Raw genomic sequence first — 57,671 nt, forward strand, 5'->3', positions numbered from 1 at the left:
TATGGTATCTTCAGCTTGATTATCAAAAGTCTAATTCAAGAAATAAAGTTTCAACTTTATGTCATCCCATAGTTTACTTTTGATAATCGGTTAATCTCTACTTTTTTACAACAAAAGAATAAAATTAACCTTGCTTTTTGAATAGTAAATTATAAAACAAATATAAGAGTCATCCCGATACGCAGTGAGGGATCTGTACTACTCCTCATTTCAGAATAATAGATCCCTCACTGCGTATCGGGATGACAAGGTTCTGCTAAAGATTTTACTAGTTATTACTCCTATTCTTATATCGAACTTACGTTAACACAATACCTTCTCATTATCTTCTCTGTAAATATTTGATTGTATTTACTTATTTTTTATCTTGCCGAAAGAAACGCTTTAATACCAAATGAAAAAGAAATTACTGACCTTACTCTTACTTTTTTCAACATTATCTTCTTTTGGCACAAATGCTCAGTTGGATTCTTTATTGAATGTGCTGGACATTACAATAAAGGAACGTCCTGAATACAGCAAAATAAAAGAACTACGGATCGATAGTTTAAAAACACAGTTGACTAAAATTACAGATTTAGAGCAGCGTTATATCATTTATCAAAACCTGTTTAGCGAATGCCGCAACTATAATATGGACTCGGCATTATGGGTTGCAAACGAAAGACTCGTAATCTCACAGAAGTTAAATAGCCAGAAATACATATATTCGTCGCAAATGAATATTGCTGAAATAATGGGTATAATGGGTATGTATAAAGAAGCTCTCGATATTATGAATGCGATAGATAGAAATCAACTAGACAGTAAGCAAGAGTCATACTATCTGCATATCTACCACTCGATATATACAGTAATGTATCAAAATTCTTTTTCGAAAAAAGAGAAAGATGCATATAGGCAATTGATATATCAATATAAGGATTCATCTCTTCTCATAAAAGACCCCGGATCATTATCTTATCACCTTATCAGAAATGGAATACTTATCGAGCAGGGTCGATATGATGAGGCTCTGGATGTAATGTTGAGGTGTTATAAAGAGTATGCTGACAACGAAGCATCAGTGGGAATAATAGCTTATGGCCTTTCCGAGATATATAATAAAAAGGGGGATAAAGAAAAGGAAAAACAATATTTAATAATCTCGGCAATTTCAGACCTCAGAAGAGGCGTGAAAGAATATATAGCACTGCACAAACTGGCTATATTGCTGTATCAGGAAGGCTCGGTCGACAGAGCATATACATACATTAAATGCTCGATAGAAGACGCTACCTTTTGCAAAGCCCGGTTCCGGACACTAGAGATGTCGGAGACCTTGCCTATCATAGCTGTGGCATACGATAAGAAAGTGCAGCACGAGAAAGATAGTCTGATCAAATACTTGGTTCTTATATCGATCCTTTCTGTCGTATTAGCAGTCAGCATCATATATATCTATAAGCAATTGAAGAAACTGTCCACAGCAAGAAAGTCTATCGATAAGATGTATAACGATGTGAAAGCCCTGAATGAGGAATTGAACGAATTAAATAAAAAACTCTCGGAGTCGAATCTGGTTAAAGAAGAATATATTGGGTCTATATTCAATCTGTGTTCGACCTATATCGACAAGATGGAAGCTTACAGAATCAGTATAAATAGAAAAATAAAATCGGGGCAGGTAGACGAGGCATCCAAAATGACTAGTTCTACATCGTTGGTTTCGGACGAACTGAAGGAATTCTTCCGCAATTTCGATGCAATATTTTTAAATATATACCCCAACTTTGTAGATCAATTTAATTCACTTCTGGTAGACGGGGAGCAAATCTTACCAAAAGCCGGAGATATCCTTACTCCCGAACTTCGTGTTTTTGCACTCGTAAGACTAGGTATCAGCGATAGCAGTAAAATTGCAAGCTTTCTTCATTATTCGCCACAGACAGTCTATAACTATAAACTAAAAGTTAGAAATAAACTAAACATTTCTAAAGAAGAATTTGCAATTGCAATACAGCAAATAGGAAAATAAGCCCTAGTAGAATTCTCCTAATCAGATTAACTTAATCTACTTTTTTTACTTTTTATGATTTAGCATAATAATCTAATAATATGATTATTATGCTGTTTTCGTGTCTCTTTTAAATCTACTTGTACATTCTACCGGACTATACAAATTTAAGTAATGACTTATAGATTTGTATATGTCAACTCATAATACCGTGGAGAATGTGAAATGCTTCCAACCTTAACGTTAACACCTTAAACATTCCCATATAAAATGAGAATTATCTAACTTTAAATTTAATAATCTATGGAATTAAAATCTTTTATTTCCCCAAAGAGCAAGAAAAAAATACTCTTACTACTATTAGTGGGAGTGTTTGCACTATTCGATTTATCTGCTCAGAATTCCGGTACACTCAAAATAACCGGTCAGGTAATAGATACATCAACAAATGAAACTGTTATCGGAGCTACTGTAAAAATAAAAAATACGACTACAGGAACTATCACTGACGACGAAGGACGATTCGAGCTTAATGCTCCGGCTAATGCGACTTTAGTCGTTTCGTTTATAGGATACAAATCGACCGAAGTTACTGTTGATAATAAGACGCATCTCTCTATCCTTTTGGATGAAGATGTCGAACTATTAAACGAAGTTGTTGTCATCGGTTACGGGCAGGTTAAAAAAGGGGATACAACAGGATCATTAACCACAATAACTCCTGACCAACTAAACAAAGGAAATCAACTGACCGCCGAAGATGCCTTGATCGGTAAGATGGCAGGTGTAAACGTGATTCCCGGCACAGGAGCCCCTGGTGACGAAGGTACTATCCGTATCCGTATGGGAGCCTCTTTGTCTGCTGATAATGATCCGCTTATAGTGATTGATGGAATACCTGTCCACAATACATCTATCAGTGCAATCAATCCCAACGATATTGCTACATTCACTGTGCTTAAAGATGCATCTGCAACAGCAATCTACGGGTCGCGGGCATCGAATGGTGTAATTATTATCACTACAAAGAAAGGCAATGCGAACGGAGGAAAACCAAAAGTAAATTACAGTGCTAATTTCTCGGTAAGCGAGGTTATGGAATATTTGGATGTGTTGTCGACCGATGAGTTTCGCGATACGTTCAATAAATTCTCGGGAGCGCCCGATTCTTTCAAGTTAGGGGATGCTTCTACCGATTGGCAAAAAGAAATATATCGTAATGCATTGGGTACAGATCACAATCTGTCGGTAACGGGAGCAACTTTAAATGTGCCTTACCGTGTATCAGTAGGATATGCCAACCAGAATGGTATTATTCGTGAAAACAATTATGAGCGTTACAACTTGGGACTAGGCATATCTCCTCAATTTTTCGAAAAACATTTAGCCTTTGATATAAATCTAAAAAGCAGTCTTGAAAATAATAAATCGATTTCGACCGGTGTTATAGGTGCAGCTGCAGGTTTTGACCCGACGCGTCCTGTATATCAAAAAAATCCGAATGATATTGGGCTGGGTTATTTTACATGGATGACCAGCGGAACATCTACGCCTATTTCCCTTGCGCCAAGCAATCCTGTTGCCGACCTGAAGCTGAGCGACAGGCAGAATAAAATAAAACGTCATATAGGAAATATAGCCGCAAACTACAAAATACATGGATTCGAAGATTTAGTATTGAATGTAAATGCCGGATTTGATATAAAAAGTAATGATTATACCGAAATAGTTCCTCAAAATGCTCCTTCTATGTGGACATCAAACTTGCAGGACGGAACCGGATTAGATTACTTTACTACTGCTGAAAACAGGAATTATCTTCTTGATTTTTATGCGAATTATAATAAGGATTTTGGTGCCAAACATCATTTCGATGCAATGGCCGGTTATGGCTGGCAACGTTTTTGGTACAAGAATACCGGTCGTACGCACGATACAGAAGGAAATGAAATTAAACTACCTACGGGTGATGAGGCTGAGTTGTTTTTACTTTCATTCTTTGGCCGTTTAAATTATTCTTATGCTCAAAAATTATTACTCACAGCAACTTTACGTTCAGATGCCTCATCCCGATTTGCAAAAGAGAAACGTTGGGGATATTTTCCTTCTGTGGCATTAGCATATAGAATGAGTGAGGAAGGATTTATGAAAGATATTAAAGCTCTGTCGGATCTGAAATTAAGATTAAGTTATGGTCAGACCGGTCAACAGGATATTGGTACATATTATCAACATTTAGGTACTTATTCTACATCGTACGACAATTCCCGTTATCAGTTCGGAAACGAATGGATTACTCTTTATCGTCCGAATGGCTATGATCCTCTCATCAAATGGGAGACAACCAGTACATATAATGTCGGAGTCGATTATGGTTTTCTCAATAATCGTATTTATGGTAGTATCGATGCCTATAAACGTTATACAAAGGATTTGTTGAATAATATATTCGTTCCCGCGGGGAGTAATTTTACGAATATCATAGATACAAATATTGGTGATATGGAGAGTCAGGGAGTTGAGTTTGCGATATCTGCGATCCCTTTCAAAACTAAAGATTGGGAATGGAGTGTAAGCGGTAACTTCACATGGAATACATCTGAAATCACAAAGCTGAATACAATCGATACCGATAATAATTATATGAAGACAGGTAGCGCCGGCGGTACCGGTAAATATCTTCAAATAAATAAAGTAGGTGAAACACCAAATACATTCTTCCTTTTGCAACAAGCATATGGTGACGATGGAAAACCGCTGGATGGCAAATATGTTGCTAAAGATGGTTCGATAACCAGCAGCGAAGAAGACGCAAATAAATATGTAACGGGTAAAAGTTCGAGAGTGCCTTATTTCTATGGGTTATCTACTAAACTACTCTATAAACAATGGGATTTCGGTATGAACGGACATGGAAGCTTTGGTAATTATGTATACAATTATCAGGCAGCTAGTGAATCGTTTGCCTCGCTTTACAGTGCGAATGGAGTTTCTTCGAACATAATGAGATCGACACTTGAGTCGGGTTTTACACAAGAACGCCTTTATACAGACTATTTCTTGGAAAAAGGGAACTTCTTCAAGCTGGATAATATCACACTAGGATATTCATTCAATAAACTATGGAATACATCCTCTACTATGCGGATGGCATTCAGTGTTCAGAATGTATGTATAATTACTAATTATTCGGGTATCGATCCTGAAGTATATTCGGGTATCGACAGGAACGTATATCAACGCCCTAGAATGTATACACTTAGCTTGAATTTAAATTTTTAATTGAAGGAGAACTTAATATATGAAAACTAATATTTTAAAATATATATCAGCCGCAGTATTATCGGTATTCCTATTTTCATCTTGTCTCGACGATCTGAATAGTATTCCTTTAGATAAGAATGTTTTGGTAGGAGAAGAGGTTTATAGTACAGCCAGCGGTTATCGCGGAGTAATAGCCAAATGCTATGCCTCGCTGATACAAACAGGACAACAAGGTGGTGACGGAGGAAATGGAGATGTAAACGGTATAGACGAAGGCTATAGCGGTTATACCAGAGCTTTGTTCTATCTTCAGGAAGCATCTACGGATGAGATAGCATTACATGCAGGTAGCGGGCACGGAACATTTGCCATGCTGTTTATGAATTGGGATTCGTCGACCAAAGTGGTTAGTTATCCATACTACCGTTTGTATATGTCGATCAGCTATTGCAACGAGTTCTTGCGCGAATGTACCGAGGATAAATTAAGAAGCAGAGGTGTTTATGATGAATTGAAAGATGAATTCGAATCTTATCGTGCCGAAGCCCGTTTTATACGTGCTTACTGTTATAGTATGATCTGCGACCTTTATGGTTCTGGTCCTTTCATCGATGAGACAATGGTATTATCTACTATTCCTCATCAAAAATCGAGAGAAGAGATTTATAATTTTGTAGTATCCGAAGCTGAAACAGTGGCTCTCGAGCTTAAAGCTCCCGGTGCTAACCAGTATGGTCGTGTAGATAGAGTTGCAGCATGGTTTTTATTAGCCCGTGTATATCTGAATTCAGAGGTTTGGGTAGGAAAGAAAGAGTATGAAAAGGCTTACCAATATTCGAAGAAGGTTGTATTAGAAGGATTTTATCCATTGGCATCTGACTATCGTAACATATTCTTAGCCGACAATAATACATGTACCGAGATAATATGGCCTTTGGTTCAGGATGCGACCAATGCACAAAGCAGCGCCGGTACAAACTTCTTAATTAAGGCCTTGGTGAATGGACCGATGAATGATTATTATAAAACAGGTATAGGTAGTAGAGGATGGGGGAATGCCCGTGTGAAAACTCAGTTGGTAGACATGTTTGACTTATCCGATCAGACCTTTGATCCGTTGGATACTTGGGGCGATAAAAAGAAAGACAAACGTGCACAATTCTTTACGATTGAGCACACCAAAGAAACATGGGTTGTAGGTAAAGAATTCCAGAAAGATTTTGCTAATGGCTATGCTTGTATCAAGTGGAGAAATGTAACAAAAGATCGTAAAGAGTTAGCCGAAAACGGTACCGTTTATTCATCGATCGACTATCCTATGTTCCGCACGGCAGATGCATATCTGATGGCAGCCGAGAGTATATTGCGAGGAGCAAGCGGTACAAAAGAAGAAGCATTGAATTATGTAAATGAGGTTCGCGACAGAGCATACTTGTCAGGAAATTATGGTAGTGCAGCATCAGGAAGAATAAAAACGGCTGAACTTACATTAGACTTTATCCTCGATGAACGTGCACGTGAATTACATACCGAGTTGACACGCCGCACAGACCTTATTCGTTTCAATAAATATACGAAGAATTATAATTGGGACTGGAAAGGTAGCGATGGAGCTGCAAATAACTATATAGGTAAAAATGTAGATGATAAGTATAATCTGTTTCCGATTCCTCAGGATGAATTTACAGTAAATCCTTATTTGACTCAAAACCCTAATTATACCAAATAAAGAGATATAAATAATACACACTGTGTGATTTAATAAGCGCGCGTGATGCGTCCTTTTTATGTGGAGAAGGCTGCCTTCGATTACAAATTGTAAGGCAGCTTTTATTACTATGTTAAGTGAATATATTAATGAAAAGACTAAATATGAAGAATTTGTGTTTCCTTGTGCTCTTCTTGTTCTTGAGCTTTTGCCCTGTGTTTGGGCAAACATCAAAGCAAGAAATGTTCGATACTCCCGAAAAAACAGGAGGTGTCTATTACGCCTATCCTGAAAATTATCGTATAGCTCAAACTCCTGTTCCAAAAGGTTATGAACCTTTCTATATAAGCCATTTTGGCCGCCATGGTTCACGTTATTTGATAAACGATGAGGATTATAAGTGGGTACTCGATCTTTTAGCGGATGCTAAAAAAAATCAGGCACTAACTCCGTTAGGCGAAGATGCATATAATAGACTGGCGGAGGTATGGATAGAAGCCGAAGGGCATGGCGGTGACTTGTCTCCTTTGGGCGTGCGTCAACATCGGGATATTGCTGAACGTATGTACAAAGCATATCCGCAAGTGTTTAACAATAATGTCGAGATTTCGGCTCGCTCGACCGTTGTTATTCGCTGTGTACTTAGTATGGATGCTTTTTGCGAACGATTGAAAGAGATCAATCCAACGCTGCGCATTACCCGTGAGGCTAGTAATAAGTATATGAATTATCTCAATTACCATACAGAGGAGGCGATGGCATTCACGTCCAGAAAAGGACCTTGGTATGAGGAATATCGTAAATTTGAAGAAAGCCATACGCGTCCCGATCGATTGATTTCCTCTTTGTTTTCGGATACTACATATATAAAAAAGAAGGTAAATCCTGCACCCTTAATGTGGGCTTTGTACTGGATTGCAAGCGATATGCAGAATATGGAAACAGACTTGTCGTTTTATGATTTGTTTGAGAAAGAAGAACTGTTCGATCTGTGGGAAGTCGTAAACTACCGTCTATATGTATGTGATGCAACCTCTGCTTTAAATGGCGGAATTATGATGGAAAATTCGAAGCCCGTACTTAAAAATATACTGGATAGTGCTAACGAAATCATATCGACAAAAGGCAAAGGTGCAACTCTGCGTTTTGCTCACGATGGCAACATAATTCCGTTAGCGGCAATATTACATTTGCAGGATTGTTATGCCAGTATATCCGAACCGTCGGATTTTTATAAAGTATGGAGCAATTTCAAAATGGCTCCTATGGCTGGAAACATCCAAATTGTATTTTTCCAAAAGAAAGGATCTGATGATGTCCTTGTAAAATTCTTATTGAATGAGAAAGAAATACTTATACCTCCTGTAAACAGTGATGTATTACCTTATTACCATTGGAAAGATGTAGAAGCTTTCTACAAGTCGCTATTGGCTGAATAGTAGCTGCAATGTGAAGTATTGATATCAAAATAAGACTTAAGGCATCGTATTCTCATCGGAGGGTACGATGCCTTTGTATTTATTTCTATATGTGTAACAAGTGGTACAGATTTGGGTTGAACGAAGGGGCTAACTTTGCCTTAAACCTAAAAATAGAATTGTTATGAGTATGTTTTGTTATCAATGTCAGGAAACAGCAAAAGGGACAGGTTGTACCTTAATGGGCGTTTGTGGGAAGACTCCGGAAGTGTCGGATATTCAAGATTTATTATTATTTGTGGCGAGAGGTATTGCCGTTTATAACGATAAATTGAGAGAACAGGGAAAATCATCTAAAGAAGCTGATAAATTCGTTGTAGACGCAATGTTTATGAGCATTACGAATGCAAATTTTGATTTTGAAGCTATCAAAAATAAAGTAAAAGAAGGCTTATTGCTAAAAAGCAGATTGGCAGGAGTATTGGGTAATGTTGATTCTAATTTGCCCGATGAGTGTACTTGGAGTGGCAGCGAATCCGAATTCATGGAAAAAGCCAAAGAAGTAGGGGTGTTACGTACTAAAGATGAGGATATACGTTCATTGAAGGAATTGACTCACTATGGCTTGAAAGGAATGGCTGCTTATGCAGAACATGCTTATAATCTCGATAAAGTAGACAATGAGTTATACTCTTTCATGCAAAGGGCTTTGGTTCAGATCACCAGAGAAGATATAACCGTAGATGAGTTGGTTGCGCTGGCTCTCGAAACAGGCAAATATGGTGTTCAGGCTATGGCATTACTAGATGCTGCCAATACTGGAAGATTCGGTAATCCGGAGATCACGGAAGTGAACATCGGAGTAGGCAGCAAACCGGGAATACTTATCAGCGGACACGACTTAAGAGATATCGAAGAACTCTTACAACAAACTGAAGGAACAGGCGTAGATGTCTATACACACAGTGAAATGCTTCCGGCACATTATTATCCGGAATTGAAAAAATATAAACACCTTGTAGGTAACTATGGTGGTGCATGGTGGCAACAAAAAGAAGATTTTGATGCATTCAACGGGCCGATATTGTTTACTACAAACTGTATCGTTCCTCCATCCAAGAATGCAAGCTATAAAGGACGTATTTTTACTACAGGAGCAGCCGGACTTGATGGTGCAATACATATCGCGGAGCGTCAGGATGGTAAACCAAAAGATTTTTCTGAAATTATTGCTATGGCAAAAGAAAGCCAAACCCCACGTGAGATTGAGACAGGAACGATTGTAGGAGGATTTGCTCACGCACAAGTACTTGCCTTAGCAGACAAAGTGGTAGATGCTGTGAAATCGGGTGCTATCCGTAAATTTTTCGTAATGGCGGGTTGCGATGGGCGCATGAAGAGTCGTGATTACTATGCCGATTTTGCAAAAGCATTGCCTGACGATACTATTATTCTTACTGCCGGTTGTGCGAAGTATCGTTACAATAAACTGCCATTGGGAGATATAGGTGGTATTCCACGTGTATTGGATGCCGGTCAGTGTAATGATAGTTATTCGCTTGCTGTAATTGCTCTTAAGCTGAAAGAGGTATTCGGACTCGATGATATCAATGATTTGCCTATTGCTTTCAATATTGCATGGTATGAACAAAAGGCTGTGATTGTTTTATTGGCATTGTTACATTTGGGAGTGAAAAATATTCATTTAGGACCGACTCTACCCGGATTTTTATCACCTAATGTAGCTAAGGTTCTGGTTGATAACTTTGGAATTGGCGGAATATCTACAGTAGAAGAAGATATCGAAATGTTTTTAGCAAACTAAGAATATTGTTTCATTTTTCAAATAGTCTCAATCCTGTAAGGGGTTGAGACTATTTGTTTTAAACTAAATATGATAGTATTTTGTTATACTTAAAAACCATTAGATAATGAAAATACAACTGAAAAGAGTCTACGATGATTTTGATGAAAATGATGGTTACAGAGTTCTCGTCGACCGGCTCTGGCCACGAGGTATAAGCAAGGCTCGCTTACATTACGATCTTTGGGCAAAAGATATTACTCCATCATCGAAACTTCGCATCTGGGTTCATGAAGATATGGAAGGTAGATGGGACGATTTTGCCATGGCTTATCGAAAAGAATTAAGTCAATCTTCGGCAGTCCACAAATTTACAGAACAGATAAAGCAATACGATAAGGTAACATTGCTATATGCTTCGAGAGAGACAAAGCATAATCACGCAATTATACTAAAAGGGTATCTGGAAAAACGATTGTCTGAATAATTTTAAGAATATACATGTATACTTCCCTGTGCAGCAGGTAGGTAATTGACACCAATCCACGTAATCATAAGTAGAACAAATGCAATCGGCAGCATCCATACGGTAAACTTCTGATGATTGTTTTGCAGGCGCATATGTATATAGATGAGGTAGGCGGCAGAAGTGATAAATGCCCACGTTTCTTTCGGATCCCACGACCAGTAATGCCCCCATGCTTCTTTTGCCCAAACTGCACCCATTAGCATGCCCAGAATAAGAAATCCGAAGCCGACATAAACAATGTTATCCATAAATTTATACAACTCCTCGTCGGGACTACCTTTCTTTATTTTTGTCAGTTGGATAAACGCTGCTATCGTTGCTGCTCCCAACATTGCGTATGATAAAATATATACAGTAACATGGGGCACAAACCAGTAGCTTTGCAGTGCAGGCATCAGGTTTGTAGAATGGATTTCCGGTTTAAAAATGTTGACACAAACGAATACACAGGCTATTACACCACTAAAGGACAAGAGCCATTTATATTTCCAGTGTTTGTATGTCAAAAAACCAATTGTAGACAAGAAAAACGAATACCACAAGCGAGTCTCTCCCATTGTACGAAGTGGCGGACGTTCTTGTCCGATCCATAGCCCGACAATGAAGGCAGCGAATATAGCTATGCCCGCAATCATCAAGATATCGATAATGATCTGTTTCTTTACTTTATATATTAATGCGGCGGCAGCTAACCAGCAAATCATAGCAGGTATAGCAAACCATAGGTATTCACTCCAAGTCATTTTCTTTCTTTGTTTTTTTGTTACCCGACCACAACAGGCATATCGAGCCTATTGCTAATAATATAATGCCTAAGTAAACAGGGTATATCCATGGGTCGTATACTAATTCCATACTACTGTAATTCGACATTTTTCCTGCTTGATTATCATACCCATATTGATAAATAACCCAATTGTCAATTTTTAGCGGCTTGTTTACTTCGAGTATCGCTTTTTCTTCTTTTCCGTCTTCGGTGAATACATCGATATCCGATACAAATCGTTTCGGTTCTGGTTGAGTCATCACCACACAGAAAGTCGAATCGAGATTGAGGGTCATATATAATTGAGCTGTATTGCCACAACACACCCATCCTGTGGACACTTCACCTGTTGTTTTATTGGTCGCTTTTACCAGTGCAGCGGGAGATGCTCCCGGCATGTGAACTTCCTGATATGTGCTATCGCTATTGCGTACGGCATCATGTATATATTTCTCGAGAGTTATGTCCCATTGGTCTATATTGCCATGCGGTCTCTTTTCGTCAATCTGGACATACTCAGGTTTAGCTTCCGGCTGAGGTGTTCCCGACTCTCTGTTTATAACAGCTAGTTTCGGTGGATATTCTTCCATATAGAAATCGTTGAGCTGGATAGCTATCGGCAGTTCCAGCACATCCTCATTGTCGCTGAATACACGCCATTCTACTTCTCCTTCGTACACGTGCATTACGTAGCGTTTCATATCGGCAGAACCGAGTCCGGCAGCAAAGAGAAGAATCCACAATCCGATGTGGTTCATGTAAAAAGCATAATCTTTTTTCTTAAAAGCAACTAGTCGTCGTGCAATCAATGATCCTAAAGAAAGCAACGTTAGGAAATAGACTAGAACAAAAGACCATGACGAGGTTACTTGCCGAAAACCGAGTTGTGTGAATATATCATTATCGTGCGGATTCGTTTTTATTAATTGAGGAGTAAGCCCCAGGATCAATGCCAGCAAAAGCATCGCTGTAATCAGTGTTACAGAAAAAGGGACTCCCGAAAACCATTGATAGAATACATTTTTTCGTTTGAACGAAAAGGCAATTAAGAATAAAATGATAGCAGCTCCCACTATTAAGTTGACAGGTGAGCTAAGCAGGAAAAAATTAAATTTCCCTACTGTTAATTGTAATATGAAACCAATGACAATTATTCCTCCGACAAGGGCGATGCTCTCTTTGTATCGCCACGGGAATTGCCACATCTTTCGTTTGTTATCTTCCATCTATTTATGTAATAAAAAAGTGTCTGAAGAATTTAAGCATCAGACACTTCTTCGTGTTATATTTCTATGATTTATAGATTTGCTGTTAAACGTCCTTCTTTCTTCGCTTTTTCCAGCCATTGAGGAGCAACGGTTTTCAGCCATTTTTCTTTCTTTTCCTTCTTTTCTTTCATGTCAAGACCGATAAATTGTTGAGCTTTGTCTTTGCTCGATATGTCGGGCATTTTCACATCCATAATACCATGAGCGAACAATACACGTTGTAGTTCAAGTTGTGCTTGTAAGCTTTTGTCCAGACTATGTGCAAGAATACGCTGAGTTTCAACAGGAGCATGGAACGAAGCTCCGTGCGATGCAACGGCAAAATCCCAACGCCATTGTGCCTGACGAATCAGTTTGAGCGATGCATCCATTTCTTTTTGGTTAGCACCATTATCCCATGCCGTTTTAGCCATGATGTGTGCCTTCGATAATTCTTGTTCTATGCGATCGCGTATTTCGAGAGCCTTGTCTTGGTATTCGTATACATAGTTTCTCAATTTATCTTCGCTATCATGATGACATGTTTGGCATGTGTTTGCTATATTTTTGAGTGGACTCATAATCTGATGATTCGAATATTTTATACCACCTTCGGCCATATATGGCATATGGCAGTCGGCACATGAAAGTCTGCGTTGTGCATGAGGTCCTAATAAGAATAACTCATAATCGGGATGCTGTGCTTTTAGCATTGGCGCTTTACTCAGTGCATGCGTCCAGTCCGAGAATCCGATATTATCATAATATTCTTCCATTGCTTCTACGGTCATACCTCCATCCCAAGGAAAAGTAAGATATTTACCTTCGCCCTGAAACGAATATTCTACATGGCATTGCGCACAAACTAACGCTCTCATTTCTTGTGGAGATGCTTGTGTTATATCTTTTCCCTGACGTTCGAATGCTTCGACAAGAGCAGGGCGTGTGATTGTTAGATTCATTGTTACGGGATCGTGGCAATCGGCACAACCTATCGGGTTCACTATTTCGCTACCCCATTCGCTCCACTTTGCTTTGTAGAAATTCTCAATACCTACCTCGTGCATCATGCGTGGTACATCGGGACTTTTACATGTCCAGCAAGTTCCCGGTTGCATTTCGCCTTCTCCATTTTCGGGAGATCCTGTACGCAATGTATTGGTCATATCTTCAATAGCATGCATGTGCCCTCTGGGTGCTGTATATTCTTGCGAGAAAGCATATCCCGCCCATAGTACTACCATTTGCGGACGGCTTTCCAATACGTCTTGTGGAGCATTACCTAAATGCTTGCTTCGGAAATCCATTTCCTGTGTCTTTTTCCATGTATTGTATTCCCGTGGATAATTGATTCCCCATTGTTCGCTGTGAGGATTGATACCCGATATATCAATCTTCTTGTTGTTGAACAGAGTTGCTATCTCTGCCCTGCGTTCGGTTATAGATGCAGCTAACAAGCCCAATAAAAAAACACCTGCCATAACGACGGCAAATATACCCCAACCGATCATTGGTTTTCTTTTTATTGTTTCAGTCAATTTTTTTAGCATACCGGTATGTATTTTAATTGTTATTTTTTTTCATTTTATTTTTTAGCCACTCTGGTACAGGCGAAGCAGGAAGTGGGACAATGGCATTTGGCGATGACGACAGGCTACTCACTTTTGTATGTGGTACTTGTGTGTGACAATCCCAACATGCTTTTCCCTTGCCTTCCTGAACTTGTACGTAATCTATCATCCCTGTTTTTACAAATTCTGTATTGAGTTGAGTATGACAGCGAATACAGTTATTCATAATTACTTCGTAGCTTTCGTCACGTGGTCTTATTACCTGAGGTTCGCCTTTCATCGTGAAAACAGCGGCGTGATATAAACCGTCTTTCGCTTTGAAGGCATATTTCGATATCACATTGTCATGCGGTACGTGACAATCGTTGCAGGTTGCCCATTGTGCATGCGAACTGTGATTCCACGATTGATAATAAGGAGTCATTATATGGCAGTTGATACAGGCTGCCGGATCGTCGGACAGATATGAGTAGGCTCTCGACATATATACGCTATATACTCCAAGTCCGGCAATTACACCACCTGCAATAAGAAAAGGTAGTATAAACTGATTAGGGATATGCTTGAAAATATTTATCATCGATGTATTCCTATTGATATTTAGTTGGTTAACTCAGTAAATGCGCTTTACTCTCAAAGGTTAACTGAAAAGCGTATTCTACAAATATAGAATACTTTTTATATCTAAACACAAATTAACTAAAATTAAACGTGTAAAAGTGTAACATATGTTACACTTTTGGGTAATTCAGGAAAAATGAATCAATTGAATGAGGGCATTCTTATTTTTAATCTGTATACTTTTCTTATCAACTACAATTAATCCGTCTTCTTGCATATTATGAAGCTCACGGGCAAGTGATGGACGCGATACGCCAAAATATTCAGCAAGGGAACTTTGGCTTTTGTCCATAATAATGGTATCGCTATTATTATTTTTATGTAAAGATAAAATGTGCATTGCCAACTTTTGTCTGATTGTTCGAAACGACATGAGATGAAGCTTCTCTGTTATAAGGGTAGCGTAGTTAGCAGAAATGTCTAAATAGTTTTTCAGGAATTGTTCATTAAGGCTTAATGCCTTCAATATGGATTGCTTTGATATAACAAAAGCAGTCACATCTTCGCGAGCAGTAACCTGAACAGGAAATCTGTTTTTGTCACCAAAAACAAAAAGAATAGCTAGGGGATTAGGGGCATGAATATCTTCGACTTTAACGACCTTACCGGATGGATCTGTCATTTCAGCTTTCACACTACCCTTTGATAGAATAATTAATCGGTTGCATGGCTCATCTTGCAATGCAAGGATATTGCCTTTGCTGAAAATCATTTCTTTAGCATTGGCTTTGAGTAATACCTCTTCGATTTCTGTTTCCTGCATCGAATTGAAAAGCCTGCATTTAGATATATTTTTCGTGTCCATTTTATTATTCTTTTTTATAAAAGTAAAGATATTTATTGTTCCTGCAATCTATTTCAATGAAAAAAGGTTGTGAGACTATCACAACCTTTTCGATATAAGTAAGTATTTAATTATTATAATTTTCTTGCACCATCCTTAATCACTACATCATAAACTTTAGGTTTGATTCTGAATTTTTGTTCGTAGCTTTCTGTTGCACGGGCAATAAATGCGTCGTGTAATTCGTCTTTCACCAGATTGATAGTACAGCCGCCAAAGCCACCACCCATAACACGAGATCCTGTAACACCACATTGACGTGCAATATCGTTTAAGAAATCAAGTTCTTCACAACTTACTTCGTATTTACGGCTAAGCCCTATATGTGTTTCATACATTTTCTTACCCACTGTTTCATAATCGCCTTTCTTCAATGCTTCGCAAGCATCCAATAAGCGTTGTATTTCTTCTATTACGAATTCAGCTCTGATATAATCCTCTGCACTCACCTCGTTGGCTACCTCTTTCAACATATCCAAAGTTGCATCACGTAGAAATTCTACTTCAGGGTGATATTTACGGATATAAGAAGCCGCATTCTCGCACGATTCACGGCGTTTGTTGTAAGCAGAAGAAGCCAGTTCGTGAGCTACGCATGTATTCAGTAATACCAAACGGTAGCCTTTAGGATTGAATGGTACATACTCATATTCCAACGAGCGGCAGTCCAAGCGAATAAGAGAACCCTCTTTGCCAAAGCATGAAGCAAACTGATCCATGATTCCACATTTTACACCTACATAATTGTGTTCTGTTGCCTGTCCTATTTTTGCTAACTCGAAGCGGTCGAAGCCAAGATTGTAGATGTCATTCAAAGCGAAACCAAAGCAACTTTCCAAAGCCGCAGACGACGACATTCCCGCACCTAATGGCACATCTCCTGCAAATACAGTGTCGAATCCGCCTATTTTTGCACCTCTTTTCATCATTTCGTGGCAAACACCGAAGATATATTTACCCCATTGTTTGATTGGAATATCATCCAGACCGAATTCGTCCATTTCGGATAAATCCATCGCATAGGCTCTAATTCTATCAGGAGTTCCATTTGGTTTGATAATGCAATACATTGCTTTATCAATCGCCCCCGGCAGTACAAATCCTCCGTTGTAGTCGGTGTGTTCACCAATCAGATTGATGCGTCCCGGAGATGTATATATTTCTCCTTCTGTTTTGTAAAGTTCTTTGAATTTTTCTTTAAGTGCGTTTAATTCCATGATTTTCAGGTTTTTTATTTTTATATAAGTAATGTAATATCTTATTTTACTTTAAATTTATAAATACATGTCTGGGTATATACTTCTCCCGGGTTAAGTCTGCTGGATGGGAAGTTCGGCTGATTTGGTGTGTCAGGAAATTTTTGTACTTCGAGAGCTATCGATTCTCTTATGTTATGTGTTTTTCCGTATTTACCTTTAGTCTTTCCGTCGAACCAATTGCTTGAATAGAATTGTATGCCGGGTTGATCTGTCCATACTTCCATCACGCGTCTGCTGTTAGGTTCGTAAACTGTGGCTGCCCACTCGGTATCTTTTTCTGTTTTCTTATTTATCACCCAGCTATGATCATATCCAGCCCCATTTTTAAGTTGAAGATCATCGTTGTCTATTCTTTCACCAATAACGGTGGGAGTTCTGAAATCGAAAGGTGTTCCTTCTACCGAAGGCATTTCACCGATAGGAATACATACCTCGTCGATTGGTATTGTTCTGTCGGCATTAATGGTAAGAATGCTATCCATCGCCGTTCCATTACCTTCTCCTTTCAGATTAAAATATGAATGGTGCGAGAAATTTACATGAGTCGGTTTATCGGTCGTAGCCTCATATGTAATTTTAAATTCGTTATCGGGGGTAAGTGTGTAAATCATCTTTATGTTAAGCGTACCCGGGAATCCTTCATCACCATCAGGTGATATGTAAGATAACTCTATTTCGTTTTTACTCACATTATCTACATCCCATACCACACTGTCTACTCCTTTGAGTCCTCCATGTAAACAATTGGGTCCATTATTCTGAGGGAGTGTATATGTAACTCCGTCTATATCGAATTTTCCGTTAGCGATGCGGTTGGCATAACGCCCGACTACTGTTCCGAGAAAACGCTCACCCGTATTGTTTAGATATCGGTCGATACTTTCATAGCCAAGAACCACATCTTCGTATTCTCCATTTTTATCGGGAGCCCACAGCGAAACAACTCTACCACCAAAGTTTGTTACTTGCATGATAAGACCATTTCCGGAATCTAGTGTGTAAATCGAGACAGGCTTATTGTCGACAGTTGCGTCAAAGTCTTTAACATCGAATAAATGTATTTTTTCTTGCAGACTCATAGATTTAGATTTTAAAGTTTGCATAAAAATACAATTTAATCGAATTGAAAGATGGTAAAAAAGTAAAAAAAAAGCTATGAATGTCTAATTGTTATTCCTTGTAGTTATAGAAGTGTGTTGTGGTACGAGAATTTCGATAATCTCTTTGATAGTTTTTGAATCGTTTTATTTTAGGGCATCAGCGAGCGAGAAAACTCGTTCAATTAGTACCCATTTTTCTTCAGAGCGCTGTCCCTCTGTCGCTTTTTGGAATTTACCAATAAAAGCTTCCCATTCGGCTTGTCGTTCATAAGTGGCTAAACGTCCGAAAGCTTCATCCCAATCGAAGTCTAACGGAGTCTCAACAATCATAAAGGATATATTGTCAATCAGGTAGATTTCCATATCGAGGATTCCTGCTTTTCGGATACCTAATGGGATTTCTTTCCATATGTTTTTGCTGTTGTGCCAATATTTGTATTCTTCTATTGTTTCGGGTACAATACGCAGCATTTGACAGTAGCGTTTTGTTGCAACGGGCAGGTTTCTTTTATAACCTTCTTTTAGGTTGTTCTTCATAGGAATGAGTTGTTTGAAAAAGCACATTGTTATGTATCAATGTGCTTTTATAATTAATCTCGTCTTATTCTGATTTGTATAGCATTTTTGATTGGCTTCTCACTTACAAAAATAAGATAACCACCACCTCCTGCACCGCTCATTTTCCATCCTAGAGCCTGACTTTTATATTGATCCAATATTTCCAGAATGTCGGATGAGACCATATTTGGGTACATGGTTATTTGGGCTTCGAAACTTTCTGTCATAGCCTTCCCAAAAGCGGATAAGTCCTGATCCTTTATTGCTTTCCAGCTATTGTCGGCAGCTTCGCTGAGCTTCTTCGCACTCTCGATAGTTATATGCGTGTTCGATAGCACATCATAATCATCATGGCGAGGGTATAGAGGTATTAACCATAGGTGTTTCTCTATCCAATCCAAAATATTATTGTCTAAAACACTTTCTATTTTAGAAGGCCAAAAGTCACCATCATAAAACAATTTATTCAATCCCGGCATTGTGATTCCAATCGAATCTTGTGATCCGCTAATATATTTAGTACCAGGAGGATTCTCGTAGCAGAAAAGAGTTTTAGCTAGCTTTTCTTTGTCACCTGCAGGTATATCTACATGCCATAACTCAATAGCCTTTTTTCTCGAACTGGTAGACATGCCGCTTCGATCATTGAAATCATAATCGGGCTCTATGCATATCGTCAAAACTGGTCCGCTCGATAGAGAACTGACATTTGGTTGGTCGAGCCATCCTCCTGCTAAATCCAATCGGTAAGGAATTTTACATTCTTCGCGCAAAGCTGTTGTAGAACGGATAGGTAAACCTTCGTGTGGAATGCGCTGACTGACGATATATTCTATTCCCAGTTCTTTACATAAGTTTTCTTTAATAGAGCTATGTCCATCTGAATTTACGAAGAATATATCGGGCTTCAAAGCTTTTAATTCGTCTAAAAAGTCCATGATACCGCTACCTCTATTGATCCAAGCATCCTTAACCATTCTAAGTGCTTTGATCATATAAAGTCTCTCATCTTCGTTGTTGATGGTTTTGCGGGATTTGAGTTCATTGATTGTCTTATCAGAACCTATTCCTACGTATAAATCTCCATGTGTTGCCGCTTCTTCGAAGAAAGCGACGTGACCACTGTGGAGCATATCGTAACAGCCGCTAACAAATATTTTTTTCTTCATACCTATGTTTTAAGGTCGGTTTCTTTTCGTCAGATATATAATTAATACGCTCTTGCGAAAGCAACTCGTTGAGCAGAAGGTTTTCCTGTGACCATGCATACTCCCGGAGTGTTATCTCCTTCTAAAGGAATACAACGGATAGTTGCTTTAGTTTCAGCCTTTATTTTTTCTTCGGTTTCGGGAGTTCCATCCCAATGAGCCAGAATAAAACCACCGTCCTCTATTTTTATTTTAAATTCGTCGTAAGTTTCTACAGTAGTTGTATTCGCTGTGCGATAATCGAATGCTTTTTTATAGATGTTTGTTTGAATATCATCGAGAAGGTTTTTGATATATGTATCGATGTTATCGCACGACACTGTTTCTTTTGTCAATGTATCGCGACGAGCCACTTCTACGGTATTGCTTTCCAGATCGCGGGCACCTATAGCCAAACGTACGGGAACACCTTTCAATTCGTATTCTGCGAATTTCCAGCCCGGTTTTCTATTATCAGAATTGTCGTATTTAACGCTGACACCAAGAGCTTTGAGCGATTTTACAATGCCATCTACTTTTTCATTTATTAATGCCAGTTGCTCGTCTCCTTTATATATAGGAACGATTACAACCTGAAATGGAGCCAGTTTTGGAGGAAGTACCAAGCCATTGTCATCAGAATGAGCCATAATAAGTGCGCCTATCAGGCGAGTCGAAACTCCCCATGATGTAGCCCATACATATTCCATTTTTCCATCCTTGTCTGCAAATTTCACATCGAATGCTTTCGCAAAATTTTGCCCTAAGAAATGCGAAGTACCCGATTGTAATGCTTTTCCGTCCTGCATTAATGCTTCGATCGTATATGTTTCTACTGCTCCAGCAAAACGTTCTGATGCCGATTTTACGCCTTTAACAACAGGCATAGCCATGTATTCTTCTGCAAATTGTGCATATACTTCGAGCATCTTACGAGCTTCTACTTCTGCTTCATCTTTGGTTGCATGGGCTGTGTGCCCTTCTTGCCAAAGGAACTCGGCAGTACGAAGAAACAGACGTGTGCGCATTTCCCAACGAACAACATTAGCCCATTGGTTACACAAAATAGGAAGGTCTCTGTAAGATTGAATCCAGTTGCGGTATGTACTCCAAATAATAGTTTCGGATGTTGGACGAACGATCAATTCTTCTTCCAGTTTAGCCTCAGGATCCACAATTACACCCGATCCATCAGGGTTGTTCTTCAGGCGGTAATGGGTTACTACTGCGCATTCTTTTGCAAAACCTTCTACGTGATCAGCTTCTTTACTCAAAAAAGATTTGGGTATAAACAGCGGGAAATAAGCATTCACATGACCTGTTTCTTTAAACATATCGTCCAGTTGACGCTGCATTTTTTCCCATATAGCATAGCCATACGGTTTGATAACCATACATCCACGTACAGCAGAGTTTTCTGCCATATCTGCTTTTATCACTAAATCTTGATACCACTGACTATAGTCTTGACTTCTTGAAGTCAGTTGTTTGAGTTCTTTTGCCATATTATTTTGTAAGCGAATTTATTTTTCGAGAAAATTATCACAAAGTTAGTAAAAATCACTTAATCAAAGAGCATATCAGAAAATCAATTAACTAAGGAGTATTTTATATCTTTGTTCTTCTTTTTTCAATATTATATACAATATGAAATATACGACTATTTTTTTCGATTTAGACGATACGCTTTGGGATACGGTAAATAATAATACCGAAAGCCTTGAAGATATCTATAATGACTATAAGATAAATAAATATTATCCGGCTTTTACCGATTTTTATAACGTTTATTCTCCTAATACAAATAAACTTTGGGCGATGTATAGTAAAGGCGAAATAGATAAGCCGACATTGCTCCGCGAGCGCTTTTTGTATCCTTTTCGGTCTTTTAGTGATGTGACAGTGGAAATGTCTTCTGAAATGAATGCTGACTTTTTAAATAGGGTGCAGTTTAAGAAAGGAACAGTTGCCGGAGCAATAGAATTGCTTGATTATTTGAAGTCCAAGTATAGGCTTCATATTATTTCTAACGGTTTTACTGAAATACAATATACTAAAATGAAAAGTGCAGGCTTGAACCCTTATTTTGATAAGGTTATTTTATCTGATGGGGTAGGGGTAAATAAACCTCATCCCGATATTTTCAATTTTGCATTGAAAGAAGCAGGTGTAAATCCTCAAGATGTGATAATGATAGGTGATAATCTACAGACGGATATAATAGGTGCCATGAATAGTAAAATAGATCAGGTGTGGTTTAATCCCAATGATGAAATAAGTGGATCCGTTGAGCCTACTTACGTTGTGAAAAGCTTATTAGAGATAAAAGCTATCTTATAAACAGCAGAGGCAGATAATCGAAATTATCTGCCTCTGCTATTAATTGTCAGACTAAAAATATTAGCCGATTTGTTTTTTTAGGTTTTCTACCCAAGCTGCAAGGCGAGAGTCTGTTTGGTCGTATTCGTTATCCTCGTCTATTGCAAGTCCGATAAATTTACCATCGATTACAGCATCCGACTCGTCAAAAGTGTAACCATCTGTTGGCACAGAACCAATAATTTCTACTTTTCCTTTCAATGCTTTATAAAGATAATACATTGCTCCGGCAAAGCTGGTAGAGAAAGACGCACTGTCTCCTAAACTGAACATGGCTACTTTCTTTCCGGCGAAGTTCATTTTCTCAAACTTAGGTAAGAAAATATCCCAGTCGTCTTGAAGGTCACCAACACCTGTAGTGGATGCGCCTAGCACAAGGAAATCAAAATCTTGGATATCTTCTACTGAAATATCAGCGACATTAAAAAGAGTAGCGTTGTCGAATAAAGCTTGTATTTTTTCTGCTACCGCCTCAGTGGCTCCGGTAGATGAACCGTAAACTATTGCAATTTTGCTCATAATTACTTAATTAATTAATTATCAATTATCTGGACTCGTTCAAAATAGTAGGTGCCATAAAATACTGGATTATCCCACGTAGAGCCAGATAGACTATAAACGCAAACCATAGTATATTGTTCAAAAAAAATGTGTTAAAAGAAAAGTATATCACAAAGAAAGAGGCGGATGCAATGAGCATCGAATTTCTCATCTGTCGCGAAGCTGTTGCGCCGATGAAAATGCCATCCCAAAGGAATGCGGAGAATCCTGCAACTGGAATTAATAGTGCCCAGAATTGATATTCTTTACTTAATTCTACAATATTTTGTTTGTCGGTGAGAAATGATAATATCTGATCAGTAAATACTCCATATATAAGAGTAAATATCACAACAATGATACCGCCCCATATAAAAAGACGCTTAACCAGTGCTTTCAGCTCAGACTTTTTGCCTGCACCAATTAGTTTTCCTGTAAGAGCTTCGGCAGCATAAGCGAAACCATCCATTATAAAAGAGAACAGAATAAACAACTGCATCATAAGTGCATTCACCGAAAGAATGTCATTCCCTAGTTTTGCTGATGCAGACATAAAGAAGGTGGTAACGGTTACAAGTGCCATTGTTCGTATAAATATGTTGCTATTTACTTTGAAGAATGGGATGAAAGATTGCAGATTAGCCAGTATCTTAAGATTTATATATTGCTTAAGATTCTTATATTGAATATTGCAAATAATTAATGATGCCAGAAAACCGCTGTATTGTGCCAGAACAGAAGCTAAAGCAACACCTTCTATCTGCATACCTAGGCCGTAAACGAAAATGAAACTTAACCCGATGTTTACTACGTTGATACCAATAGAAATAAACATGGGGGTTTTAGCATTCTGCATCCCAATAAACCAGCCATTGAAAGCATACATACCTAATATTGCAGGTGCTGCCCAAATGTATATATGAAAATACGTGAGTGCAAAAGTCTTCAACTCAGGCTCTCTGTCTACAAGTGTAAAGCCTATATAAGCAATTGCTTGTTGCAGGATAATAATTAATATGCCGGCGGCCATTGCAACCATTAGCGCCCGAAGTAAAATATTTGTTCCCTCCTGCCAGTCTTTAGCCCCATAAGCTTGTGCAGTGAATCCACTTGTGCCCATTCTCAAGAATGAAAAACTCCAATAAATCGCATTGAAAATCATTGCGGCAAGGGCGATAGCTCCGATGTAGTATTCGGAGTCGAGATGTCCTACAATAAACATATCTACCATGCCTAGTAGTGGAACAGTAATATTAGAAATTATATTGGGAATCGCGAGGCGGAGAATGTCTTTATTCATAACGATTACAAATGTAAGGTTGTAAAATAACATCCACAAATCAAATGATATTATTGTGAGGATAAGAATTTTATATATCTTTGCACTGTTTAACTTTTCAGGAGGTTAAAAGCAAGGTCAAATTTTATAGAACGCATATACATGAATGGTTTTTATTATATAGACGAAGTGTCTAAGCAGCAATGTGGACCCTTTTCTATCAACGAATTACAGGCGAAAAATATTCGCCCTAATACGATGATATGGAGTTCGGGAATGACGGATTGGGCTGAGGCAAGAACTGTGGCAGAATTAGAATTTTTGTTCAATCCTAATGTGTCTATGCCGGTAGCGCCTCCAACTCAAGGAGATGCTTCTTCACCTCAATATAACAATCAGAGAAATGGTAATGCATCTACCCCTAATCAAGGGATGTACGCTTCTAATGTTTATGGTCGTAATACCATCAATAGAGGAGTAGATGTACGTCCGATGCCTAAAAACTGGTTGATCGAATCTATTCTGGTAACAGTGGCTTGTTGCTTACCTTTTGGTATAGCTGGAATAGTAAGTGCTACGAAGGTTGAGTCTCTTTATTATTCAGGTGACTATGATGGAGCGGAGCAAGCATCGAAGGATGCTAAAAAGTGGACTGTAATCGGTTTCTGTTGCACAGGGATAGTCATGGTTTTATATATATTATCTCTTGTTATAATCGGTGTCGCTTCTGCTTTCTCCCTCTAATGTGATAAAGTCAGATCAAAATATACACACATAATTATTCTTTTATATTTTATAAAATTTATCAAAAAATGGAAAATAACTTAAATGAAAACGGAGGTACTTTCAATAGTGCACCTCAAACTCCCCCTAAAAATTATTTAGTAGAGTCTATCCTTGTTACTGTATTGTGCTGTCTACCTTTTGGTATAATGGGTATCATTAATGCAACAAAAGTAGAAAGTCTTTATGCTGCCGGTGATTATGAATCATCTCAACGTGCTGCTGACGACGCTAAAAAATTCTGCAAATACGGTCTTATAGGATGGGGTGTTGTAGTAGTTATCTATGTGATTCTTATGCTTGCGGGTGTTGCTGCAGGGATTAGCTAATATTGATGGTTAGAACAACAACTATACGTATAATGATAGCAATAGCTTTGACAGCTATTGCTATTGTTATTTATTTTCTATTTAGTCCCGAGGAGTCTAATATATTCCCTCAGTGTCCTTTTCACTATCTGACAGGGCTTGATTGTCCGGGATGTGGATCGCAAAGGGCTATTCACAATATACTGCATTTTAGAATAAAAGAGGCTTTTTTCTTTAATCCTCTTCTTGTTATATCCATTCCGTATCTTATCTATGGTATCTATATGGAATACTTCGGGGGCAAACAAAAATACCCCACAGCTCGTCAGATCTTTTTCGGTAAAACTGCTACTATTATTATTTTCTTTATTGTTATTGTATATTGGGTTGGGCGTAATGTCCTAAAATTCATATAAAACTACATTTAACAAGTACAAACTAAAAAAGACAATGCTTATTTGCTTTTCTAGTGAATAAACATGTACTTTTGTCGAGTTTCAAAAAAATGATGCGATGAAAGAGAAGCATAAAGTCCCGTTTGGTCCTATCGGGGTTATAATGGCCATTGGTATTGTTTTCGGAGATATAGGTACTTCTCCTTTATATGTAATGAGAGCTATAATAAACTCTCTTCCTGCCGGAGAATTGGCGCGTCCCGATTATATATTGGGAGCTGTCTCTTGTGTCATCTGGACCTTAACTATACAGACCACACTGAAATATGTTATTATCACACTACGTGCCGATAATAAGGGTGAAGGTGGTATTTTATCATTATATGCTCTTATCCGTCAGAGATATCGCTGGGCATATATTATTGCAGCGCTAGGTGCAGCCACTCTTCTTGCCGATGGAGTAATAACTCCCGCGATGACAGTCATGTCTGCCGTAGAAGGTTTGAATGTTATAGCTCCGCATATTCCTGTAATTCCTGTAACTATTGCTATTGTATTAGGTGTTTTCCTTATACAGCCTTTCGGGACCGGCTCGCTTGGTCGGTTCTTCGGTATCTTCATGGTTGGTTGGTTTACAATGATGGCTGTGATGGGTATGAGTCAACTGGTTGGAGACCTCAGTGTTCTCAAGGCATTTAGTCCTTATTATGCTGTCAATTTTCTGATAGAAGTGCCTCAGGCGATGATTATACTAGGTGCGATATTCCTTTGTACGACAGGGGCAGAGGCGCTTTATTCCGATTTAGGACATTGTGGCTTGAAAAATATACGGGTATCGTGGGTTTATGTGAAAGCTGCTCTTATTATAAATTACTTAGGGCAAGCTGCTTGGATTATCAATTCACCGCAACTGGTAAGCCACGATATTAATCCATTCTTTGCTATGATGCCCGAATGGTTTAGCTTTATAGGGGTAATGATGGCAACGCTAGCTGCTATTATAGCCAGTCAGGCTCTCATTAGTGGATCGTTCACCGTGATAAGTGAAGCTATTTCGCTCAATATATGGCCAAATGTCAAGATAAAATATCCGACTAAGATAAAGGGGCAAATGTACATCCCTTCTATCAATTATACATTGATGATATTGTGTATACTTATTATTCTTATGCTCCAATCTTCTATGCACCTCGAAGCAGCATATGGTTTGGCGATAACCCTGAGTATGCTCATGACATCAATTCTTCTTTTCTTATATTTCATAAAGATGAAGAAACCATTATGGTATAGTATTCCATTGACATTATTCTTTGTAATTATAGAATTAGGATTCTTCTTTGCTAACATGCAAAAGTTTGCTCACGGTGGTTTTGTACCTATACTTATGGCAGGAACATTAGTCCTTATCATGTATTCGTGGTATAATGGCAGAAGAATAAAGCGTAGTTATACAATCTACGATCAGGTAGACGATCACTATATCAACCAGATTGTAAAAATGAGTGAGGATACGACGATTCCTAAGGCAGCCACTCACCTTGTTTATATCGTTAAAGCAAATAAGAAAAACTTTTTAGAAAGTAAAATAGCATATTCTTTGTTCAAAAGAACACCTAAACGTGCTGATACCTATTGGTTTGTTCGTCTGAGAAGGACGGATCAGCCATACGAGTTCAGTTATGAAACGACAGTCTTTGTACCCGGCAAAATATTCCGTGTCGATATTCATGCCGGATTTAAATTGGGCATCCATACAGATAAATATCTTACACTGATAACAAACGAATTAGAGAAAAATGGCGTAGTTGATCTATCGTCTCGTTATCCTTCTTTGCAAGATGCGGACGATAAGAGAGGCGATTTTAAATTTATGGTTGTAGACCGTATATTTAGAAATGTGCATATGAATCCTTCGCGTCAGATAATATTCGGTTGCTACAACTTGGTGAAACGATTGACCACATCGGATACTCAAATGTATGATATAGATCCGTCACTGGCAGTTGTAGAGACTGTGCCATTGAAGGAAAGTGATCATACCGAAGAGCAATTGAGAGAATTGCTGGAGCAATCAAAGTCTGAGGCCGTCGAGTAATTTAACGTAAAGTTCGATTGCTTCTCTAATTTCACTAAGCAGAATGTATTCGTCGGCTGTATGAGAACGTGCCGAATCTCCGGGTCCTATCTTTACAGTCGGGAAAGGCATCAAAGCCTGATCCGACAATGTAGGAGAGCCGTAAGGTTCTTTACCTATCATGATAGCTCGTTGTACAAAAGGGTTTTCGATTGCTATATTCGAAGAGTTTAGTCTGAATGATCGAGGTTTTATTTCGCTGGTAGTATGCTCGTCTATCAATTTGAAGAGTTCTTCATTGCTATATAATTCATTGCTGCGGACATCTACTACAAAATCGCATTTGTCGGGAACTACATTGTGCTGTGTGCCTGAATTTATCATTGTAACGGTCATTTTCACAGGACCCAGCAAATCACTTTCGTTTGCAAATCGGTAATCTCTAAACCATTCAATGTCTTTTAGTGCTTTGTATATGGCATTATCTCCCTCGTTGCGGGCTGCATGACCTGATTTTCCGTAAGAGGTGCAATCTATAACCATGAGTCCTTTTTCTGCCACAGCAGGATGCATACCTGTCGGTTCGCCTACTATGCCGAACTCAATTGCCGGCAGTTCTGGAATGATGGATTCTACACCACCTTTACCTGATACTTCTTCTTCGCATGAAGCGAGGAAAATGAGGTTGTAGTTCTGAACTTTATTTGTAAGTATGAAGAATGCGTGCAAAAGCGATACTACGCTTGCCCCTGCATCGTTACTGCCTAAACCGAATAGAACATCATCCTCCACTACCGAGTCGAAATGGTCTTTTGTCCATGCACTCACAGGTTTCACCGTATCGATGTGCGAATTGAGTAAGATCGTTGGGTTCGATGAATCGAAATTCTTATTTTGTATCCATAGATTATTGCCTTTACGCTTGGGTTCGAAGCCCATGTTTTTCATGTAGGTCTCTATATAATTGGCTAGATTATCCTCTTCCCTGCTGAAAGAAGGCGTTTGTATCATCGTTTTTAATAAATCGATAGCATTATAATATAGCGCGTCAATATCTTGCTCCATAATGGGTTGATTATTTAATTTTTATTCTTCCGCTTTTGTATAAGTCCAAAGCATCATTTAATATAAGTTCGATTGTTTCGATCGGTAAATCTTCGCTTGGATCGATCCTCAATATCTTCATACGAGAGCGGCTTCCCTGCTCCAATTCAGGATGGCTAAGAAGTTTACCTTCAACCATCAGGATATATGGTTCGTTGGTTTTCTTATCAGTCCATAAAAAACAAAACATCTTTTTCTTATAACAAAAACAAGGCATCTCATATTTTACAGTCTCCGACACATTTTCATCTAAGTTCAGAATGATACTGCGTAAAGCAAATAAACAACTTTTTTGAGGTTCTACCTGACTCAGATAATAATTTGAAAGTATATCTATCATTGCTTATCTCTTTTATTCCAAAAATCCTCATCGAAATTACTTCGAATTGTCACTTTCCTCTTTCTTGTATAATCCTTTATGAAATATTTTCAGAGGGACGAATTAGCTATCAACTCTCCTATTTTCAAATCCAAGGGTGTCGTTACTTTTATATTTGTTGTTTCCCCCCTTACCAGATGTATATTTATGCCGATTGCCTCCACTACCGATGCGTCGTCGGTGAAAGTTTCTGTATAATCGGTCTGATATGCTTTTTTTAGTATCTCAACCGAAAAGACTTGAGGTGTTTGTACCAATCTGATCTTAGAGCGATCTATAATTTTACTTCTTTCAGCGTCTGTCATTTCACGTAGGCTGTCGGTAGAATCGATAACAGGTATTGCAGCCTGATATTGTTGGGCAGCATCGAAACATCTGGTAATCATCTCTTTCGATCCGAAAGGTCTTACACCATCCTGCACTCCGACTAAGCCTTCGTTGATCAATGCCAGTCCGTTTTTCACAGAATGGAATCGTGTTTCGCCACCTGTGGCTATTTGATGAGCAATGTCGAATTTGTATTCTCGACACAACTCTTTCCAATAATCCTGATGTGACTCGGGCAATACAAGCACTATATTTATGTGCTTATCATACGCATAGAATGCATTGATTGTATGCATCAGAATGGGTTTGCCACTTATCGGAATAAATTGCTTCGGATGATCGGCACCCATGCGAAGACCCTTTCCTCCGGCGACAATAATAATGTTTTTTTGATTCATTCTATCTTGTCTAATATCTTTTGTATCTCATCATTTGTTTTGTGTAATTTATCTTTGCAGAATTTGATAAGAGTAGCTGCTTTCTTTACCTCTTCGAGTAATACATCTACATCCAGTTCTTCATTCTCTACACGAGACATGATGTCTTGAAGCTCTTGCATTGCTTCGCCATATGATTGTTCTTTTTTTGCCATTATATTTTTTTTATGATGGATTCTACTTGTCCTTTAGCAAACACAGTTGTTATCGTATCTCCTTTTTCCAAGCTGTCTGCATGTTTTACTATCTTACCGTTTTTCATAGTTAAAGTATAGCCTTTCTTTAGGATAGTTTCGGGAGATATGAGATTGAGATGTTTCTCGAATGTCTCCAGCTTTGTTTCATTGCCCTTTATTGCTTGGTGCGTATTTCTTGATAGTGAGATACCAAGTAAGGCAAATGTATTTTGCTCATTTCTAACTATTTTCTGAACCTCTTTCCGAAGTACCTCTTTTATCGAAAGCATTTTATTCTGCTGTTCTTTGCGCCAGTTCTTCAAAAGGAAAGAGATCTGTGCTTCAACAGTATTCAGTTGCAGCATGTTTTCTTGTAAATGTAGAGCGATAGTAGATGTAATACCAATCTGCAAACTGTCTAACTCCTCTGCAATTTCGCCCATGTTATTAATCAAGAATTCAGCAACGGCAGTAGGCGTTTTAGCACGTGTATGTGCAACTATGTCTAAAACTGTTTCGTCACGTTCATGCCCTATTCCCGTTATTATAGGAAGAGGGAATTGTGCACAACTTGCAGCCAAAAGGTATGAATCAAAACAGCTTAGTTCGGAAGTTGCCCCTCCACCACGGATAATCACTACAGCATCGAAACAATCCTGATATTCATAAATTTTTTCCAATGCTGAGATTACAGAATCTTCTGCTCTGTCTCCTTGCATAATAGCAGGGAATAGCTTGGTATAGAACGCAAACCCGAAAGGGTTATTCTCTAATTGATTACAAAAGTCCTCATAGCCTGCGGCAGTGGGAGATGAGATTATAGCAATTCTGTTTGTCGGAAGAGGTAATTCCAGTTCTTTATTAAGATCGATAACGCCGTCTTCTTGAAGTTGCTTTATAATTGCCGCGCGATTAATAGCCTGATCTCCGAGTGTATACGTCGGGTCTATATCGTGAACTGTAAGGCTGAACCCATATAGCTCATGAAATTCGATACTGACCTTTACCAATACTTTTAATCCTGAAGCAAAAGGCTGATTGGTCGCATTTTCAAAATACGCTTTCAGTATAAAGAACGTATTAGCCCATATCATTGCGCGGGCTTTCGCTACAATGGATTTGCCTAAAGTATCCTTTTCTATAAATTCAAGATAACAATGCCCATTTTGATTAGCACGTACATCGCTCATCTCTGCTCTTATCCAGAACATCTCAGGGAGGCTGTCATGTATGACGCCCCTTATCAGACGATTCAGTTCATGTAGGGAGATGGCTGTATTATCCATTATTTATTTCTTTTTCTTTTTGGTCATTTCTTTAGCTAATTGCATTGCTTTTCCCATATCGGGTAAGCCATAGCCATACGTGTCGTCCGGAGATTCATATTTATTACCTGCTTCTCTGATAACGCGAAACAATTCTCTGTTGGTCAATTTAGGATAAGCCTGCCATAAGCATGCTGCTAATCCGCACATAACCGGAGATGAGAAAGAGGTTCCATTTTTAAGTGTCTCATAGCCATTATCCCCTATAACTGCTGTTCGTGAGCCAAGAGCCACAACATCGGGTTTGGTTCGTAGGTCGGCCGTTAGTCCACGGGAGCTAAAACCTGCAATGATAGAGTCTTGTTGAATAGCCCCAACCGTTAATACCAGATTTGCGTCTGATGGAGGGGTTATTTTTCTCCATTCAGAGTTTCCCGAATTACCGGCACTCACGACAACAAACATTCCTTTTCTAACTGCCATGTCAGCGCCTCTGGTTATTAATGCAGTCTTGCCATCTAGGTCTGAATGCTCGAAGCTTTTTGCAGGAGTATCGAAATGGTTATATCCTAGGGATGTATTTACAACATCGACACCTATACTGTCGGCATATTCTATAGCTGTTACCCAATAATCTTCTTCTATGGGGAATTCGCTGCGAGAGTCTTCCGACCCCAATAATATATAATTAGCCTCGGGCGCTGTCCCTACAAAAGTATGCGGTTTGTTAGTCGCCATAGCTGATAAAACATTCAGTCCGTGTTGACTGGCATTATGAAATATATTCTCTCTGCCACGCACAAATCCTTTAGAGTCTTGTATGTTGATATTGTCCAGCAAGCTTATTCGTAGAAGGTTGTTATATCCGGCATCAATTACCGCAATATCAATACCTCCTCCTTTAAATCCGGCTTCGTGCAGTAATTGCCCGTTTTGTATTCTGATGTTTTTTTCGGCAAAACCATAATAATCTCTATAAACAGGAGGTTCTATTCTATCTTCGGGTAGTGGTACTATGACCATTATATGCATCATTGTATCGCTTTCACTTTTGGGTGTTTCCGTTACTTTTTTTCCTTTCCATACAAACTTTGCATCTGCAACAAAAGGTAAAGCTTTGAGCGTTTCTACCATGCTACTGTCTCCGCAGTGAACACTTACCGAATTGAGCCACTTACTTTTGGCTACAATAATTCCACCTGTATTTTCAATGGATTTTATGTAGTCTTCCGAAATTGGAATATCTGTTTTTTCTATCTTTATATTTTGTTTTTCTCTTCTTTCAATAGCTTTTTTTGAAAGAAACTCCTCCGGCTTATTCAAGGAATATTCCGTTGTTCCCTTGTCTTTTAGAGTTAATCTGAATTGATAATCATAATCCTGTGCTACCAATACGCATGTAAGTAAAAAGGAGACTAATAATAATGTGGTTCTTCTCATGTTTCTTCGTGTTTACTGCAAAAGTAAAGATAATAGTTTAAATGTAGAATCCGGTTCAGATATTTTATAAATCGCGGTTCTTTTAATTCTTTCAAGCCGGAATGTTCGGTTTCCTAAAAACTACAAAAGACTTTTAATAACAGAATAATTATAACTAACTTGCACCCGTTTTGTAAAAACACGATTTTGAAACAATATTCAGCTATCAAATAGACCATTAATGAACGATTTTATCAAACTGATAAGGCGCTTTATACCGCCATATAAAAAACAAGTGATACTTAATATTTTCTTCAATATATTAAGTGCTGTGCTAAACGTATTTTCCTTTACACTTATCATCCCCATACTACAAATATTGTTTGGTATGGATATTCAGAAATATGAATACATGCCAATAGACTGGGATAACCTATTCAATTTCCATATATTAAAGAACAACTTTTACTGGTTTTTGACCGATTTCATGCAGAAATATGAAGGAGCAACCGTGCTTATTCTTCTTGGAGCATTCCTTGTATTAACTACCGGATTGAGAACACTTACTACTTACTTTAGCGGATATTTCATTGTAGCGGTGAGAACCGGAGTTGTGAGAGATATACGTAAACAGATTAATGATAAAATCCTTTCTTTGCCACTTGCTTTTTTCTCGAATGAGAGAAAAGGAGATATTATGGCACGTATGACAGGAGATGTGGGCGAAGTAGAAAACTCTGTAATGAGTTCGCTCGAGATGGTTAGTAAGAACCCTATTCTCATCATAATAAACTTAGTAACTATGTTTATTATCAGTTGGGAACTGACATTGTTTGTATTGGTGCTATTACCTATTGCCGGTTATATTATGGGTAAAGTAGGTAAGAGTTTGAAGCGAAAGTCGGTAGAGGCTCAGAACCTATGGGGAGGCTTAATGTCTCAGATCGAAGAAACTTTAAGCGGATTGCGGATAATAAAAGCGTTTAATGCAGAAGATAAGATAACCCAGCGTTTCGATAAGGTCAGCAATACTTTCAGAGATATGTCGAACCGTATTGCTCGCCGTCAGATGATGGCACATCCGATGAGTGAATTGTTGGGAACTCTGACGATTGCAATTGTCTTATGGTATGGAGGATCGCTTATATTGGGACAAAGAAGTGCAATAGACGCTCCGACATTTATTTTTTACATTTCTATTTTTTATCTGATTATCAATCCTGCAAAAGATCTATCGAGATCGGTATACGCTATTCAGAAAGGTTTAGCTTCGGTAGAACGTATCGATATGATTCTAAAGGCTGATAATAATATAAAAGATCCAGCCAATCCCAAACCAATTCCTTTTGAAAGAGAAATAACTTACAGAGATATACGATTTAAATACGAAACAAATTGGGTGATTAATCACGTGAGCATAACTATTCCTAAAGGAAAAACAATTGCTCTTGTTGGTCAGTCCGGTTCTGGAAAATCTACAATGGCCGACTTGTTACCTCGTTTCTACGATGTGAACGAAGGGGGTATCTATATTGATGATGTAAATATCAAAGATGCCTCGTTGCACGATTTGAGAGGATTGATGGGCAATGTAAATCAAGAGGCTATCTTATTTAATGATACATTCTTCAATAATATATCTTTCGGAGTGGAGAATGCTACTCTCGAACAGGTTATTGAGGCTGCTAAAATAGCTAATGCCCACGACTTCATTATATCCACAGAAAATGGTTATGATACAAATATAGGTGATCGTGGTGGGAAGATGTCAGGCGGGCAACGTCAGCGTATTAGTATAGCTCGTGCTATTTTGAAAAATCCTCAGATATTAATTCTTGATGAAGCTACATCTGCCTTAGATACCGAGTCGGAACGACTGGTACAAGATGCATTGGAAAAACTGATGAAAAATCGTACAACGTTGGTTATTGCTCATCGTCTGTCTACAATTAAAAATGCAGATGAGATATATGTAATGCATGAAGGAAAAGTTGTAGAACGCGGTCATCATGCCGAGCTATTTGAACTAAACGGATATTATCGCAAGCTATGCGATATGCAACAATTCTAAATCGACAATAAAACAAAGATATGGGTAAAAATAAGCTCGCTAAGTTTGCCAACATGGAGGAATATCCTCATGTATTTCAATATCCCTTTTCTGTTTTGCAGGAAAAAGGTTTTGAAATGAGGGGAAAATGGAATGAATTATTTTTCAAAAACGACAATCCCATTGTTCTTGAATTAGGCTGTGGCAAGGGAGAGTATAGTGTAGGTCTTGCAAAATTATTCCCCAATAAGAATTTTATAGGCATAGATATTAAGGGAGCTCGTATGTGGACAGGGGCAAAGCAGTCCTATCAGGAGGGTATGACTAATGTCGCTTTTCTTCGTACACACATAGAACTGATCAACAAGTTCTTTGGTGAAGGAGAGGTCTCGGAAATCTGGATAACATTTCCTGATCCGCAGATGAATAAAGTGAATAAGCGTATGGCATCTACCCGTTTTATGAAATTATACCGCGAAATACTTATTCCAAATGGTATTATTCATCTGAAATCCGACAGTAACTTTATGTTTACCTATACTTGCGAGATGGTAAAAGAAAATAAGCTGCCTGTTCTGTTTCAGACAGACGATCTATACCATTCCGATCTGGTGGATGAAATCCTTAAAATTCAGACGTTTTATGAACAACAATGGCTAGCTCGTGGTTTAAATATAAAGTATATCAAGTTTGAATGTCAGGACAGGGATAACTGGATTGAACCCGAATTGGATATCGAAAAAGACAGTTACCGTAGTTTTGGTAGAAATAACACGCAATCGCTAAAGGAAGCTAAGCAATAAATAATTAGAAATGAGTACAAAAATATATCCTAAACTGATTCTGGATGCACTTCGCAATGTGCGTTATCCCGGTACAGGGAAAGACGTTGTCGAGATGGGATTTGTATCCGATGATATTCATATAGATGGAATGAAAGTGAGTTTCTCGATGTTATTCGATAAACCTAACGATCCATTTATTAAATCGGTGGTGAAAGCATGTGAAACAGCAATTTTAACATATGCTGATCCGAATATTGAAATAAAGGGAAATATAGAAGTAAAAACGGCGCAGGCTGCACCTCCTAAAGCTGCTAAACTATTACCTCAAGTTAAGAATGTAATAGCAGTGTCTTCGGGCAAAGGTGGAGTAGGTAAGAGTACAGTATCTGTCAATCTGGCTATATCATTAGCAAAAAAAGGCTATAAAGTTGGGTTGCTCGATGCTGATATCTTCGGGCCTTCACTCCCTAAAATGTTTAACGAAGAAGATGCACGTCCGCTTTTAGAACCTATTGACGGAAAAGAATATATCGTTCCTATCGAAAAATATGGCGTTAAGATGCTTTCTATCGGTTTCTTTGTGAATAGAGATGAGGCTGTTGTATGGCGTGGAGCAATGGCAGGAAATGCTTTAAAGCAATTGATTGCCGATGCAGATTGGGGCGACTTGGACTATTTCCTTATCGATTTTCCACCCGGTACAAGCGATATTCATTTGACTTTGGTGCAGACCTTAGCTATTACCGGTGCGGTAGTAGTAAGTACCCCGCAACAAGTCGCTTTAGCCGATGCCCGTAAAGGTATAAACATGTTTACCAACGAAAAAGTGAACGTGCCGATACTTGGTTTGGTAGAAAATATGGCTTGGTTTACTCCGGCCGAACTTCCTGAAAATAAATATTATATATTTGGTAAAGAGGGTTGTAAGGCTCTTGCCGAAGAGATGAATGTACCTCTTTTAGGGCAGATACCTATTGTGCAGAGCATCTGCGAAGGAGGCGATAGCGGAGTCCCTGTTTCGCTCAACGAAAACTCTATAACAGGTATGGCATTTGCATCTCTTGCCGATAGTTTTGTGGCTTCTGTCGAAAAAAGAAATGCGGAACATGCACCTACCCAAAAGGTCGAAGTTCATAAACAATAATATAATTAGGCTATAATATAACGGGCTGGAGGTTGTTCTAACTTTCAGCCCTTTCTTTTTCTATTTTCTGTCAATTAATATTGTATCTTTATTTTCTTATAAACTAGTATAATATGAAAAAGCCAAGTTCTGTTGTTTTCCTTTTTGTTTTATTTATTTTACAAATTGATGCACAACAAGACGATGACATAATAAATATAAAGTTAAATACTCCCCAGTACTATGAAGAAACAAAAGGAGGTTTAATATTTATTCCAAATCCAATTAAAATTTGGCCTGAAAATAATTCTGTAGCACCATTCGATAGCATTTTGTATGAATTGGCGTTGCAAGATGATCTACAATTCAGGAAATCCATAGATATCAGTGAGCAATATTGCAAAGAAATACCTGAGGGATTAAAAATCCTTCTAAAAAAAGAATCAGATTCGCTTATAATAAAGATATCAAAGCATGATAATTATTTTTTAAAAAATGACATAAGGTTATCATATCATGCTGATTCTGCAAAGAAGTGGAAAAATAAAAATTTACCCGATAATTTATTTCCTCGAATAGATATAATTTATCCTTATTTCCTCGAGAATAAGATAGAATATAAAACCTGTGAATTATTTTTCCTGCCTTTTGTCGATGGAGTTACTTTCAATGATTCACGATTTTACGAATTACCTCTGAATGTTTTTATTTCAAAAATGAGAAATGCAAAATTTCAGAATAATACTATATCCATTATTAAAAACAATCTCGCAAACTCAGATATAGTAGGGCTCGAATTGAATGTAATAGATTCTTTGGGTAATTATCATGGAGACGGATACGTAAATGGGATAAAATATAAAAGAAATTACCGGTTAAACGATTCAATCTACATAAACAATCAATATTACAAACTTACAGAAATTAATGAGAATTGGGATAATGTTCATCTTCAATTATTGACTGATGTAAATAAAGAAACTCCATTATTAGCGAATATACTATTAGAAAAAGTAAATCCTTTTTTTACAGAGAAAAAGAATTTCATTGTTATTGATTTTTGGGGAACATGGTGCAGTCCATGTATAGCGACTCTCCCTAAATTGCGTGAATTATATAACTTATATAATGATAGATACGAATTTGTTAGCGTTTGTTTTGATAGAGCCGATAATCTCGATAAAGCCAAAACAATATTTGAAGAAAATGATATTCAATGGCCGCAGATATTCGATGAATCTAATAACGAATCGATTACAGTCAAACTAGGTATTACAACCTTTCCAACTTATATGTTGATAGACCATAAAGGACAAATATTATTGAAAAATGGAGGATTACCCGGGTATGAAAATTTAGAAAACTATATGAAAAAATGAAACTTGAAAATTTCAAGTTTATATGGCTGAACAATAGGTGTTTTGGCAAAAAAAAATACGTTTTTAGCTCCAAAGTATTTCATTGATTAAAATTTGAAAGGTTACTTACTATTAACATGACTTTTCATGCCCATATATAGATAAATACCAAAATAGGTTACAATGGTGATTTTATCCTGATTATCTCAATTGTTAAGCTGTTCGAATAGTTAAATTACTTTAACTTTGTGTATACAAGTAGGAGAATAGATGGTCAATTCTCCTACTTGTATTATTTTTGATATCTTAATCTATTATTTAAATGTCATACCTATGAAGAACTACGCGTTGAGTGCCATTTCGATAGCAATAATGCTTTTATCAAGTCCGTTCTGTTGTAGGAAGCTATTATAATAAAAACGTTAGAAAATCAATTAATAAGTCAAACAACAAAAAAGAAATGATGAGAAAAGCAAGTGTTTTTTTACTGCTGAGTTTTCTTTGTGTCTGGTCAGCTAATGCGCAGACAAATTTAGACCCGGTAGATTATGTAAGCCCGCTTGTGGGAACACAATCGAAGCATTCACTATCCACAGGAAATACCTATCCGGCAATAGCAATGCCTTGGGGTATGAACTTCTGGATGCCACAAACCGGCAAAATGGGTGACGGATGGGCATATACCTATGATGCAGACAAAATCCGCGGATTTAAACAAACTCACCAACCAAGTCCTTGGATTAACGATTACGGTCAATTTTCTATTATGCCTATCACAGGTAAAGTAATATTTGATCAGGATGAGAGAGCTAGTTGGTTTTCACATAAGGCAGAAGTTGCTAAGCCATATTACTATAAAGTATATTTGGCAGATCACGATGTGGTAACAGAAATCGCTCCAACAGAGCGTGCTGCAATGTTTCAATTTACATTCCCTAAGACAGATAGTTCTTATGTTGTGATCGATGCTTTCGACAGAGGTTCGTATGTGAAAGTTATCCCTGGCGAAAATAAAATTATTGGCTACACAACACGTAACAGTGGTGGTGTTCCTGAAAATTTCAAGAATTACTTCGTAATTACATTCGATAAGCCATTTACTTATACAGCTACAGTTGCAAGTAATACAATTACTAAAGGTAAATTGGAGTCGTCTGACAATCATGCAGGCGCAATTATCGGTTTTGCTACAGAAAAAGGAGAGAAAGTACACGCAAGAGTGGCTTCTTCTTTCATTAGCTATGAGCAAGCAGAAACTAATCTGAAAGAATTAGGCAATAATACATTCGAGCAAGTTGCTCAAAAAGGAAGAGCAGAATGGAATAAAATATTAGGTCGTATCGAAGTTCAAGATGAGAATGTTGATAACCTACGTACATTCTATTCTTGCCTTTATCGTTCGGTATTATTCCCTCGCAGCTTCTACGAAATAGATGCTAAAGGACAAGTTATGCATTACAGTCCATATAACGGTGAAGTACTTCCCGGTTATATGTTTACTGATACAGGTTTCTGGGATACATTCCGTTGTTTGTTCCCATTCTTGAATCTTATGTACCCGTCTATGAACGAAAAAATGCAGGAAGGTCTTGCTAACACATATAAAGAAAGCGGATTCTTACCTGAGTGGGCTAGTCCTGGTCATAGAAACTGTATGGTTGGTAACAACTCTGCGTCTGTAGTAGCTGATGCATACCTTAAAGGGTTAAGAGGATACGATATTGAAACACTATGGGAAGCTGTAGTACACGGAGCTAATAATGTTCATCCGAAAATCGGTTCAACAGGTCGTTTAGGTTATGATTATTATAACAGACTTGGCTATGTTCCTTACGATGTTAAGATAAACGAAAGTGCAGCTCGTACATTAGAGTATGCTTATGATGATTGGACTATCTATCAATTAGGTAAAGCGCTAAACAAACCGGCTAAAGAAATCGACATCTTTGCAAAAAGAGCATTTAACTATAAAAACCTATTCTGCCCTGATCATAAATTGATGAGAGGTAAAAATGAGAACGGTGAATTCCAATCTCCATTCAACCCGTTGAAATGGGGCGATGCATTTACCGAAGGAAACAGCTGGCATTATACTTGGTCTGTATTCCAAGATCCTCAAGGACTTATTGATTTGATGGGTGGTAAAGACGGTTTCAACCAAATGATGGACTCTGTATTTAATGTTCCACCATTGTTCGATGATAGCTATTATGGAGGTGTTATCCATGAAATCAGAGAAATGCAAATCATGAATATGGGTAACTATGCACATGGTAACCAGCCTATTCAGCACATGATCTACATGTATAACTATTCTTCTGAACCTTGGAAAGCTCAGTATTGGGTAAGAGAGGTAATGGACAAACTTTATACTCCACGTCCTGACGGTTATTGCGGTGATGAAGATAATGGTCAAACATCAGCATGGTACGTATTCTCGGCAATGGGATTCTATCCTGTATGCCCTGGATCTGATCAATATATCATGGGTTCACCACTATTCAAAAGTGTAACATTGAATCTTGAGAATGGTAAAAAAGTAGTAATCAAAGCAGAAAACAATAGTGTATCGAATAGATATGTTGAGTCGATGGCTCTGAATGGTCAACCATATACTAAGAATTATATCACTCACGATCAATTGATGAACGGTGCTACAATCAATTTCAAAATGTCGGCTACCCCAAATAAACAAAGAGGTATAACAGAAGCAGATCTTCCTTATTCGTTCTCTACAGATTTGAAAGCGAATAATCCGAAGCTTTGGAAAGAAATTAACACAGTATCTAAAAAGAAGAAAAAATAATTCTTTTAATATAATAAAATGTGAAAAGAGTTGTCTTCAATTAGAAAGACAACTCTTTTTTTTATAGTTTTTAGGTTCTATATTATGTGGATGAAGAACCCCATATTCCTCTTATTATTTAGTTGTTCATATTCGGAGCATAATTTATTGCCCAGCTAATGCCGAATTTATCGGTAAACATACCATATAGGTCAGCCCAGAACGTTTTTTCTAGTGGCATGATGATTTTGCCCCCTTCAGAAAGAGCATTGAAGATTCTCTTCGTTTCGGCTTCGTTTTCGGTGCAAAGAGTAAGGGTTACACAGTCGCCGAATTTGGTTGTTTGACCAAATATCTCTGACGAATCTGCTCCCATTAGTCGTACTGCTTCTGTCAGAGGTAATGATATGTGCATGATTTTATCTTTCTCTGATTCTGGTATATCTTCGCCCGGAATATCTTTATAACGTCCGATAAATTCAAAATCGCCCCCAAATACAGATTTGTAAAAATTGAATGCGGTTTCGCATGTGCCATTGAATGACAAATAAGGATTTACTGCTAACATAATCTTTGTTTTTTTTAATGTGGGTACTGTTGTATTTCTCTCTCGTGGTTGAAAATGCTATTGTCTAATAGCGCTTTGCAAGTTAATTAGAACATTTGGTTTTTCGCACTTGTTCATCTTCTTTACTATTTTTAAGGTCACTGACCTTTTATAGCTTTGCTAAGCGAAATATTAATAATTAATGTGAGTTCGATATAAATATCATATAATTATGAGTTATGAATTAGTATCTGTCATTCGTACATTCTGTCATCCCGAACTGAAAGGAGGGATCTATTATGAAATAAGCCCTTAGCTAATAGCTATTGGCTAATAACCTCAAGAGATAATGGATCCCTCACTACGTATCGGGATGACAAATTCTTCGAGAAATTTTATTAGTTGTAATTTAATGTCTCACCTACTAAGTATATATCTGTCTTTCACTCCGATTTCTTAGCTTTATTCCACAACGAATCCATTTCGCCTAAAGTCATATCCTTTAAGTTTCTTCCTTGCTTTTTTGCTTCTTGTTCTATATAATTAAAACGGTGTATGAATTTCTGGTTAGTTCGTTCCAGCGCATTGTCGGGATTTACTTTGTATAATCTGGCAGCATTTATCAGACTGAAAAAAACATCACCGAATTCGGCTTCCATCTTATCGGTATCCATATTTGCGATTTCGTTTTTCAACTCATTAAACTCTTCGCTGACTTTCTCCCATACACCTTCTTTTTTCTCCCAATCGAATCCTGCATTGCGAGCTTTATCCTGTATGCGATGGGCTTTAGCTATAGAAGGAAGTGATGCCGGAACACCTTCGAGCACAGTTTTGTTTCCTCCTTTTTCTTTTAGTTTTAGTTGTTCCCACGATTTTTCTACTTCGCCTGCTGTCTTGGAAGCATCGTCTCCGAATACATGAGGATGGCGGTAGATGAGCTTATCGCATAACGTATTGCATACATCCGCAATGTCAAAAGCGTCTTTTTCTTCACCTATCTTGCAGTAGAAAACCGCGTGAAGAAGTACGTCGCCCAGTTCTTTCTTTATCTCGTTATCATCATTTTTTATGATAGCCTCACACAATTCATATACTTCTTCTATTGTGTTGGTGCGAAGGCTATCGTTCGTTTGTTTAGCATCCCATGGGCACTTTACGCGTAGCTCGTCCATAATGTCGAGTAAGCGGCCGAATGCTTCTTTCTTCTCTTCTCTCGTATGCATATCTTTTATCTTTTATAGAAAAAAGCAGACCGTTTAAAATCTGCTTCTCTTCATTTATTTTACTTCCTGTAATTTCTTGAAGTTAGTCAATCCTATGTTTAAGAAGTTGAGGTATTTATTTACATCTTCGTCGTAAGCATAAGAAGGACCTATCGGCTTGCCTTCGTGATCTAACAATACGTAATAAGGTTGCGAGTTCGTTCCGAACTTATGACGTTGCAGATAACTCCATTTATCACCAATCGTTTTCAATTTAGCTGTTTTTCCATTTCCTTCGGTAACTTCTATTACTTCAGGCAGCTTTTTCTTATCGTCCACCATCAGTGTTATCAGAACATAGTCGTTGTCCAATATTTGTTTCACACGAATGTCTGTCCATACAGATGCTTCCATCTTGCGACAGTTAACACAGCCATAACCGGAGAAATCTATCATGACAGGTTTGTTATTTTTTCGTGCATATTCCATACCTGCTTCGTAATCGTCGTATTTGGCATGAACCTCCCCTTTATATAGATTGAAATCTTGTGTAGTAAGAGGTGGCGAGAATGCGCTGATAGCTTTAAGTGGTGCACCCCATAAGCCAGGGATTAGGTATATAGCAAATGCAAATGATATGATTGCCATAAATAAACGAGGTACGGACACATATTTCAAATCGCTATCGTGCGAGAATTTCAGTTTTCCTAATAGATATGCTCCTAGCAGAACAAAAATAGCTATCCACAATACAAGGAATACTTCTCTGTCGAGAATTCCCCATCCGTAGGCTAGGTCTGCTACCGATAAGAATTTCAGTGCTAAAGCAAGTTCTAAGAATCCTAGTACTACCTTAACCGAGTTGAGCCATCCGCCCGATTTAGGCATACTTTCCAAAAGTGAAGGGAAAATAGCAAACAGCGTAAATGGAATGGACAGGGCCAACGCAAATCCGAACATACCTATTGCCGGTGCAGTAATACTACCTGTACCAGCAGCTTCAACGAGTAAAGTTCCAATCAAAGGACCGGTACAAGAGAAGGATACGAGAGCCAGCGTGAATGCCATAAAGAATATGCTGATGACTCCTGTTGTAGAATCTGCTTTACTATCCATCTTGTTTGTCCATGAGGATGGTAATACCATCTCAAAAGCCCCTAGGAAAGATATTGCAAATACAACGAGAAGGGCAAAGAATATGAGGTTGAAGACAGCGCTTGTCGCCATATCATTGAGAGCACTGGCCCCGAATATGGCAGTTATGATAAGCCCTAGCGATACATATATTATAATAATACCCAAGCCGTATGTTACTGCATCTTTGATAGCTTTAGCTCTGTTCTTCTTATTTCTTTTCAAGAAGAAACTTACTGTCATCGGTATCATTGGCCATACGCAAGGCGTAAGCAAGGCTACGAAGCCATACAAAAATCCCGAAATGAATATAAACCAATATGTTTGGTTGGTAGTGCTGCCTGCAGCGCCAAAAGCTTCTACTTCTTTAATCACAGGAGCCCATAGGTCTGTATCGCTGGAAAATGTAGAGGCTGACTGAGTAACAGAATCAGTAGGGACTTGTTCCACAGCAGCTTCATCAACAATAGCCTCAGCAGCACTTCCACTCGCGGCTACAACAGTAGCAGGTAGGTCTTTGGCCGAAAAAGAGAAGTCGGTCGGTAAAGGCGGGGTACATTCCGTATCGTTACAAGCCTGTGCCCGTATGTCTCCTTTTAGTGAAAAAGTAGCTTTATCTGTTACTTTGAAACGTTGCACAAAAGTGGCTTGTGTCTCATAATAGCCGATCTCCATTTGGAAAATATCATCAAAGCCTTTATGAAGTTTCGAATTTACAACTTTAAATCCGCCAACTTTTGTAGCACCTTTAGCTTCATCGATTGTAAGCGTAGTAGGATTAGGGCCGCCATCTGGAATGGTAATATCATAAAGATGCCATCCCGGATTTATTTTGGCAACAGCTGTCAGTTCGACTTCGCTATTTCCTTTATCTACTAATTTGAATGACCAATTAACAACGTCTTGCGCATAAATGTTGATCGCCGAAAAGACCAAAATGGTCAGTAATAAAAGAACCTTTTTCATAAATAGTATCTATATTGGAAATTATAACCAGACATTAGACAAAGATATGAAAAGAGAATAGATTAGTTGAGAGACCCTTCGCCTTTTTTAATTATTTTAAGTACTTCCACAGCGATATTTTTTAGTACTTTCGTGAAAGAATTATATTTATAAATGATCGATCAGGGAACCATAGACCGTATAATGGATGCTGCACAAGTAGTTGATGTAGTATCCGATTTTGTTACACTCAAACGAAGGGGGATCAACTATGTTGGTCTTTGTCCTTTCCATACCGATAAAACGCCTTCGTTCTATGTGTCTCCTGCCAAGAACATTTGTAAATGTTTTGCTTGCGGCGAAGGTGGGACGGCTGTACACTTCATTATGAAGCACGAACAGTTGTCTTATTATGAGGCGATCAGATATCTCGCGAAAAAATACAATATAGAGATTCAGGAGCGTGAATTGACTGATGAGCAGAAGAAAGCATATAACGAACGCGAAAGTCTTTTCATTCTCAATGATTATGCCCGCGATTATTTTATGAATATTCTTCACGAGCATATCGAGGGTAAGGCTGTCGGACTTTCGTACTTCAAAGAGCGTGGATTCAGAGAAGATATTATTCGCAAGTTTCAACTGGGTTACAGTCTCGAACAGAAAGATGCCTTCACGCAAGAATCGCTCCGAAACGGTTACAAAAAAGAATTCTTGGTAAAAACGGGTCTAACGATAGAGGGAGATAATAATTATGTTGTCGACCGTTTTCGTGGACGTGTAATGTTTCCGGTTCATACGCTATCGGGCAAGGTAATTGCTTTTGGTGGGCGTATATTGAAAAAGGCTGAGAATACAGGTAAATATATCAATTCGCCCGAAAGTGAGATTTATCATAAAGGGAACGAATTATACGGAATCTTCTTTGCCAAGCAAGCCATAACAAAAGCCGATTGCTGTTTTCTGGTAGAGGGATATACAGACGTTATATCGATGCATCAGGCAGGTATTGAGAATGTCGTATCTTCTTCGGGAACGGCATTGACAAACGGACAAATACGCTTAATACACCGCTTTACGGATAATGTTGTCGTTATATACGACGGCGATGCAGCAGGTATAAAGGCTGCATTAAGAGGTATCGACCTCCTTTTAGAGGATGGTATGAATATCAAAGTGGTTCTTTTGCCTGACGGTGAAGACCCCGATTCGTTTGCACGTAAACAGAATGCTGAATCGTTTATAGCTTATATAAAAAAGAATGAAGTCGATTTTATCCGTTTCAAAACCCAATTACTCTTGGAAGAGGCGGGAAATGATCCGATAAAGCGAGCTGCTCTAATTTCTGATATTGTGAATAGTATTTCGGTGATTCCCGATAATATTATTCGCACAGTTTATCTGAAAGATTGCAGTATACTGCTCGATGTGGATGAGCGTATTCTTATTCAGGAAGTAAATAAAAAACGCCAGACTCAGGCAGAAAGAGCTCCTGCAAAACCTAACTATGCTGAAATTGCAGATGTAACTAATTCTCTTTTGCCCCACTCGTCAGAAAAGAAACTGGATACAAGTAAGGTGAGAAAATCGACAGTCGATAAAGCAGAGCTGGCTATACTCTACTATATTGTGCGCTTCGGCATGGAAAGGCTTATAGATGAGGAAGCTGCCGAGCCCGTAGAAGGCGAGGAGGTAGAAGAACCTATGACAGTTATAGAATATGTCAGTTTCGATCTGAAACGTGATGAATTGTGGTTTCATAGTCCTATCTATAAGCAAATATTAGATGAGGCAATTGCACGATCAGAAGACCCGAATTTTAATTCGAGCCGTTATTTTTTGGCACATCCCGATGAGGAGATCAGTAAAATAGCCGCAGATATTGTTAGCGACAGGTATCATCTTAGTAAGGTGCATACTAAGCAATTCGGACCAAATGCAAAGAAGGAAGATACGCCGTTAGCCGAAGAAAAACACCTTGCGAAAAATGTACCGCGTGTTCTTACCGAACTCAAGAATATATATATATCCCAACAAATAAAAGAAATAAAAGAGTTAATGGCTCATAAGCAGAAAGAAGGAGATTGGGATTCAGCTATCGAGTTGATTCAGAAGATAAAAAAACTTGAGGAAATTAAGAAAGTGCTGGCAAAAGCTTTGGGCGAACGTATTATTTTACGCTGGTAAACTCTGCTTTGTGATTTTCAGGTCCATGTTGCGACTAACAATATAGTATTAAGTACAATAAAAAGGTCTGCGACCTAAAAAATAAATAAAATATGTTTTATCTCGAAGCTCATGATATTGTAAAGCAATATGGTGATTATACAGCTCTTAACGGTGTGACTCTGGAAGTGCCCCGCGGCTGTGTATATGGTTTACTTGGTCCCAATGGGGCAGGCAAATCTTCTCTAATCCGTATTATTAATAGAATAACAGCTCCCGATAATGGACATGTTCTTATCAATGGAAAACCATCTACCGGAGAAGATATCTTCAATATAGGTTATCTGCCCGAAGAAAGGGGTTTGTATAAGAAGATGAAAGTTGGAGAGCATATTATTTTCCTTGCCCGACTAAAAGGATTATCGAAAGATGATGCTAAAGAGAGAATGTTATACTGGCTTCAAAAGTTTGATATAGCTTCGTGGGAGAATAAGAAAGTCGAAGAGCTATCAAAAGGTATGCAGCAAAAGATACAGTTTATTGCAACTGTTATCCACGAGCCCGATCTGTTCATCCTCGACGAACCTTTCAGCGGATTCGATCCTGTAAATGCCGAATTGCTAAAGAACGAGATACTGGAATTGAAGGCAAAGGGTAAAACAATCATCCTTTCTACACACAATATGGAATCGGTCGAAGAGCTTTGCGATGAAATAACTCTGATCAATAAATCGAAAGTTGTTCTTCAGGGTAATGTTAAAGATATTCGTGCCCGATACAGAAAACACATATTCAAACTGCAAGTGGTAGGGGATAATTTTAATGTAGAATCATCGCACTTTGCAGTGCTTTCGCAAGCTACTGAAAAAGGTATAGTAGAAGTTCGTATTCAACGAAATGATGAAGCATCTAATTCTGATCTAATTCAGGAAGTAGCCTCTAAATACGAGATTCTGTCTTTTGAAGAAGAACTACCAACCATGAATGATATATTTATACAAATCGTATCAAAACCAGCAGAATGAAAGCATTAAAATTAATTATACATCGCGAATATACATCGAGGGTAAAGACGAAGGCTTTTATTCTTACTACCATATTAACCCCATTTTTATTTATAGCCGTTATAGCACTTCCGGCTTTACTGTCGTCGATGAACGAATCATCTATAAAAACGGTCTTTGTGATTGACAATACCGGATTATACGCTAATCTGTTCGAGCCGTCAGACACATATCAGTTTGTCCCGATTGATAATAGTACCAGTCAGGGGAAGATGGACGCTCTTTTGCAAATAGACGGCAATCTGTCCGAGAATCCGGCAGCAGTCACATTCTTGTCTGAGCAACAGCAACCACCGAGAGACTTGATCAGATATATAAATGATGTATTAACAGATGCTATCAGAGCTAAGAAAATAGAAAATTTTACAGCCGAAAATAATCTTGAACCGCAGATTGTGGTCAACTTGCAAAATATACTAAAATCGAAAGATCAGATTCAGATCAGAACAATGCGTTGGGATACGGAGGGTAAAAGTGCGGATACTTTGGGTGAAGTGGCATCCGTGGCAGGTATGGCATTTACGTTCTGTATGTTCTTTTTTATTATGATGTATGGATCGATGGTGATGCAAAGTGTTGTAGAAGAGAAAACGAATAGAATAATAGAGGTTATTATCTCATCAGTCAAGCCTTTCGACTTGATGATGGGTAAAATAATAGGTGTGGCTTTGACCGGACTGACTCAACTGATGATATGGTTAGGTGTCGGTATTGTAGCAATGTTGGGCATAAGCATTTTTATGGGAATACAAACTCCCGATATGAATTCTGCTGACATGCAACAAATGATGTCTATGATGAATAATAATCCTGAAATAGCTTCGGGGTTGGCCGGTTTGTTTAGCATCAATTGGTTTCAGGTTGTGGTTTGTTTTATTCTGTACTTTATCGGCGGTTATCTGCTGTTTGCATCTTTATTTGCCATGTTTGGTTCGGCAGCGAATGATTCGCAGGAAGCACAACAATTTATTACTCCTGTTATGGTAATTCTTATGGTAGCCTTTTATACAGGGTTTGCTGCGGCAAGTAATCCCGAAGGTTCTATTGCTTTCTGGTGTTCACTCATACCGTTTACTTCTCCTATTGTAATGATGGTGCGCACGCCATTCGAGATTCCGATATGGGAACTGGCTCTATCTATTGTATTGCTTTATGCAACTTCGATACTTATGGTGAAATTAGCGGCTAAGATTTATCGTACAGGAATACTGATGTATGGTAAGAAAGTTAGTTTTAAGGAATTATTTAAATGGTTAAGCTATAAATAAGATTATAACTTAATGTGGTTTGATATAAACCCTATATAAGTATGAGTTAGTTTCGTCCATTTTGTCATCCCGAACTGAAAGGAGGGATCTGTATACTACAACAAGGAAAGGTTGAGATCCCTCCTTTCAGTTCGGGATGACAAATGAGAGTAGAAATTTCATTATTCTTTATCTAGCAAACTCAAGTTAATTTAATATCATTAATAGCTTTTGCGCATTCATAACCTTCTTCATAGAGGGCTATTAATTTTTTAGTATTTTTCTCAATACGATCTACAATCATTGGCTTTTGTGGGCGTATAACAGAAATAACCCCTTCTTCTTCCAGCTTATCTACCAAATCTAGTTGAGAGTTGTATGACGCATTTCTGTTACTAAGAGCTTTTCTAACGGCAGGATATTTTTTGTATACGAATGAAGGTATTTTTATGTCTTTACTTGTTTTGCGATAGCCTTTATTGCGGGTCAATACAACAATGTTTTTTTTGTACCCTTGGTCTATAGCTCGCTCTATCGGTATAGAATTACATATGCCGCCGTCAAGCATTGGTATCTGATCTACATATGCAATGGGGCACATTATCGGCAGGCTACCCGATGCTTTTACAATGTCAATCACCCGTTCGGTACTCGATTTTTCTTCAAAGTAGTTCGACTCGCCTGTAAGGCAATTGGTTGTCACCATTTCAAAACGGTGGGGAGATTCAAAGTAAGTGTTGTAATCATAAGGGATAATATGATTGGGGAACTTATCGAAAAGCAGATCGAAATCCATAATGTTCCTTTTTCTGATAAAGTGCTTAATCCCTATGTATTTGTACTTTTCCAGTAAATCAATATTGCTGTATTTGGCTCTTCCCCGCTGGCGTGACATGAACGAAAGCCCGTTGCATGCTCCTGCTGAAACTCCTATCGTATAAGGGAAGTAGATGTCGTTGTCCATAAAATAGTCTAACACACCACACGTGAACACACCGCGCATCCCCCCGCCTTCCAGAACTAATCCTATATCTTTTGTATCAATCATATTAAGTTATTACTCAGTTATTGGGTTAATCTACTATAAAAAGAGTAGCACCATCTTTCGTGTAAGAGCGATGAGGGTTTACGTCGTCAGCAACCTGATAACTTGTGCCTGGATTAAGTGTAAATTTCCTCCCGTCAGATAATTCTGTAACTAAGGTGCCGCTTAAAACGAATAAAACATGCCCTCTGCTACACCAATGGTCAGCTAAATAATCAGGGGTGTATTCTACCATACGAACACGTATGTTCCCCATTTCAAAAGTCCGCCAGTAAGCCTCTCCTTGTATTCCCGGGTGTGTTGTTGGCGATACAGTACTCCAATCAATTGTACAAAATGGAACATCTTGAATTTTCATATCACAATCCTTCCAGTTTTTTATTTATATAAGTAACAGTTTATATTTTACAAATTTACCTTTGTAAATAATTTGCTGATTATAAGAATTTAAATGAGAATCAACAGCTTCGAAGGCGACGATTCTAGCTGACTTATTTCTGCATATTGCATTGTTTTTCCTTAAATAACTCGCTGCAAATCTATGGAATATTTCTTAAATGCATAGCATATATTTTTCTTTTATATATTTTATTCTCTTGGTTATACTTGAACGAAGCGAAGCATCTATATTTCAATATCTTTTGTATCTCAGGATGGTGAGAAAAAAGAATAAACAAAAAATATAGACGACTTCCAAATAAAGAAATGATTGTACGAAAGAGTATTTTGTTCTAACCCTTATTTGATATTAACCAATCTGACAGGTCCGATTAATCCCGACGATTGCAACGGTGAATCGGCTTTCCATGTATTTACTTCCAGCCACGTGTTCCGTTCAGCTTCGGGTAAACGTAAGTCTCCGATGAGGCGATTTACCCATGTGCTCGCAACCTCTATTTCGAGTGTATTATTGCCTTTTTTTGTGAACTTAGAAATATTCAAACGATAAGGTGCAGTCCATACACCTCCCACATATTGTCCGTTTACTTTTACTTTGGCCATTACACTCACTTTACCGAGATCGAGATATAATTCATCTTTAGGTTTTTCTTTCAGATTGAAACTGGTTGTGTATATCCCTGTTCCCGAATAATAGCGGATACGTTGATCGTCATGTTGAGACCAGTCGGTAAGTTTATTGAATGTAATAGTTTCCGCAGGTCCGCGTCTCACTTTATCCGATTCGAATTGAACTTTCCAAGGTGAATTTATAGTTTCTACCAATTGAGGATGTGGGTAGTTGGCTTCGATAGTCGATGCTGTCGGCTCCCCTTTTTGCTGGAATACAATAAATGCACTTTCTAGCGGTTCCAATTGTATTGGCACAGTTGTTATTCCTTTCACCGAACTGAAAGCAGGCAATAAACGGGTGGTGCCGTTTACTGCATCCCATAACTCGGGTTGCATGCCATCTACTCTGAATTTCGGATTTATCTGTATGCGTTCCTCACTTTGATTGGTGATAAAATAAATTTCATTGCCATCCACAGTACGATGATTATATAGTACCGGATCACTATCGTTAAACCTACAATCGGGTGCAACTTTTAATATATCTAAAGCTTCGGTCATACTCATGTCCGTCAGGATCGTTCCTTTGCCATATCTGCGCTGTTTTACGGCGATACTTCCCCACATATTGGATGCCATCTGTTTTATTTCCTGATCGGCTTTAGGGTATCTTTCCATACTTGGTGAATAGCTAGGCGGAGGACCAAGTACGGTAGCTCCATTGGCAACTAATTGCTCTATTTTACTCAATATTTCAGGACGCATTGTTTCTAGCTTTGGCAATACGAGTATGCGGTATGATGTTCCGTGAGGTAGAACCAAGCGTCCTTCTTTTACTTGTAGGTCGCGTAAGATAACTTCTCCATTAATATAATCGAAAGAATATCCTTTGGGTAATTCGGGGTCACGAATTCCTGTCATTTTTGGCGCATCGTCTCCGATATAATAAGCTACATCGGCTACATTTAACCCTTGTTGAAGCATAAAATTGCTACGTTTAAGATAATTCACGAATAAATCCATGTGATTAAACCACGTGTTTTTTCGGTTAAATTCATTTCCAAACCAGGCATTCATTCCCGGATCTTTATCTTCGTGTGCCTGTTGAATATAAACATGTAAAAGCGTATTGTTTATACCCTCTGTAAACGACCAGTCTCCACGTTTTTTCATCGTAGCAGGATAACGGCTAAAGACATTGTTTGCACAGGTAAACGATTCTGCCGATACCTTGCTTTTTCCATAGATATGCGCAGATGACGATGCAGCACGATTCTCTATATCGCCTAAATCGCCTTCGCTCCAGAATTCACCGCCAATTTCGTCCGATTGTCCGCCATATTGCAGAAATTCGCCGGGAAATCCCCAGTGACCATAATTTTCCAGCCACGTGGTAAGCCCATGTTGGTGACTTATTTTTCGAAGACCGCCTACATAGTCGTACGAAACTTTATCTGCTATCAGACGTCGTAAATCCCATAGAAAACGATCGGATAAATCCTGACTTCCAATGGTGTACCCTTTGAAAACAGGCAGATAAGGAAGTGGATCGTAACCGTATCGTTGTTCAAATTCTTTAAGGAAATCATCAGTAAAGTTCTGTCCACCTGTTTCATAACTATCCTGAACTACTACTTTCCAGGACTTACGGTCAGCAGCAGGAATACGCTTTATTATTTCTCCCATAAAAGCATCGAAGTGACTTGCCACATGCTCCTTACTCATTTTGTCAATTTCACGACCTTCTCCTTCGGGTGAAGCGGGGGCATTGACTACTCCTGTTGGAGCCATTCCTGTTCGCATAATAATCCAATCGCCCTTTGGTACACTCCATATAAGAGTGCCATCGGCCGACATATACGAGGATATATCCTGTATCTGCTCAGGCTTAACCAAACCCGCAGGATCATAAATCAATGGTTGTGGTTCCCACAAATACTCATCCCAATAGGGTAGTGGTGATTGAAACATCTTTGCTAATGTTTTCTCAGCATACCGTTCTACGATAGGGGTCGGAGAAAGAATAATGTCAGATATCTCGACATCTTTATTCATCTTGTTAAAAACAATGCGGAACTCAAAACTGCTGACTTCGGGTAAAGATATTGCAATGGGTGCAAAAGGCATAAATCCGACATTAAGAGCCGGGTTTGTCCTATTTATATTAAACTTTCTTATTGTATGAAATTTATCACCATCTTTTATTTGCAATTCACACTCTGCATGAATATTTCCCTTAGGATAAATAACTAAACTTCGTGCAATAGATTTTTGCGGTAGAACTACATCTATATATTCTTCACTGTTAGCAAATGCAAATCGTGCCGAATTGTTTAAAACTAACGGTGCAACTACATTATCCGAAATTTTTATTTTAGCGCTTGGTATATCTAGCAGATTCTGACGGTAACCGGGGCTAACCGGCCATGCAAGAACTTTCACATCTTCAAATTCGTCAGTTGGTTGTTCCAACTTCTGTGTTAGTTTTCGCGGACCTTTTACTTGTAGTTCGGACGATGCTAAATAGCGCATCGACTGTTCTGTTTTTATCCAGGGACCACCAGATTGACTCCATCCCGGACCATTAAAAATACCTATCTCGATACCTAATTCAGTTGCTGTTTTAAGTGCCGTGTGCATAACCTCCCACCATTCATCAGAAAAGAGTTTTATATTCCCGTAAGCATTAGCTTGATCACCTATATTGCCGATGAAAGCACGGTTGATACCCACTTTTTTCATCGATTGCAGGTCTTTCACAACAGCCTCTTTCGAGATATTGTCGTTGATCCAGTACCAATATACACTGGTCTGTATGGTATCGGGAGGAGTTATAAATCCATTTTTCACAGGAGCAAAATCTTTTCCTGATGCAGGCTCTATGTATGAAGACAGGATCAGAAAGCTCATTACTACTATCACAGACGATCTAAGTAGTTTATTCATATTATTAGTGTATTTAATGATATTTTCATAGTTAACGGGGGCGAAATCCTATATCGCAAATTAGCTTATCTAATTGTTGTAACTATGTATTTTTTGATAAAAAAACTTTGATAAATGATATTAAATTCAGATTATCCTTTGAAGTCTCCTTGACTATTTAAAAGGCTTTCTCTTTGTTTTTTACACTCTCTGTCATGCTGAACGATAGTTAAAGCATCTCGCAACCGAGATACTTCGTTCCTTAGGATGACAAAATAATACGAAAAACAAAAAGTCAAGAGAGCTTCTTTGTAAAATGAAAAACTGTATTCCGATTACTTTCAAAATACAGTTTTGTCGAATATTACATTCGGATATCATACCTTGATTTAATATTCAAGTTCTAATACGCCTCCTTTTTCTGCTATGTCGTTATGATTAATTCTGAAATCAGAAATAACAGAATTGTTAAATCGTACTTGTTTGATTGGGCTGGTAGGCGATAGTTTATTGATTGATTTTATAATCAATTTCTTACCCTTGCCTACTTGAATGGTAACAGTCTCGAAGTTTGGAGAAGTTATTTCATAGAATGGTTCTCCGACAACCAGAGGGAAAAGCCCCATTGAAGCAAATACATACCAGGCACTCATCGTTCCGTCATCTTCATCCATTTCAAACAAATAGCCTTCGGGTTTGGCGCTAAATACTCTACCATGGCGAGGCTCGGGATATTCAGCATTACCGCCATAGATATGCTTCATGTCGGTATTTAAGATATTGTAGGCAACCTGTTGACCTTTTTCGGGCTGTCCAAGTCTGTTAAATATAAATGGGGCGTGAATGCCCGGTTCGTTACCTTGGTTATTAAGGCTGTTTTGGAAAAAGTAGTCTAATTGTTTTGCCAGAACCTCCTTGCCACCAACACTTTCTGCCATTTCATCCAGATATTGGGGAAGAGCCCAGCGATATTGCCAGCGTGTACCTTGATATAAACCACTACCTTTCATTTTCGTATATGTATCATCCACATTTTTGAAATCTTTTTCCCATGCTGTAAGAAAGATGTCTTTTGACTTCTTTGCATACATATCTGCATCGGCAGTTTCGCCAAGTATTGCCGCAACTTTAGACATGGCCCAAAGGTCGATAGATGTTTCAAAAGCTTGATCGGGACGTTCGGTTTTAAGCGTTTCCATTTCGGCTTTCATACCGGCATATGCTCCTTTCAGATCGATATTTGGAATTCCTTTGTTATAAGCATCCAATAAAACAACTATACTATGTTCTGTGCGTACAGTCGGTGTAGATTCGAAATCTGTAGCCCAGTCTTTCTTTCCGTACATGAATAGCTTGCAAAGAGAATTGCTGATGTCTTTCATTGCGGGAGCATCGAGCAAAGTAATCAGAGGAAATTTAGTGCGGTACGAATCCCACATCGACCATGAACTATAATAGATGAAATCCTCGGCCTTACGTATTTTACCGTCTGTTCCAAGATATTTGTTGTTCCATGATGTGGTATTTGCAGGGCTTAAAAATACTCTGTACAAAGAAGTGTAAAACAGGGTTTTATTTTCTTCGCTTCCTCCCGTTACATCAATTTTAGATAATACATTATCCCATGCTGATGTTGCTTGTTTCTTTATTTTGTCAAAACTGTTATATGTCTGAAATATATTTTCTTCTTTGGCTGTTTCAGTATTGATCGGAGAGATGGCAATTCTTACTTCAAGCGGTTTTTTATCAGCTTTGCCAAAAGCGAGTTCGATTCCTTTGTCTGTTTCTGCCGTAATTCCGAATGGCTTGCTGGTAGTCATACTAAAGTATAATTTGTATGCTCCGTGATCGCAGGTATTACCTGCTTGAATGTATCCTCTTATCTCATTTGCAGAGATTATTTCATAACTACTATCTAAAATTTTGGTAAAGGAAGATGCTACATTAAATGTGAGGAATGTTTCTTCATTTTTTGGGAACGAATATCTTTGGAATGCAATATTTTTAGTTGCAGTAAATTCAGCTATTACACCATTGTTGAGAGCTACAGTATAATATCCCGGTATTGCCGATTCAGTCTTCTTCACAATCCGTAAAGTATCTGTTTGTCTTCCCGGTTTCATACTGAAATTACCTCCTGCACCACTACAACCAATTCCCGACAGGCGGTTAACGGAAAATCCGGATATCTGATCAACATTATAATCGTACCCGCTGTGGCTGCGAGGGTCGGAGTCGGGGGCAACTCGTACCATCCCGTAGGGTACACACGCCGCAGGATCTACCTGACCATTGTCTCCGGCTGTACCGATAAATAGGTCTACATATTTACTTTTCTGAGCAAACGAAAGCGATGCACTTGAGAATAAAAAGATGAAGATAAGAGCTTTAAATGCTACAGTGCAAGATGTTTTAGGTTTTTTCATGATGATTGATAAATTTGAAAAGTAAAAGTAGGAAAAAATGTTAACCCTTCGAAGCTTTCAGTCGAAATATAAAGGGGTATAGCCTTTAAATAATTCAACTCTTCTGTGGTAATATCAGAAGAGTTGAATAAATGTATTATCAGAGTTTAAACCGATAAACAAAGCGATATATGAATAAATAATAGAACGTATTTATATTTCATTTAGAGCCTTTCCAACTCTCCCAAGGAGAATGCTGCTCCTTCTCTTGGGGACTTTTGTCTCTTTGTAATCCTTTCTCTTTGTCATCTCGAAACGTAGTGAGGGATCTCAACTCTGCTATAAGGAAATAGATTCCTCCTTTCAGTTCGGAATGACAGAGAGATTAACACATTATTCATCCACAAACCCTCTTTGATTTTTCTTCTTTAGGAGAAATCAAAGAGGGCTTTTACTTTTACAAGGATGACTTATAAATAAGTCAGAGTTCTTAAGTCTTTCTTATTTTCGGCTTAATTTTAACGAGTGTTTACCAGCTTCTAATTTTATAACCTGTTCTCCTTTTATATCTTCCGGTAAATATAAAGTCGCACTGCTATTCGCAGGGATTTCGATATTATAAGTGATATTTTTCTTTTTACGTTCCCATTGTGAAACAATCATGCCATAAGGCGAACGGTGTTTGGTTTCAGATTGAGTTAATCCTTCTACAAAGTTCGGACGAAGGATGATATGTTTAAATCCGGGTTGCTCCGGATCGGGTTTTATACCGCCTAATCCTTTGAAAAACCAGCCTCCTATTTCGCCAAACATCATATGATTGTCTGATATATCGCGTTCCGCTTTAAGATCCCAGTTCTCAAGAAGCGTTGTTGCTCCGTTTGCAATCCACCATCCCCACGAAGGGTATGTGTCTTGTGCAGCTACTTTATAAGCAGTCTCGGCCTGTCCGTTTTCACTCAAAGCATTTAGTATAGCTTTCGCTCCCAATACACCTACATCCAAGTGAAATCCGGCTTCTTCTACTTTCTTAGCAAGATTTTGCGCCACCTTAATTTTTAATTCTTCGGGAACAACACCCCATTGTAATGGAACACTTAATTCCGTTTGAGTTCCGCTTGCATAGATGCCTGTCTCTC

The 57,671-nt window shown here is 38.3% G+C and carries 45 protein-coding genes (1 of these 45 running past the window's edge); 19 read left to right on the forward strand and 26 right to left on the reverse strand.

Annotation, left to right across the window (positions count from 1 at the left end):
• The first annotated feature begins 394 nt into the window (after positions 1 to 394).
• From G7Y56_RS11255 to G7Y56_RS11280, 6 genes are all read left to right on the forward strand, one after another.
• A complete protein-coding gene (locus G7Y56_RS11255) occupies positions 395 to 2,017 on the forward strand; it encodes a DUF6377 domain-containing protein (RefSeq protein ID WP_165043497.1) in 1,623 nt (540 codons plus the stop codon).
• A 282-nt stretch (positions 2,018 to 2,299) separates the two neighbouring features.
• Positions 2,300 to 5,278, forward strand: coding sequence for a TonB-dependent receptor (locus G7Y56_RS11260; RefSeq protein WP_165043499.1), 2,979 nt, complete (start codon positions 2,300 to 2,302; stop codon positions 5,276 to 5,278).
• Positions 5,279 to 5,297: 19 nt separating this feature from the next.
• Positions 5,298 to 6,989 carry a RagB/SusD family nutrient uptake outer membrane protein gene (locus tag G7Y56_RS11265; protein WP_165043501.1) on the forward strand — a complete coding sequence of 564 codons (1,692 nt, stop codon included), beginning with the start codon at positions 5,298 to 5,300 and terminating at the stop codon, positions 6,987 to 6,989.
• A 128-nt stretch (positions 6,990 to 7,117) separates the two neighbouring features.
• Entirely contained in the window at positions 7,118 to 8,407 is a 1,290-nt protein-coding gene (locus G7Y56_RS11270) for a histidine-type phosphatase (protein WP_165043503.1), read from the forward strand.
• Positions 8,408 to 8,576: 169 nt separating this feature from the next.
• The gene (hcp, locus tag G7Y56_RS11275; RefSeq protein WP_221412104.1) at positions 8,577 to 10,211 is read left to right on the forward strand and encodes a hydroxylamine reductase; all 1,635 of its coding nucleotides are present in this window, start codon (positions 8,577 to 8,579) and stop codon (positions 10,209 to 10,211) included.
• 103 nt (positions 10,212 to 10,314) lie between these two features.
• Positions 10,315 to 10,677, forward strand: coding sequence for a DUF488 domain-containing protein (locus tag G7Y56_RS11280; protein WP_165043609.1), 363 nt, complete (start codon positions 10,315 to 10,317; stop codon positions 10,675 to 10,677).
• Positions 10,678 to 10,679: 2 nt separating this feature from the next.
• Here G7Y56_RS11280 and ccsA read toward each other — a convergent pair whose 3' ends face one another.
• The 10 genes from ccsA to proS all read right to left on the reverse strand — a co-directional run bounded on the left by ccsA (position 10,680) and on the right by proS (position 21,377).
• Positions 10,680 to 11,462 (reverse strand): cytochrome c biogenesis protein CcsA, encoded by a 783-nt coding sequence (gene ccsA, locus G7Y56_RS11285; RefSeq protein ID WP_165020215.1) that lies wholly within the window; start codon positions 11,460 to 11,462, stop codon positions 10,680 to 10,682.
• Entirely contained in the window at positions 11,449 to 12,711 is a 1,263-nt protein-coding gene (locus tag G7Y56_RS11290; RefSeq protein ID WP_255498732.1) for a cytochrome c biogenesis protein ResB, read from the reverse strand. The genes ccsA and G7Y56_RS11290 overlap by 14 nt, the downstream gene beginning before the upstream one ends.
• 71 nt (positions 12,712 to 12,782) lie before the next feature.
• Complete coding sequence (nrfA, locus tag G7Y56_RS11295; RefSeq protein WP_165043505.1) at positions 12,783 to 14,282, reverse strand: ammonia-forming cytochrome c nitrite reductase; 1,500 nt, start codon at positions 14,280 to 14,282, stop codon at positions 12,783 to 12,785.
• A 13-nt stretch (positions 14,283 to 14,295) separates the two neighbouring features.
• Entirely contained in the window at positions 14,296 to 14,883 is a 588-nt protein-coding gene (nrfH, locus tag G7Y56_RS11300; protein WP_165020217.1) for a cytochrome c nitrite reductase small subunit, read from the reverse strand.
• Positions 14,884 to 15,051: 168 nt separating this feature from the next.
• A complete protein-coding gene (locus tag G7Y56_RS11305) occupies positions 15,052 to 15,729 on the reverse strand; it encodes a Crp/Fnr family transcriptional regulator (protein WP_165043507.1) in 678 nt (225 codons plus the stop codon).
• Between the two features lie 113 nt (positions 15,730 to 15,842).
• On the reverse strand, positions 15,843 to 16,985 hold the full coding sequence (galK, locus tag G7Y56_RS11310; protein ID WP_165020219.1) for a galactokinase: 1,143 nt from the start codon (positions 16,983 to 16,985) through the stop codon (positions 15,843 to 15,845).
• A 41-nt stretch (positions 16,986 to 17,026) separates the two neighbouring features.
• Entirely contained in the window at positions 17,027 to 18,106 is a 1,080-nt protein-coding gene (locus G7Y56_RS11315) for an aldose epimerase family protein (RefSeq protein ID WP_255498733.1), read from the reverse strand.
• Positions 18,107 to 18,271: 165 nt separating this feature from the next.
• Positions 18,272 to 18,664 (reverse strand): L-rhamnose mutarotase, encoded by a 393-nt coding sequence (locus tag G7Y56_RS11320; protein WP_165043511.1) that lies wholly within the window; start codon positions 18,662 to 18,664, stop codon positions 18,272 to 18,274.
• 53 nt (positions 18,665 to 18,717) lie between these two features.
• On the reverse strand, positions 18,718 to 19,854 hold the full coding sequence (locus G7Y56_RS11325) for an adenylyltransferase/cytidyltransferase family protein (RefSeq protein ID WP_165043513.1): 1,137 nt from the start codon (positions 19,852 to 19,854) through the stop codon (positions 18,718 to 18,720).
• 41 nt (positions 19,855 to 19,895) lie between these two features.
• Positions 19,896 to 21,377 (reverse strand): proline--tRNA ligase, encoded by a 1,482-nt coding sequence (gene proS / locus G7Y56_RS11330; protein WP_165043515.1) that lies wholly within the window; start codon positions 21,375 to 21,377, stop codon positions 19,896 to 19,898.
• Between the two features lie 142 nt (positions 21,378 to 21,519).
• Between proS and G7Y56_RS11335 the strand changes: the two genes are divergently transcribed.
• On the forward strand, positions 21,520 to 22,212 hold the full coding sequence (locus G7Y56_RS11335) for a YjjG family noncanonical pyrimidine nucleotidase (RefSeq protein WP_165043517.1): 693 nt from the start codon (positions 21,520 to 21,522) through the stop codon (positions 22,210 to 22,212).
• 60 nt (positions 22,213 to 22,272) lie between these two features.
• Here G7Y56_RS11335 and G7Y56_RS11340 read toward each other — a convergent pair whose 3' ends face one another.
• The gene (locus G7Y56_RS11340; protein ID WP_165043519.1) at positions 22,273 to 22,770 is read right to left on the reverse strand and encodes a flavodoxin; all 498 of its coding nucleotides are present in this window, start codon (positions 22,768 to 22,770) and stop codon (positions 22,273 to 22,275) included.
• 25 nt (positions 22,771 to 22,795) lie between these two features.
• Positions 22,796 to 24,091 carry an MATE family efflux transporter gene (locus G7Y56_RS11345; protein WP_165043521.1) on the reverse strand — a complete coding sequence of 432 codons (1,296 nt, stop codon included), beginning with the start codon at positions 24,089 to 24,091 and terminating at the stop codon, positions 22,796 to 22,798.
• 141 nt (positions 24,092 to 24,232) lie between these two features.
• Here G7Y56_RS11345 and G7Y56_RS11350 point away from each other — a divergent pair, with 141 nt between their 5' ends.
• The 4 genes from G7Y56_RS11350 to G7Y56_RS11365 all read left to right on the forward strand — a co-directional run bounded on the left by G7Y56_RS11350 (position 24,233) and on the right by G7Y56_RS11365 (position 27,651).
• Positions 24,233 to 24,814 (forward strand): CD225/dispanin family protein, encoded by a 582-nt coding sequence (locus G7Y56_RS11350; protein WP_165020229.1) that lies wholly within the window; start codon positions 24,233 to 24,235, stop codon positions 24,812 to 24,814.
• A 68-nt stretch (positions 24,815 to 24,882) separates the two neighbouring features.
• Entirely contained in the window at positions 24,883 to 25,182 is a 300-nt protein-coding gene (locus G7Y56_RS11355; protein WP_165020230.1) for a CD225/dispanin family protein, read from the forward strand.
• A gap of 32 nt (positions 25,183 to 25,214) precedes the next feature.
• Positions 25,215 to 25,577, forward strand: a complete 363-nt coding sequence (locus G7Y56_RS11360) for a DUF2752 domain-containing protein (RefSeq protein ID WP_255498734.1) — start codon at positions 25,215 to 25,217, stop codon at positions 25,575 to 25,577.
• A gap of 97 nt (positions 25,578 to 25,674) precedes the next feature.
• On the forward strand, positions 25,675 to 27,651 hold the full coding sequence (locus G7Y56_RS11365) for a KUP/HAK/KT family potassium transporter (RefSeq protein ID WP_165043523.1): 1,977 nt from the start codon (positions 25,675 to 25,677) through the stop codon (positions 27,649 to 27,651).
• Here G7Y56_RS11365 and G7Y56_RS11370 read toward each other — a convergent pair.
• The 6 genes from G7Y56_RS11370 to G7Y56_RS11395 all read right to left on the reverse strand — a co-directional run bounded on the left by G7Y56_RS11370 (position 27,628) and on the right by G7Y56_RS11395 (position 32,758).
• Complete coding sequence (locus tag G7Y56_RS11370) at positions 27,628 to 28,695, reverse strand: M20 family metallo-hydrolase (protein WP_165043525.1); 1,068 nt, start codon at positions 28,693 to 28,695, stop codon at positions 27,628 to 27,630. The genes G7Y56_RS11365 and G7Y56_RS11370 overlap by 24 nt on opposite strands.
• Before the next feature lie 10 nt (positions 28,696 to 28,705).
• Complete coding sequence (locus G7Y56_RS11375) at positions 28,706 to 29,074, reverse strand: DUF1801 domain-containing protein (RefSeq protein ID WP_185153996.1); 369 nt, start codon at positions 29,072 to 29,074, stop codon at positions 28,706 to 28,708.
• An 89-nt stretch (positions 29,075 to 29,163) separates the two neighbouring features.
• A complete protein-coding gene (locus G7Y56_RS11380) occupies positions 29,164 to 29,838 on the reverse strand; it encodes a 2-C-methyl-D-erythritol 4-phosphate cytidylyltransferase (protein ID WP_165043527.1) in 675 nt (224 codons plus the stop codon).
• Positions 29,835 to 30,032: an exodeoxyribonuclease VII small subunit gene (gene xseB / locus G7Y56_RS11385; RefSeq protein WP_165020236.1), complete on the reverse strand. Its 198-nt coding sequence runs from the start codon at positions 30,030 to 30,032 to the stop codon at positions 29,835 to 29,837. The genes G7Y56_RS11380 and xseB overlap by 4 nt, the downstream gene beginning before the upstream one ends.
• Positions 30,032 to 31,339: an exodeoxyribonuclease VII large subunit gene (gene xseA / locus G7Y56_RS11390; RefSeq protein WP_165043529.1), complete on the reverse strand. Its 1,308-nt coding sequence runs from the start codon at positions 31,337 to 31,339 to the stop codon at positions 30,032 to 30,034. The genes xseB and xseA overlap by 1 nt, the downstream gene beginning before the upstream one ends.
• A gap of 3 nt (positions 31,340 to 31,342) precedes the next feature.
• Positions 31,343 to 32,758, reverse strand: a complete 1,416-nt coding sequence (locus tag G7Y56_RS11395; protein ID WP_165043531.1) for a S8 family serine peptidase — start codon at positions 32,756 to 32,758, stop codon at positions 31,343 to 31,345.
• A gap of 220 nt (positions 32,759 to 32,978) precedes the next feature.
• Between G7Y56_RS11395 and G7Y56_RS11400 the strand changes: the two genes are divergently transcribed.
• From G7Y56_RS11400 to G7Y56_RS11420, 5 genes are all read left to right on the forward strand, one after another.
• Positions 32,979 to 34,808, forward strand: coding sequence for an ABC transporter ATP-binding protein (locus tag G7Y56_RS11400; RefSeq protein ID WP_165043533.1), 1,830 nt, complete (start codon positions 32,979 to 32,981; stop codon positions 34,806 to 34,808).
• A gap of 20 nt (positions 34,809 to 34,828) precedes the next feature.
• The gene (trmB, locus tag G7Y56_RS11405) at positions 34,829 to 35,590 is read left to right on the forward strand and encodes a tRNA (guanosine(46)-N7)-methyltransferase TrmB (RefSeq protein WP_165043535.1); all 762 of its coding nucleotides are present in this window, start codon (positions 34,829 to 34,831) and stop codon (positions 35,588 to 35,590) included.
• Positions 35,591 to 35,600: 10 nt separating this feature from the next.
• A complete protein-coding gene (locus tag G7Y56_RS11410) occupies positions 35,601 to 36,716 on the forward strand; it encodes an Mrp/NBP35 family ATP-binding protein (protein WP_165043537.1) in 1,116 nt (371 codons plus the stop codon).
• Between the two features lie 113 nt (positions 36,717 to 36,829).
• Positions 36,830 to 38,074 (forward strand): TlpA disulfide reductase family protein, encoded by a 1,245-nt coding sequence (locus G7Y56_RS11415; protein ID WP_165043539.1) that lies wholly within the window; start codon positions 36,830 to 36,832, stop codon positions 38,072 to 38,074.
• Positions 38,075 to 38,516: 442 nt separating this feature from the next.
• Positions 38,517 to 40,859, forward strand: a complete 2,343-nt coding sequence (locus tag G7Y56_RS11420) for a GH92 family glycosyl hydrolase (protein ID WP_165043614.1) — start codon at positions 38,517 to 38,519, stop codon at positions 40,857 to 40,859.
• Positions 40,860 to 40,977: 118 nt separating this feature from the next.
• Here the strand turns inward: G7Y56_RS11420 and G7Y56_RS11425 are convergent, their stop codons facing one another.
• From G7Y56_RS11425 to G7Y56_RS11435, 3 genes are all read right to left on the reverse strand, one after another.
• Positions 40,978 to 41,406, reverse strand: coding sequence for a VOC family protein (locus G7Y56_RS11425; RefSeq protein ID WP_165043541.1), 429 nt, complete (start codon positions 41,404 to 41,406; stop codon positions 40,978 to 40,980).
• A 422-nt stretch (positions 41,407 to 41,828) separates the two neighbouring features.
• Positions 41,829 to 42,611 carry a nucleoside triphosphate pyrophosphohydrolase gene (mazG, locus tag G7Y56_RS11430; RefSeq protein ID WP_165043543.1) on the reverse strand — a complete coding sequence of 261 codons (783 nt, stop codon included), beginning with the start codon at positions 42,609 to 42,611 and terminating at the stop codon, positions 41,829 to 41,831.
• A 54-nt stretch (positions 42,612 to 42,665) separates the two neighbouring features.
• Positions 42,666 to 44,690 carry a cytochrome c biogenesis protein CcdA gene (locus tag G7Y56_RS11435; protein WP_165043545.1) on the reverse strand — a complete coding sequence of 675 codons (2,025 nt, stop codon included), beginning with the start codon at positions 44,688 to 44,690 and terminating at the stop codon, positions 42,666 to 42,668.
• A 153-nt stretch (positions 44,691 to 44,843) separates the two neighbouring features.
• Between G7Y56_RS11435 and dnaG the strand changes: the two genes are divergently transcribed.
• The 3 genes from dnaG (at position 44,844) to G7Y56_RS11450 (ending at position 49,167) form a co-directional block, all read left to right on the forward strand.
• On the forward strand, positions 44,844 to 46,856 hold the full coding sequence (dnaG, locus tag G7Y56_RS11440; protein ID WP_165043548.1) for a DNA primase: 2,013 nt from the start codon (positions 44,844 to 44,846) through the stop codon (positions 46,854 to 46,856).
• A gap of 92 nt (positions 46,857 to 46,948) precedes the next feature.
• The gene (locus G7Y56_RS11445) at positions 46,949 to 47,860 is read left to right on the forward strand and encodes an ABC transporter ATP-binding protein (RefSeq protein WP_165043551.1); all 912 of its coding nucleotides are present in this window, start codon (positions 46,949 to 46,951) and stop codon (positions 47,858 to 47,860) included.
• Positions 47,857 to 49,167 (forward strand): ABC transporter permease, encoded by a 1,311-nt coding sequence (locus G7Y56_RS11450; protein WP_165043553.1) that lies wholly within the window; start codon positions 47,857 to 47,859, stop codon positions 49,165 to 49,167. The genes G7Y56_RS11445 and G7Y56_RS11450 overlap by 4 nt, the downstream gene beginning before the upstream one ends.
• A gap of 181 nt (positions 49,168 to 49,348) precedes the next feature.
• Here G7Y56_RS11450 and G7Y56_RS11455 read toward each other — a convergent pair whose 3' ends face one another.
• The 5 genes from G7Y56_RS11455 to G7Y56_RS11475 all read right to left on the reverse strand — a co-directional run.
• Entirely contained in the window at positions 49,349 to 50,194 is an 846-nt protein-coding gene (locus G7Y56_RS11455) for a patatin family protein (RefSeq protein ID WP_165043555.1), read from the reverse strand.
• Positions 50,195 to 50,219: 25 nt separating this feature from the next.
• Complete coding sequence (locus G7Y56_RS11460) at positions 50,220 to 50,549, reverse strand: DHCW motif cupin fold protein (protein WP_165043557.1); 330 nt, start codon at positions 50,547 to 50,549, stop codon at positions 50,220 to 50,222.
• 380 nt (positions 50,550 to 50,929) lie between these two features.
• Entirely contained in the window at positions 50,930 to 54,148 is a 3,219-nt protein-coding gene (locus G7Y56_RS11465) for a glycosyl hydrolase (protein WP_165043559.1), read from the reverse strand.
• 368 nt (positions 54,149 to 54,516) lie between these two features.
• Entirely contained in the window at positions 54,517 to 56,553 is a 2,037-nt protein-coding gene (locus tag G7Y56_RS11470; protein ID WP_165043561.1) for a glycoside hydrolase domain-containing protein, read from the reverse strand.
• A gap of 480 nt (positions 56,554 to 57,033) precedes the next feature.
• Positions 57,034 to 57,671 carry the 3' portion of a glycoside hydrolase family 78 protein gene (locus G7Y56_RS11475; protein WP_165043562.1) on the reverse strand. 2,008 nt of this gene lie beyond the right edge of the window, so 638 of the gene's 2,646 nt are visible here — the last part of the coding sequence; the start codon falls outside the window, past its right edge; it ends in the stop codon at positions 57,034 to 57,036.

It is taken from the genome of Dysgonomonas sp. ZJ709 (assembly GCF_011039195.1).
GTDB lineage: Bacteria > Bacteroidota > Bacteroidia > Bacteroidales > Dysgonomonadaceae > Dysgonomonas.

Coding starts and splice junctions, on each gene's coding strand:
- G7Y56_RS11255 (WP_165043497.1), top strand. CDS start 395: ATGAAAAAGAAATTACTGACCTTACTCTTACTTTTTTCAACATTATCT.
- G7Y56_RS11260 (WP_165043499.1), top strand. CDS start 2,300: ATGGAATTAAAATCTTTTATTTCCCCAAAGAGCAAGAAAAAAATACTC.
- G7Y56_RS11265 (WP_165043501.1), top strand. CDS start 5,298: ATGAAAACTAATATTTTAAAATATATATCAGCCGCAGTATTATCGGTA.
- G7Y56_RS11270 (WP_165043503.1), top strand. CDS start 7,118: ATGAAAAGACTAAATATGAAGAATTTGTGTTTCCTTGTGCTCTTCTTG.
- hcp (WP_221412104.1), top strand. CDS start 8,577: ATGTTTTGTTATCAATGTCAGGAAACAGCAAAAGGGACAGGTTGTACC.
- ccsA (WP_165020215.1), bottom strand. CDS start 11,462: ATGACTTGGAGTGAATACCTATGGTTTGCTATACCTGCTATGATTTGC.
- G7Y56_RS11290 (WP_255498732.1), bottom strand. CDS start 12,711: ATGGAAGATAACAAACGAAAGATGTGGCAATTCCCGTGGCGATACAAA.
- nrfA (WP_165043505.1), bottom strand. CDS start 14,282: ATGCTAAAAAAATTGACTGAAACAATAAAAAGAAAACCAATGATCGGT.
- nrfH (WP_165020217.1), bottom strand. CDS start 14,883: ATGATAAATATTTTCAAGCATATCCCTAATCAGTTTATACTACCTTTT.
- G7Y56_RS11305 (WP_165043507.1), bottom strand. CDS start 15,729: ATGGACACGAAAAATATATCTAAATGCAGGCTTTTCAATTCGATGCAG.
- galK (WP_165020219.1), bottom strand. CDS start 16,985: ATGGAATTAAACGCACTTAAAGAAAAATTCAAAGAACTTTACAAAACA.
- G7Y56_RS11315 (WP_255498733.1), bottom strand. CDS start 18,106: ATGAGTCTGCAAGAAAAAATACATTTATTCGATGTTAAAGACTTTGAC.
- G7Y56_RS11320 (WP_165043511.1), bottom strand. CDS start 18,664: ATGAAGAACAACCTAAAAGAAGGTTATAAAAGAAACCTGCCCGTTGCA.
- G7Y56_RS11325 (WP_165043513.1), bottom strand. CDS start 19,854: ATGAAGAAAAAAATATTTGTTAGCGGCTGTTACGATATGCTCCACAGT.
- proS (WP_165043515.1), bottom strand. CDS start 21,377: ATGGCAAAAGAACTCAAACAACTGACTTCAAGAAGTCAAGACTATAGT.
- G7Y56_RS11335 (WP_165043517.1), top strand. CDS start 21,520: ATGAAATATACGACTATTTTTTTCGATTTAGACGATACGCTTTGGGAT.
- G7Y56_RS11340 (WP_165043519.1), bottom strand. CDS start 22,770: ATGAGCAAAATTGCAATAGTTTACGGTTCATCTACCGGAGCCACTGAG.
- G7Y56_RS11345 (WP_165043521.1), bottom strand. CDS start 24,091: ATGAATAAAGACATTCTCCGCCTCGCGATTCCCAATATAATTTCTAAT.
- G7Y56_RS11350 (WP_165020229.1), top strand. CDS start 24,233: ATGAATGGTTTTTATTATATAGACGAAGTGTCTAAGCAGCAATGTGGA.
- G7Y56_RS11355 (WP_165020230.1), top strand. CDS start 24,883: ATGGAAAATAACTTAAATGAAAACGGAGGTACTTTCAATAGTGCACCT.
- G7Y56_RS11360 (WP_255498734.1), top strand. CDS start 25,215: ATGATAGCAATAGCTTTGACAGCTATTGCTATTGTTATTTATTTTCTA.
- G7Y56_RS11365 (WP_165043523.1), top strand. CDS start 25,675: ATGAAAGAGAAGCATAAAGTCCCGTTTGGTCCTATCGGGGTTATAATG.
- G7Y56_RS11370 (WP_165043525.1), bottom strand. CDS start 28,695: ATGGAGCAAGATATTGACGCGCTATATTATAATGCTATCGATTTATTA.
- G7Y56_RS11375 (WP_185153996.1), bottom strand. CDS start 29,074: ATGATAGATATACTTTCAAATTATTATCTGAGTCAGGTAGAACCTCAA.
- G7Y56_RS11380 (WP_165043527.1), bottom strand. CDS start 29,838: ATGAATCAAAAAAACATTATTATTGTCGCCGGAGGAAAGGGTCTTCGC.
- xseB (WP_165020236.1), bottom strand. CDS start 30,032: ATGGCAAAAAAAGAACAATCATATGGCGAAGCAATGCAAGAGCTTCAA.
- xseA (WP_165043529.1), bottom strand. CDS start 31,339: ATGGATAATACAGCCATCTCCCTACATGAACTGAATCGTCTGATAAGG.
- G7Y56_RS11395 (WP_165043531.1), bottom strand. CDS start 32,758: ATGAGAAGAACCACATTATTATTAGTCTCCTTTTTACTTACATGCGTA.
- G7Y56_RS11400 (WP_165043533.1), top strand. CDS start 32,979: ATGAACGATTTTATCAAACTGATAAGGCGCTTTATACCGCCATATAAA.
- trmB (WP_165043535.1), top strand. CDS start 34,829: ATGGGTAAAAATAAGCTCGCTAAGTTTGCCAACATGGAGGAATATCCT.
- G7Y56_RS11410 (WP_165043537.1), top strand. CDS start 35,601: ATGAGTACAAAAATATATCCTAAACTGATTCTGGATGCACTTCGCAAT.
- G7Y56_RS11415 (WP_165043539.1), top strand. CDS start 36,830: ATGAAAAAGCCAAGTTCTGTTGTTTTCCTTTTTGTTTTATTTATTTTA.
- G7Y56_RS11420 (WP_165043614.1), top strand. CDS start 38,517: ATGAGAAAAGCAAGTGTTTTTTTACTGCTGAGTTTTCTTTGTGTCTGG.
- G7Y56_RS11425 (WP_165043541.1), bottom strand. CDS start 41,406: ATGTTAGCAGTAAATCCTTATTTGTCATTCAATGGCACATGCGAAACC.
- mazG (WP_165043543.1), bottom strand. CDS start 42,611: ATGCATACGAGAGAAGAGAAGAAAGAAGCATTCGGCCGCTTACTCGAC.
- G7Y56_RS11435 (WP_165043545.1), bottom strand. CDS start 44,690: ATGAAAAAGGTTCTTTTATTACTGACCATTTTGGTCTTTTCGGCGATC.
- dnaG (WP_165043548.1), top strand. CDS start 44,844: ATGATCGATCAGGGAACCATAGACCGTATAATGGATGCTGCACAAGTA.
- G7Y56_RS11445 (WP_165043551.1), top strand. CDS start 46,949: ATGTTTTATCTCGAAGCTCATGATATTGTAAAGCAATATGGTGATTAT.
- G7Y56_RS11450 (WP_165043553.1), top strand. CDS start 47,857: ATGAAAGCATTAAAATTAATTATACATCGCGAATATACATCGAGGGTA.
- G7Y56_RS11455 (WP_165043555.1), bottom strand. CDS start 50,194: ATGATTGATACAAAAGATATAGGATTAGTTCTGGAAGGCGGGGGGATG.
- G7Y56_RS11460 (WP_165043557.1), bottom strand. CDS start 50,549: ATGAAAATTCAAGATGTTCCATTTTGTACAATTGATTGGAGTACTGTA.
- G7Y56_RS11465 (WP_165043559.1), bottom strand. CDS start 54,148: ATGAATAAACTACTTAGATCGTCTGTGATAGTAGTAATGAGCTTTCTG.
- G7Y56_RS11470 (WP_165043561.1), bottom strand. CDS start 56,553: ATGAAAAAACCTAAAACATCTTGCACTGTAGCATTTAAAGCTCTTATC.